Source organism: Streptomyces sp. NPDC025793 (genome assembly GCF_055558375.1).
The window spans coordinates 25,705-82,165 of the sequence record NZ_JBVHMR010000005.1; the positions used below are offsets into that span (position 1 = coordinate 25,705).

Here is a 56,461-nt window from a genome sequence, read left to right on the forward strand (position 1 = left end):
CTTCCCTGGCGATGTCGCCGGGCCGAGCTCCGGCGGAGGTGACAGTGCGGGCCCGGGACGCGGGGTTCTCGTCCCGGACCGGAATGGTGGCGCCGGCCCGGGCCGCGCCCGGGCGGGAGGCGGCCGCATCCGCATCCTCCGGCCACGACTCACCGCCACCCCGCCCCACCGGTGCCCCGGCTCGCAGCGCTTCCCTGGCGATGTCGCCGGGCCGAGCTCCGGCGGAGGTGACAGTGCGGGCCCGGGACGCGGGGTTCTCGTCCCGGACCGGAATGGTGGCGCCGACCGGGGCCGCGCCCGGGCGGGAGGCGTCCGCATCCGCATCCTCCGGCCACGACTCACCGCCGCCCCGCCCCACCGGTGCCCCCGTGACGCCGGCGGAGTCCTCCCCCGCCTTCGCGGACTGTGGCGCGCGCCCTGCCTTCGACCGTTGCCGTGCCTCTTTGAGCACGCGGTGGGCCAGGCCGGCAGGAGTCTCCTCGTTCCCCTCCCGCACCTGCTCGCATCCGGCCCCGGCCCCCTGCCGAGCCGGCCCCGGCCCACGAACGGCCGCACCGGCGGGGGTCGGCTCCTCCCCGTCCCGTGCCTGCCCGCGCTCGGCGTCGGCCCGTTGCCGGGCTGCCCGCAGGGCCTGGCGGGCCGCGTCGGCGGGGCGGGGGGCGGGGGAGGTCGTGGGGTCCTCCGGGGGGAGGCTCATGGGGTCCTCCGGAGGGAGACGAGGTCGGACAGTTCGCGGTCGGTCAGCTCGGTCAGGGCCGCCTCGCCGGAGCCCAGGACGGCGTCGGCGAGGGCACGCTTGGCGCTGAGCATCTCGGCGATGCGGTCCTCGACCGTGCCCTCGGTGACCAGGCGGTGGACCTGGACGGGCTGGGTCTGGCCGATCCGGTAGGCGCGGTCGGTGGCCTGCTCCTCCACCGCCGGGTTCCACCAGCGGTCGAAGTGGATGACGTGGCCCGCGCGGGTGAGGTTCAGGCCGGTGCCCGCCGCCTTCAGGGACAGCACCAGGACCGGGGTCTCGCCGGCTTGGAAGCGGTCGACCATGCGCTCGCGTTCCGGGACCGGGGTGCCGCCGTGCAGCAGGTCCACCGGGATCGCGCGGGCGGACAGGTGCGCGGTGATGAGGCGGGCCATGCCGACGTACTGGGTGAACACCAGCGCCGAGCCGTCCTCGGCGAGCAGGGTGTCCAACAGCTCGTCCAGCAGGGCGAGTTTGCCGGAGCGGTGCGCCAGGCGACCCCCGCCTGCCTCCTCTTTCAGGTAGAGCGCGGGGTGGTCGCAGATCTGCTTCAGGGCGCCCAGCAGCTTCAGGACCAGCCCCCTGCGGGCGATGCCCTCGGCGGTCTCGATGGCGAGCAGCGACTCGCGCACCACCGCCTCGTAGAGCGCGGCCTGCTCGCGGGTGAGGGGCACCGGGTGGTCCGTCTCGGTCTTGGGCGGCAGTTCGGGGACGATGCCCGGGTCGGACTTCTTGCGGCGCAGGAGGAAGGGGCTGACCAGACGGGCGAGGCGGTCCACGGCCTCCTGGTCCTCGCCGTTCTCCACCGCGCGGGCGTGGCGGGCGCGGAAGGACTTCAGGGGGCCGAGGAGGCCGGGGGTGGTCCAGTCGAGCAGGGCCCACAGTTCGGAGAGGTTGTTCTCCACCGGGGTGCCGGTGAGGGCCACGCGCGCGGGGGCCGGGATCGTGCGCAGCGCCTTGGCCGTGGCCGAGTAGGGGTTCTTCACGTGCTGGGCCTCGTCGGCGACGACCATGCCCCAGGGGTGGTCGGCGAGCTGTTCGGCCGCCGAGCGCATCGTGCCGTACGTGGTGAGGACGAAGCCGCCCGTCAGGCCGTCCAGGGTGCGGTCCTGGCCGTGGAAGCGGCGGACGGGGACGCCGGGCGCGAACCGGGTGATCTCCCGCTGCCAGTTGCCGAGCAGGGAGGCCGGGCAGACGACGAGGGTCGGCTCGGTGCGGGCCCGCTTCAGGTGCAGCGCGATGAGGGTGACGGTCTTGCCGAGGCCCATGTCGTCGGCGAGGCAGCCGCCGAGGCCGAGGGAGGTCATGAGGTCGAGCCAGGCCAGGCCGCGCAGTTGGTAGTCGCGGAGGGTGGCGGCGAGCCCCGGAGGGGGGTCGGCCGGGTGCAGGCCCGCCGTGAGACGGTCGCGGAGAGCTGCCAGGGCGCCGGTCGGCACGGCTTCGACGGTCTCGCCGTCGACCTCGGCGGTGCCGGTGAGCGCCACGGACAGGGCGTCGACCGGGTCGAGCAGGCCCAGTTCACGCTTGCGGGCCTTGCGGACCAGTGCCGGGTCGACCAGAACCCAGCGGTCGCGCAGGCGTACGACGGGACGGTGGGCCTCGGCGAGGGCGTCCATCTCGGCCTCGCTGAGCGGGTCGCCGCCGAGCGCCAGCTGCCAGCGGAACCGGAGGAGGTCCTCGCTCTCGAAGAAGCCGGTGCCGTCGGTCGCCGAGCCGGGTGCCGGGCGGACCTCGGCGGCGGCCGTGAGGTCGCGGGCGAGGTCCCGGGGCCAGTGCACGGCGACCCCGGCGGCGGCCAGCCGGGAGGCGGCGACGCCCAGCAGCTCGCCCAGCTCCTCCTCGGACAGGGCGAGCACGTCGGGCACGTCCTGCTCGGCGAACCGGTCCAGGGGCGCCCACACGCGGGCCGCGCGCCGCAGCGCGAGGGCGGCGTCCACGCGCGCGCGGGGGCCGAAGGCCGCGTCGGCCTCCCCCGCCCACAGGGCCGCCGCGTCGGCCACCAGGGTGGGGTCGGCGAGGCTGTGGACCTGCACGATCGCCGCTCCGGCGGCCCGCGCGCCGTCACTGGCGCCGGCGTCGAAGACGTCGTACGCGGACAGGTCCAGGCGCAGCGAGATCCGTACCCCCGCGTCCATGCCGGCGGCGACCTCGGCCGCCCAGGCGTGAGCGCGGGGCAGGGCCACGGGTTCGCGGGCGGCGAAGGGCCGGCCGGCGGTGTGCGGGGCGGCCGGGGTGCGCGGCAGGGTGTCGGCGACCGCGTCCAGGAAGGAGCGGACCAGGGCCTCGGGCTCGGGCAGCCGCAGCGGGCCGGTGCCGGTGAGCGGCACGGCGTGGCCCTCCGGGGGCAGGGCCGCGGCCACCGCGCGCAGATGGGCGATGTCGTCGGGCTCCAGCGGGCCGGCCCGCCAGGCGTCGTGGCCGCCGGCGGTCAGGCCCGGCAGCAGCCGGCCGCGGGCGACCAGCCGCAGCGCGTGCAGCGCGGCGGCGCCCCAGCAGGCCGTCGCCGGGTGGGCGGCCGGGTCCCGGCGGGCCCGCACCAGCAGCGGCAGGGCGTCGGCGAGCGGGAGGGTCAGCGCGGGGACCTGCCGGCGGCGCACACCGGCACCGTGCCGTCGTACGACGGTGAGCTCCTCGGGGTCGCCCGGGCCGGGCAGGGGGTCGCCGTCGGGGTCCCAGAAGGCGATGCGGCCCTGGCGCGGCAGGGGCGCGGGCAGATAGACCGACGCCAGGCGCACCGGGACCAGGTCCTCGGCCCGCCCGGAACCGTCCGTGCGTCCCGCCGCCACGGCCGTGCCCGTGCCCGTGCTCATATGTCCTGCCACCTCCCGCCCGCGTACCGGATCAGACGTCGTCGGACGCCATCGGACGCCGTCGGACGCCTTCGACTGTACGGGCGGGGTCTGACAACGGGCCCCGGACACCGGTCGGCACCGGCCGTGGCCCGGCGCTACGGCACCGTGCGCGAGACGACGTACACCACCGGGTTCTTCGGGTCGGACATGTTCACGACCACGTCCTGGGTGGGGGCCGGGTTCTTCTGCGCGTGGGTGAGGCCCCACCAGGCGACGGTGCCGGTGAAGCGCCAGCCGCTGACCTTCTGGTCGCGGGCGCCGATGGCGATGTCGCCCTTCCTCAGCTCGGCCCGGCGCGTGCCCATGGACTCCAGGAAGGCGTCGAGGCCGGCGTCGTTGGTGCGGAACTGCACGTAGAGGCGGCTGGTCTTCCAGTTGTTCGTCTCGTAGGAGGCGGGGGAGTCGGCCGGGTGCGGAGCCGTCACCTGGTAGAGGCGGCTCTGCACCCTCGACGGCAGGCCGGGGGTGAGGCCGGTCGCCGCGTACTTCGCCTCCTTGTCCTTGCCGCTGTTGCGGCTCTGGTTGGCGGAGATCACCAGATAGCCGGCCGGGATGCCGATCAGCAGGCCGATGATGAGCAGGGTGAGCGCGCGCCGTCTGGCCTTGTGCCCGGGGTTCTCGGCGGGGCGGCGCGGCTCGTCCGGCGGGGCCGCCTGGCGGGGCAGTGCCGCGGTCATGCGGTGTCCCGGTCGCGACGGGCCTGGGTATAGCGCTCGTACCGTTCGTAGCGCTCCACGCGGCGGCGCTTGGCGCGGCGGAACCGGCGGGCGACCAGCCGGGCGAGGTCGGCCGCTCCGACCATGCCGGCCTCGGGGCCGAGCTGGGCGCGGGTGATGCGGGCCTCGGGGCGGTAGCCGCGGCCGGTGAGGTGGCGCTTGAAGGCGTCCCGGGCCGGGCCGATGAGCAGGTCGTCGGCGGCCGAGACACCGCCGCCGATCACGAAGCAGGAGGGGTCGAGGGCGGCGGCGAGGTTGGCGATGCCGACGCCGAGCCACTGGCCGATGTCCTGGAGCAGCTCGATGCACATCGCGTCGCCCTCGCGGGCCAGCTCGGTGATCAGCGGGCCGGTGATGTCGCCGATGTTGCCCTTGACGCGCTCGATGATCCCGTACGCCACCGGGGAGTCGGCGGCGGCCAGCTCCCGGGCCTCGCGGACGAGGGCGTTGCCGGAGCTGTACTGCTCCCAGCAGCCACGGTTGCCGCAGGGGCAGCGGTGGCCGCCGGGCACGACCTGCATATGGCCGAACTCGCCCGCGACGCCGAACTTGCCGCGCTTGACCTGGCCGTCCTCCAGGATGGCGCCGCCGATGCCGGTGCCGAGCGTGATCATGACGAGGTGGTCCTCGCCGCGCCCGGCGCCGAAGCGCCACTCCGCCCAGGCGGCGGTGTTGGCGTCGTTGTCGACCAGGACCGGCACGGAGAGACGGCCGCTCAGGCGGTCGCGCAGGGGCTCGTTGCGCCAGGACAGGTGCGGGGCGAACAGGACGCGGTTGCGGTCGGCGTCGACCCAGCCGGCGGCGCCGATGCCGACCGCGTGCACGTCGTGCCGGTCGGACAGGTCCAGGACCAGTTCGACGATGGTGTCCTCGACGACCTTGGGGCTCTTGGACTTGTCCGGGGTCTCCGTGCGGAGCTTCTCCAGGATGTTGCCGTCGGCGTCCACGACGCCCGCCATGACCTTGGTGCCGCCGATGTCGATGCCGACCGTGGGCACCCGGGGTGCGGTCAGGTGGGAGCGGCGTTCCCTGGTGCCCACGGTGCGCAGGACGGGGGCTCGGCGGGAGCCGATGGGAGCGGTGAGGTCGCGATAGGTGCTCATCGTTCGTCGATTCTGCCTCACCGCAGGTATGGGTGCCGTACGGGGAAGGGGGCGCGGGTGCGTGGGCGCGGGTGCGTCGTGGCTCGGTGCGCCCGGCCGCGGAGCCGTACATCGATGTGGCCCCGCGCCCCCGGGCCTCTCAGGTTCGCCGCAGTTCGTGGACCAGGGCGTCCAGGTCGGAGCCTCCCGCCATCTGCTGGGTCAGCTCGTCCAGCGATATCCCGTCCCGTGTGTGATTGCCCACCATCGTGCCCCGGCGCAGCAGGACGAACCTGTCCCCCACCAGGTACGCGTGATGCGGGTTGTGGGTGATCAGGACGACGCCCAGGCCCTCGTCACGTGCCGCGGCCACATATTTCAGGACCACACCGGACTGCTTCACGCCCAGTGCCGCCGTCGGCTCGTCCAGGACCAGGACCTTCGCGCCGAAGTGGACCGCTCGGGCGATCGCCACGCACTGGCGTTCGCCGCCGGACAGGGTGCCGATGGGCTGGTCGACGTCGCGCAGGTCGATGCCCATGCGGAGCAGGGCCTCGCGGGTGGTGCGGCGCATGAGGGCGGTGTCCAGGCGCTTGAAGGGACCCGCGCCCCTGCGGGGCTCGGAGCCCAGGAAGAAGTTGCGCCAGACCGGCATCAGCGGGACGACGGCGAGGTCCTGGTAGACCGTGGCGATGCCCCGGTCCAGGGCGTCGCGCGGGGAGGTCAGGCGGGTCTCCTCGCCCTCGATGCGCAGGGTTCCGGCGTCGTGGCCGTGCAGGCCGGCGATCATCTTGATCAGGGTGGACTTGCCGGCGCCGTTGTCGCCGAGGACGCAGGTGATCTCGCCCGCGTGGACCTCCAGCGAGACGCCCTCCAGGGCGCGTACGTTGCCGTAGTGCTTGGCCACGTCGGTCAGCTCGACCAGCGCCGTGCGCCCGGTGGCCCCGGCCGCGGCGCCGCTCATGTCGTCCGTCACGTCGTCGGTCATGCCGTCGCCTCCGCGCGCCCTCGGACCCAGTGGTTGAGCAGGGTCGCGAGGAGCAGCATCGCTCCGAGGAAGAACTTGAACCAGTCCGGGTTCCACTCGGCGAAGACGATGCCCTTGCTGGTCATGCCGAAGAGGAGGGCGCCCACGGCGGAGCCGATCGCGCTGCCGTAGCCGCCGGTGATCAGGCAGCCGCCGATGACGGCCGCGATGATGTAGATCAGCTCGTTGCCGACGCCCTCGCCGGACTGGACGGCGTCGAAGGAGAAGAGCAGGTGCTGGCCGGAGATCCAGGCGCCGAACGCGACGCCCATGTAGAGGCCGATCTTGGTCGCCGTGACCGGGACGCCGACCGCGCGGGCCGCGTCCTGGTTGCCGCCGACGGCGAAGATCCAGTTGCCGGCGCGGGTGCGCAGCAGGATCCAGGAGGCCAGGGCCACCAGGGCGAGCCACCACAGGATGGTGACCTTGACGCCGACCCCGCCGATGGTGAACGTCGAGGCGAAGACGGCGTGGGCGGCGGGGAAGCCCTCCATGTCCCCGATGGTCTTGGTGGACACGGTGCCGTCGATCAGCTTGGTGAAGCCGAGGTTCAGGCCGGTCAGCATCAGGAAGGTGCCCAGCGTGACGATGAAGCTGGGCAGCTTGGTGCGGGTGAGCATGAAGCCGTTGAAGGCGCCGACGGCCAGCGTCACGAGGAGGGACACGCCGACGCCGACCCAGGTGTTGGCCGTCATCTGGTAGCTGACCATCGAGGAGATCAGCGCCGAGGACGTCACCAGGACACCGGCCGACAGGTCGAACTCGCCGCCGATCATCAGCAGCGCCACCGGTACGGCCATGATCCCGATGGTCGAGGAGGCGTACAGGACCGTGCTGAGGCTGCCGGCGTCGAGGAAGCCGTCGGCGGTGACGGCGAAGAAGACGAGGACGGCGAGCGCTCCGACGACCGAGCCCAGTTCCGGCCGGGCGAGGAGCTTCTTCAGCGGAGACGTCCGCAGAATCCTTTCATCGACGGAGGCGCTCATCGGGTGCCCCGCTCGGTGTAGGCGGCCAGCGCGGACGCCTGGTCCTTGGTGACGATCTGCGGGCCGGTCAGCACGGGCCTGCCGCCGCCGAGGACGTCGCCGTTGTACTTGTAGGCCCACAGCAGGTCGACCGCCTCGTAGCCCTGGAGGTACGGCTGCTGGTCCACGGCGAAGCCGAGGGTGCCGTTCTTCAGTTCGGCGGCGACCTGTGCGTTGAGGTCGAAGGTGTCGATCTCGGCCTTGCTGCCCGCGTCGCCCTTCGCCTTCACGGCGGTGTCGGCGTACGGCGCGCCGAGGGTGACGACCGAGTCGATGGACGTGTCGGCCTGGAGCTTGGCCTCGATCGCGGACTGCACGTCGGGCATGTTCGTGCCGTTGACGTAGAGCTTCTGGAGCGTGCCGTGGAAGGTCTTAGCCACGCCGTCGCAGCGCTGCTCGTGGCCGACGTTGCCCTGCTCGTGCAGCACGCACAGGGCCTTCTTCTTCCCGCGCGCGTTCAGCTCGTCGCCGACGGCCTCGCCCGCGACGGACTCGTCCTGGCCGATGTGCGTGAGGGCGCCGAAGGCCTTGGACTCCTCGGAGCCGGAGTTCACCGTGATCACCGGGATGCCGGCCTTCTCGGCGCGGGCCACGGCCGCCTTCATCGCGTCCGGCTTGGCGAGGGTGACGATGATCCCGTCGACCTTCTTGTCCACGGCCGCGTCCACCAGCTGCGCCTGCTGCTGGGCCTGGTCGTCGTGGGAGTACAGGAAGTTGATGTTGTCCTTGACGGCGGCCTGCCGGGCGCCGTTCTGCACGATGTCCCAGAAGGTGTCGCCGTCTCCGGAGTGGGTGATCATCGCGAAGGTCCAGCGCGGGGTGTTCACCGCCGCCCTGCCCTGGGCGGCCGCGGCCTTGCGGGCGTCCTCGGCCCGTTTGCCGCCGGTGCTGCTGCACGCCCCCAGGGACAGCGAAAGTGCCCCCGTCAGTGCGATGACTGCCCAGGTCCGAAACCGTGCCACGAGGCCGTGCCCTTCTTGCGTTCTTGCCGTGTTCGTACGTACGGAAGGGGCCGGTGATCAGTCTTCAGCGGCCCCAAATGCTCCAGTATCGAACACCATGAACACGCGTGACAGGGCAGGGGGTGGCGTAACCGTCCTCTTGTCCGGACATTGTGAGGAGGTCGGGGGCTCGGGTCACGGCCGTACGAGCAGCTGGAACTCGAAGGAGTAGCGGCTCGGGCGGTAGGTGTGGTCGCCGAACTCGACCGCCCGGCCGGTGTCGTCGAAGGTGGTGCGCTGCATGGTGAGCAGCGGTGCGCCCTCGGCCTCGGCGAGCCGCTCGGCCTCGGCGGCCGTGGCGCCGCGGGCCCCGATGGACTGGCGGGCGCTGTGCAGGGTGATCCCGGCGGCGCGCATCAGCCGGTACAGGCCGGTGGCCTCCAGCTGCCCGGTGTCCAGGTCGAGCAGGCCGGTCGGCAGGTGGTTGACCAGGTACGCCATCGGTTCGCCGTGCGCGAGCCGCAGCCGCTCGATGCGGTGCACGTCGTCGCCCTCGGCGACACCGAGCGCGGCGGCGACCGCGGCGGAGGCCGGTACGACGGTGTTGACCAGCACCTTGGTCGCGGGGCGCTGACCGGCCGCCTCCAGGTCGTCGTAGAGGCTGCTCAGCTCCAGCGGGCGCTTGACCTGGCTGTGCACGACCTGGGTGCCGACGCCTCTGCGGCGCACGAGCAGGCCCTTGTCGACCAGGGACTGGATCGCCTGCCGGACGGTCGGCCGGGACAGGCCGAGCCGTGCGGCCAGCTCGATCTCGTTGCCCAGCAGACTGCCCGGGGTGAGGCTGCCGTGCTCGATCGCGGCCTCCAGCTGCTGGGAGAGCTGGAAGTACAGGGGCACCGGCGAACTACGGTCCACACGGAGGTCGAGCGCGACGGTCGGGTCCACATCTGGTTTCGGCACGGGGCTGAGCGTAGCCGCGTGATGGGTTGACGGGAAGTTGTGTAGTCCGATTGTCCGGACATACGCATTGACAGCACGCGGGGTCCGCCCTCACTTTGTTTCCATGCGCATCGGGGTCATCGGTACGGGCCGCATCGGCACCCTTCACGCGAGAACGCTCAGCCGCCACCGCGAGGTCGGCTCGCTGATCCTGACGGACGCGGATCCCGCGCGGGCCCAGGAACTGGCGCACCGGCTGGGCGAGACGGCGGCCCCGGGGGTGGACGAGATCTACACCTGGGGCGTGGACGCGGTGGTGATCACCACGGCGACGGCGGCGCACGCCGCACTGATCGGCCGGGCGGCGCGCTCGGGCCTGCCGGTCTTCTGCGAGAAGCCGATCGCGCTCGACCTGCCCGGCACCCTGCACGCGCTCACCGAGGTGGAGAGCGCCGGAACGATCCTTCAGATGGGGTTCCAGCGGCGCTTCGACGCGGGGTACGCCGGTGCCCGGGAGGCGGTGCGCTCGGGACGGCTCGGGCGGCTGCACACCGTACGGGCGCTGACCTGCGACCCGGCCCCTCCCCCGGCCGACTGGCTGCGGCTGTCCGGCGGGCTGTTCCGGGACACGCTGATCCACGACGCCGACGTGCTGCGCTGGGTGAGCGGCCATGAGGTGGTGGACGTGTACGCCGCCGGGTCGGACGCCGGGCCCGTGATGTTCCGCGAGGCCGGTGACGTGGCCACCGGCGCGGCCCTGCTCACCCTGGACGACGGCACGCTGGCCACGGTGAGCGCGACCCGGCTGAACGGCGCCGGCTACGACGTGCGCATGGAGCTGGCCGGGGAGCGGGACACGGCCGTGGTGGGCCTGGACGACCGTACGCCGCTCGCCTCGACCGAGCCGACCGGGCCGCCGCCCGCGGACAAGCCGTGGACGGGCTTCCTGGAGCGGTTCGGGCCCGCCTACGAGGCCGAGCTGAACGCCTTCGTCGAGGTGGTGCGGGGCGAGCGGCCGAACCCCTGCGACGGCCGTGAGGCCCTCCAGGCGCTGCGGATCGCCGAGGCCTGCGAGATCTCCCGGCGCGAGCGGCGCCCGGTGGCCCTCGCGGAGGTCCCGGACCGGGCGCAGCCGTCGTACGGCTGACCGCGGATCGGCGCGGGGCCGGGGGCCTGTCGTGCGCCTCGCTCGACTCGCTCCCCCAGCCTTCGGCCGTCAGCGGCCGGTCACCAGCGCACCGGGAGGCTGCGCATCCCCCTCATCAGCAGGCCCGGCAGCCACTCGCCCGGGGTGCCGTCGAGCGCGAGGCCCGGGGCGCGCCGCAGGAGGGTGCCGATGGCGATGCGGCCCTCCAGGCGGGCCAGGGGCGCCCCGAGGCAGTAGTGGATGCCGTGGCCGAAGGCGAGGTGGCCCCGGGTGTCGCGGCGGATGTCGAAGCGGTCGGGGTCGTCGTAGCGGGCGTCGTCGCGCTGGGCGGCGGTGAGGCCGACCACCACGTGCTCGCCCCGCCCGATCGGTGTGCCGCCGATCTCCAGGGGCTCGGCGGCGAAGCGGTACGTGGCGCTGTGCACCGGGCCCTCGTAGCGCAGCATCTCCTCCACGGCGCCGTCCAGGAGGCCCATGTCGGCCCGCAGGGCGGCGAGTTGGCCGGGGTGGGTGAGGAGGGCGTGGACGCCGTTGCCGATGAGGTTGACGGTGGTCTCGTGGCCGGCGATCAGCAACAGGAAGGCCATGCCGCGCAGTTCCTGTGCGGAGAGCCGGTCGCCGTCCTCGGCGGTGGTGCGGATCAGGTCGCTCAGCAGGTCGTCGGTGGGGGCGGAGCCGCGCTTGTCCTCGATCAGCTCGGTGAGGTACTCGCCGAGGCGGACGACCGCGGCCTGCTCGGCCTCCCCGTCGGCCGGCGCGACCACCGCGGTGGACGTCTTGCGGAACTCCGCGCGGTCCATGTCCGGGACGCCGAGCAGTTCGCAGATGACCGTGATGGGCAGCGGGTAGGCGAGGGAACCGATGAGGTCGGCGCGGCCCGCCGGGAGCATCTCGTCCAGCAGCTCGTCGGTGATCTGCTGGATCCGCGGGCGCAGTTGCTCCACCCGGCGCATCGTGAACGCGCGCGTGACGAGAGCGCGCAGCCGGGTGTGCTGGGGCGGATCGGTGGCCAGCAGGTGATCGCCGACCATCTCCCGCTCCATGACGGTCACGCCGATCTTGCTGGTGTCCTTGGCCAGCCGGGGGTCGGCGAGAGCCGCCCGCGCCTCCTCGTACCCCACGACCAGCCAGGCGTCCTCGCCCCAGCCGGGCAGCCGGACGCGGTGCACGGGGCCCTGCCCGCGCAGCCGGGCGTACACCGGGTGCGGGTCCTCGTGCAGCGCCGGCTCGAACGCCCCCAGATCGACCACCTGTTGCCTGTCCACAGCTCCCCTTCCGGACTCCCCCGAGGCCCACCGGACGTCCGCCGGTACCGGGACAACGCACGGCACGCGGCGTAAGTGCCCGTCCCCGGCCCCGTCTTCAGTGCCCGTCCTCGTCGAGCAGTCCCGCGTCGTAGGCGAGCAGGGCGATCTGGACCCGGTTGTTGAGGCCGAGCTTGGCGAGGATGCGCGAGACATGGGTCTTGACGGTGGCCACGCTCATGAAGAGCTCGGCGGCGATCTGGGCGTTGGCCAGGCCGCGGCCGACGAAGACGGCGACCTCCCGCTCACGGTCGTTGAGTGCGGCGAGCCGCTCACGCGCGCGTGTCTGGCGGGAGTCGGCGGCGGTGCCCGCCGCGTGCCGCATCAGCTGGCGGGTGACGGCGGGCGACAGCACCGGTTCCCCGGCGGCGACCCGGCGCACGGCGTCGACGATCTCGGCGGGCGCGGTGTCCTTCAGGACGAACCCGGCGGCGCCCGCACGCAGGGCGTGCAGCACCTGGTCGTCCGCGTGGAAGGTGGTGAGCACCACGACCTGCGGGGCGTCCGCACGCGCGCGCAGCAGCCGGGTCGCGGCGAGCCCGTCCACCGACGGCATACGGATGTCCATCAGGACGACGTCGGGCCGGGTGCGCCCGACGAGTTCCTCGACCTCGGCGCCGTCGGCGGCCTCCCCGACGATCTCGATGTCCTCGGCCCCGCCCATCATCAGCGCGAGTCCGGCGCGCACCAAGGGGTCGTCGTCCACGAGGAGGAGTCTGATCGGCGTCATGGGCCCAACGTAATCACGGTTCGCGCGGCCCGTGGCCCCGTCCGTTCACCCCCAGGGCAGCCAGGCCCGGATCTCGAAGCCGCCGTCGGGTGTGGTGCCGTGCTGCAGGCGGCCGCCGGCCAGGGTCGCGCGTTCGGTGAGGCCGATCAGGCCCTGGCCGGAGCCGGGGACGGGCGGGGCCTCGGACTCGGGCGGCGGGTTGGTGACGGTGATCGCGAGGCCGTCGCCGTGGGTGCCGCTGAGGCGGAGGGTGACCTCGGCGCCGGGGGCGTGCTTGCGGGCGTTGGTCAGGGCCTCCTGCGCGACGCGGTACGCGGTGCGGCCGACGGAGGCGGGTACGGCGCCGGGGTCGGCGACGCGATGGTCGAGCGTGATCTTCATACCGGCCTCGCGGCACTCGGCGACGAGTGGTTCGAGCGCGGCGAGCGTGGGCTGCGGGCGGCCGCCCGCCGCGTCGTCCGAGCCGCCGGTGCGCAGCACCCCGATGATCTCCCGCAGGTCCTGGAGGGCTTCGTGGGAGCTCTCCCGGATGACACCGGCGGCCCGCGCGATCTCCTCCCGCGGCGCGTCCGGCCGGAACTCCAGGGCTCCGGCGTGCACGCTCAGCAGGGTCAGCCGGTGGGCGAGCACGTCGTGCATCTCGCGGGCGATGTCCTCGCGGGCGAGGCGCTGCGCCTGCTCGGCACGCAGCCGCGCCTCGGTCTCCGCCCGGTGCGCCCGGTCCCGGAGGCTCAGCATCAGCAGCCGCTTGGAGCGCACGAACATGCCCCAGCCGACGACACAGACGGTGAGCAGCAGCGCGAAGACCAGGGAGGCGAGGTACGGCAGCCCGCTCTCGGGGCGCAGCCAGTAGTAGAGGGGGGCGAGGGCGAGGGTGGCGCCGGCGGTCCAGGCGACGCACCGGAACGGCCGGTGCACGGCGACGGTGAACAGGGAGGCCAGTTCGGCCCAGCCCGCGGTCGAGGAGACGAAGCCGACGGCGATCATCACGACGGCGAGACCGACCGGCCAGCGGCGGCGCACCCAGACCGCGAGGCAGGCCAGGCCGCCCAGCACCGCGTCGGCGGCGACGAGTCCCCTGGGCACGTCGGGGTGCTGCACCAGGGACAGCGCGGTCACCAGGTACAGCAGGGTGACCATCAGGAAGCAGCAGGTGTCGACGGCCCAGTCCCGGGCCGTGCGCCGTGGCCGACGGCCCTCGGGGACCGCGTCCGGGTCCAGTTCCCGCACCACGGCCGACGGGAGCATCCAGCGGCGCAGCCCGTTCCCGGGGACGGGGGCCGGCTGGGGTCTGTCTTCAGTCACGGTCGACAAATCTACGCAGAGCGCGCCCCTGCCGGCCGCCCCGCGCGCGGGATCGGCTACCAAAGTCGCGGGATCGCCGACTTTCGTACGGCTCCGCGCCGCGGGCATCGGCCCGGACGCCGCTCGCCCCTCGGCCCGGAGTGGGGGGAGGGCCGCGGGGCGAGACGAACGGGTACGTGAGTACGGCGGACGCGATACGTCTACCGCGTCACCGTTGTCGCGCTGTTCTTCCGGATGTTCTTCCGGGTTCCGACGTCCGGCTCAGCAGCCGAAGTCGACCAGGTTGAACGTGGCGTAGTGGTCGGAGGTGTAGTAGTCCTCCTGGGACTGCTCGCCGGTGACGATGCGCCGGGCGCCGCGCGTGGGCGAACCGGGCGTGATCACGGTGTACTCGTGGTAGTACCCGGACGGCTGGCTGGGCAGGACGCCTTCGCGGTTGGAGAAGACGACGCCGTCCTGCGAGTACGGGTACGGGCCGCCCTGGGCGATCAGGTCCAGGGTGTCGTGGGCCTGCGACGGCAGGGCGCTGTAGCAGATGCTGCCGACCGAGTCGGCCGCGGCGTTCGCCGAGGTGGCGGAGACGGTGCCGCCGACGACGAGGGCGGACAGGAGCGCGGCGGCGGCGCCGATGCGAGTTGCACGTGGGGGGAATCTCATGCCCCCATGATGACGCGCGTAGACGTTGGCATGTCAACGACAAGGTTGAAGATTTTCCCTTCAAGTCCGCTGAGTTTTCAGAAAGTTAACCTGCCGCTCTGCGCCCCCACGCGGTCCCCGCGAGCACCAGCGCGCCCCCTGTCAGACCGAGCGCGCCGAGCCGTTCGCCGCCGAGGGCGATGCCGGTCGCAGCCGCCCACAGCGGTTCGGTGCCGAGCAGCAGCCCGACCCGCGAGGGGGACGTACGGCGCACCGCCCACATCTGCACGAAGAACGCGAACACCGTGCACAGCACGGCCAGGAACAGCAGCCCGGCCCAGTCCCGGGCGTCGAGGTCCGCCGCGACCGTCCAGGGCGCCGGGGTGCCGGAGAGGGCCGACAGCAGGGCGAAGACGGCCACGGACGCGCCGAGTTGGACCGTGGTGAGCGGCAGCGCGTCCGCTCCCTGTACGGCCCTGATGCGGGACATCGCGAGGACGTGCACGGTGCGGGCGAGCGCGGCGAGCAGCATCAGCAGGTCGCCGGACGAGGGCCGGGTGAAGCCGCCGCCCTGGGTGAGCAGGACGACACCGAGGACCGACAGCAGCGCCGCGCCGAGGAAGGCCGGGGTGGGCCGGGTGCGGGTGACGGCGGCCTCGGCGAGCGGGGTGAAGATCATGGTGAGGCTGATGATCAGGCCGGCGTTGGTCGCCGAGGTGTGGACGACGCCGTAGGTCTCCAGCAGGAAGATCCCGCTGAGGATCAGCCCGAGCAGGGCCGCGCCGCGCCACTGGGCGCCGGTGAGCGCGCGCAGCGCACGGCGGCCGGCGACGGCCAGGACGGGCACGGCGAGCGCGAAGCGCAGGACGAGGACGGCGAGCACCGTACGGGCGGTGACGATGTCCTTCGCGGCGAGATAGCTGGCGCCCCAGCAGACCGCGACGAGCAGGACGGGCAGGTCGGTGTGCCAGGCACGGCGGGGCGCGGCGGCGGCGCCCGGTACGGCGATCGAGGACATGCGGGCGGCTCTCCGGGTCTCCGGTGGGGGTGCGGAGACGTCTGCGGCTCGCACGGGGCGGGCTCACCGTACCGGCGGCGACGATCTTCGGCCACGGATTTGCCGGCCGGGGGTCGGGGCCGGCCTCAGGCGTCCTCGGGGAGGTCGTACGAGCCGTACTCCGGGTCGCCCGCCAGGTCGTACGTCTGGAGGGAGACGCCCGATCCGGTGACGCGGCCGCCGGTGTGCCGGAAGCGGGTGGGGGCCGTGCCGTCCGGGAACAGCCGGCGACCGGAGCCGAGGAGGACCGGGAAGGTCAGCAGGTGCAGGGTGTCGAGGAGGCGCAGGCCGATCAGGGAGCGGACCAGGGCGCCGCTGCCGTGCACCTGGAGTTCGCCGTCGGTGCGCTCCTTGAGGGCCTGGACCTCCTTGGCGAGGTCGCCGCCGAGCACCGTGGTGCCGGACCACTCGGGATCCTGGAGGGTGGCGGAGACGACGTACTTGGGCAGGGTGTTGAGGCGCGAGCCGAAGGGGTTGGCCGGGTCGGTCACCCGCGGCCAGTAGGCGGCGAAGATGTCGTACGTACGGCGGCCGAGCAGGAAGGCGCCGGCGCGCTCGAAGACCTCGGTGACGAAGCGGCCGGAGTCGTCGTCGGCGAGCGGGAAGCTCCAGCCGCCTTGTGTGAAGCCGTCCCGGGTGTCCTCGCGGGGGCCGCCCGGGCTCTGGTAGACGCCGTCGAGGGTGACGAAGAGGGTGGAGACGAGCTTGCCCATGGGAGGTGCCTTCTTCCGGGTGCGGGGTCTGCTGTCACCCCATCGGACCCCGCCGGCCCCCGGAACTCATCGGTTCAGCCCGCGTGCGTGGAGAACAGTCCGCCGGTCGGGCCCTGTTTGTCGCCGCCCTGGGCCTTCTTCAGGGCGTTGGCCAGGCTCTCGATGGTGAGGGACTGCAGGATCACCCGGCCGTTGCCCTCCAGGGTGGCCAGGGACAGGCCCTCGCCGCCGAAGACGGCGTTCATCAGTCCCTGGCGGTTGAGGCCGCCGATGCGCTGGACCCCGTACTGGATGCCCTCCTCGAAGGCGACCACGCAGCCGGTGTCGACCTCGATGCGGCCGCCGAAGTCGGCCGGGTTGAGGTCGATGAAGTTGCCCGCGCCGGCGATGATCACCGTGCCGTACCCGGTGAACTTCTCCAGGACGAAGCCCTCGCCGCCGCTCATGCCGGTGCGGCCGCCGGCGAAGGCGATGCCGAAGTCGACGGTGGACTCGGCGGCCACGAAGGCGTCCTTCTCGGCGAACCACGCGCGCGTGCCGTCGAGTTCCAGCGCGCGCATCTCTCCCGGGAGGACGCCCGCGAAGCCGACCGTGCCCTCGCCGCCCTGGGAGGTGAAGTACTGGAACGCCAGCGACTCGCCCGCGAGCACGCGCTGGCCCACCTGCATGGCGGTGCCCATGGCCTGGCGCAGCAGGCCGCCCATCCCGCCGCCCGCGCCGCCCTGCCCCTGCTGGCCGCCGCTGCCGTTTCCGGACGGGCCGGACAGCCGCGTCTCCATGGTCACGTTCGTCGTCTTGAAGAGGAACTTCCCGGCCTCGCAGTACACGGTCTGGCCGGGTTGCAGGTTGACGACCGCCATCTGCATGGCGTTGCCGACGATCTCTTGCTGAAGGGTCACGTGGGGAAGAACGCCGGACACGGGCCCGTAAGTTCCGGGCGGCCGCGATCGGGTCCGTACGGGTGACACGCGGGGCGCCCGGTGCTGTCCAGGCCGGGGCGCCCCACGCGCGCGGGGTGGGTCAGCCGCCCAGTTCCTGATGGCGGGCGGCGAGCCGGGCCGCGCCGTCCTCGGTCAGGGAGCCGAACAGCCGCAGGCGGGAGATGCCGCCGTCGGGGAAGATGTCCACGCGCGCGTGCGTGCCGACGGCCGGGGCGGGCAGCACGAAGCGGTGGTTGGTGTCGGGCTGGAGGCGGGTGCGGGGAACGATCTCCGTCCAGTCGCCGTCCTCGCCGTCCCGTACGGAGACCGACGCCCAGCCGGCGCTGTTGCCCTTCAGATAGGCGGTGTCGATCTCGATCGCGCGGATCCGGGACTGGGCGACCAGCTGGTAGCGGATCCAGTCGTTGCCCTGGTCACGGCGGCGGCGGGTCTCCCAGCCGTCGTCCATCTTGCGGGAGCGGCCCGGCTGGATGGTGTTGGTGGCCGGGGAGTAGAAGAGGTTGGAGGCGTCCTCGACCCGGCCGCCGTTCTCCAGCGCGACCACGTCGAAGGTGCCCAGCACCGACAGCCACGCGGGGTCGGGGACGACCTCGCCGTGCACGCGCAGCCGCGCGATGCCGCCGTCGGGGTGCTGGTTGACGCGCAGGTGCGTGAAGCGCTGTTCGACGGACACGGCGAAGCCGTTCGCCGCGTGGCCGCCGACCGCGGTGCGCGGGACGATCGTCGTCCACTTCACGTCGTCGCCGAGCAGTTCCCCGGGAGAGGGCGAGCCGGGGACGGACGCGGCCTCGACGGAGACGGCCTGCGGGTAGTTGCCGCGGAAGTGGGCGGTGTCGACGACGATGCCGCGGATCACGCCGGGCGCGCCGAGGCGGACCAGCGCCCAGTCGTGGTCCTCGGCGGTCGGCCACGGGTGCTCGGCGGAGACACCGCGTCGGCGGCGGGTCTCCCAGCCGTCCATGACCTTGCCCTTGTGGCCGAAGTGCTCGGGGTCGAACTCGGCCCGCTCGGGCACCAGCAGGTTCTCGCGCTGGGCGAAGAACTCGTCGTTGGCGGCGACCACGCCCGCGCCGAGCTGCCGGTCGGCGAGGTTGGCGTACTGGGTGAAGGGGAAGTCGGCGGTGCGGTAGTCCGCGTACGGGTCACCGCCCGCGTAGGGGTTCGCGTCGCCGGTGAAGCTGGAGGTCGCCGTCACGGTGATCAGGGGTTCCTTTCCGGGAGTGGGCGGGGGGCGGGGTGCATTACTGGGGGCGGGCGAGCAGCGTGCCCTTCGGTTCGGTGAACTCGCCCTCGTGGGCGATGCGTTCGCCGCGCAGCCAGGTGGACTTCACGACGCCGTACAGGGTCTTGCCGGCGTACGCGGTGACGCGGTTGCGGTGCTGGAGGGCGGCCGGGTCCACGGTGAAGGTCTCGTCCGGGGCGAGGACGGCGAAGTCGGCGTCGCGGCCCGCCTCGATGGCGCCCTTCTGGCCGAGGCCCGCCAGTGCGGCGGTCCGCGTGGACATCCAGCGCACGACGTCCTCCAGGCCGTGTCCACGCGCGCGTGCCGCCGTCCACACGGCGGACAGGCTGAGCTGGAGGCCGGAGATGCCGCCCCAGGCGGTGGCGAAGTCGGCGGTCTTCAGGTCGGCGGTGGAGGGCGAGTGGTCGGTGACGACGCAGTCGATGGTACCGTCGGCCAGCGCCTCCCACAGCAGGTCCTGGTTGGCGGCCTCGCGGATGGGCGGGCAGCACTTGAACTCGCTGGCGCCGTCCGGGACTTCCTCGGCCGTGAGGGTGAGGTAGTGCGGACAGGTCTCCACGGTGATGCGGACGCCCTCGGCGCGGGCGGCGCGGATCAGCGGCAGCGCGTCGCTGGAGGACAGGTGCAGGACGTGCACGCGCGCGTGGAGCCGTTTCGCCTGCGCGACAAGGGTCGCGATGGCGGTGTCCTCGGCGTCGCGCGGGCGGGAGGCGAGGAAGTCGGTGTACTTCGGGCCGCCGTGCTGCGGGGCGGCGGCGAGGTGGTGGGGGTCCTCGGCGTGCACGATCAGCAGCCCGTCGAAGCCGGCGATCTCCGCCAGGGACCGGGCCAGCCGGTCCTGGTCGAGGTGCGGGAACTCGTCCACGCCGGACGGGGACAGGAACGCCTTGAAGCCGAAGACGCCGGCGTCGTGCAGCGGGCGCAGGTCCTTGACGTTGTCGGGCAGGGCGCCGCCCCAGAAGCCGACGTCGATGTGGGCCTTGTCGCGGGCCACGTCCTGCTTCACCCGCAGGTGGTCCACGGTCGTGGTGGGCGGGAGGGAGTTGAGCGGCATGTCGATCAGCGTGGTGATGCCGCCGGCCGCCGCCGCGCGCGTGGCGGTCCAGAAGCCCTCCCACTCGGTGCGGCCCGGGTCGTTGACGTGTACGTGGGTGTCGACCAGGCCGGGCAGCAGGACATGGTCGCCGACGTCCTCCAGCCGGGCGCCGGCCGGAACCTCGGCGTCGTACGGCAGGACGGCCGTGATCCTCCCGGCGGACACGGTGACCGTGGCGGCCCGCGTCCCCTCCGGAGTGATGACGCGCGTCGAGCGCAGGACCAGTTCAGCGTCGGACACCCGAACCCCTCTCTGTACCGCCGTTTTACGCCCAGGAAACGGGATGTACACCCACGTAACGGATTTCAACGTTCTGTTGAAGGAGTCTTCACTCCCGCTTCCGCGCCGTCAAGGGGCACACTTCTGGGCAGCACGCCACTCGCACCCACTCTGGACGTTTCCACAAAGCGGAATTAGAATTCCAACAAGCAGAACGTAGCTACGTACAAGCGGGGAGTCAACCGACTGCCGGGTAGGCTTCTTCCCTCCCGCCAGTCCCGAAAGGAACGCGCCGTGCCGACGTCCAGCGCCAGCACCACCGACTCCGCCAAGTCCTCCGCCGGCGGCGGTGTCCAGTCCCTCGAGCGCGCCTTCGACCTGCTGGAGCGGATGGCGGACGCGGGCGGCGAGGTGGGCCTCAGCGAGCTGTCAGCGACCAGCGGGCTGCCGCTGCCGACCATCCACCGGCTGATGCGCACCCTGGTCGCCTGCGGCTACGTCCGCCAGCAGCCGAACCGGCGCTACGCCCTCGGCCCCCGCCTGATCCGGCTCGGCGAGTCGGCGTCCCGGCTGCTCGGCACCTGGGCGCGGCCGTACCTGGCGCGGCTGGTCGAGGAGACCGGCGAGACGGCGAACATGGCGCTGCTGGACGGCGACGAGATCGTGTACGTGGCGCAGGTGCCGTCGAAGCACTCGATGCGGATGTTCACCGAGGTGGGCCGGCGGGTGCTCCCCCACTCCACCGGCGTCGGCAAGGCGCTGCTCGCAGGGGTGCCGGACGACGAGGTGCGGGCGCTGCTCGCCCGGACCGGGATGCCGGCCGCGACCGAGAAGACGATCACCACGCCCGACGGGTTCCTGGCGGCGCTGGACGAGGTACGGCAGCTGGGGTACGCGGTCGACGACAACGAGCAGGAGATCGGCGTGCGCTGCCTCGCGGTGTCCGTGCCGGAGTCCCCGACGGCCGCGGCGATCTCCATCTCGGGGCCGGCCGGCCGGGTGACCGAGGCCGCGACCGAGAAGATCGTGCCGGTGCTGCAGGGAATCGCGCTGGAGCTGTCCCAGGCGCTGGCGAGTTCGGGCGCGTAGCGGATACGGCCCCTCCCCCGGGTGAACCGCGACCAGGGGGTGTCCTTTGGATCAGGCCGGCCGTGAGGGACAGTGCGGTCCGGCCGACCCGAGCGGGGTCGTGGGGGCCCCTCCCGCGCGAGCGAAGCCGAGCGTGGGGGAGTCGGCGAGTGACGACAACGCCGCTGGGGGTGCCCCCTCCGGGGGAGCGCGTGCCGGGCGCCGCACGGCAGGCGGGGATGTGACGACAGGCCCTAGCCCCGCTGCGTCGGCTCCCCGAAGAGATCGACCGCCTCCCGTACGCCCCTGAGGCCCCTCGCCAGGGCGCTCACCGAGCCGATCGCGCCCGCGATCAGTAACAGGGAACTGCGCAGGCGCGGGATCTCCGGTGCGCCGCCGGAGGCCATCGCCGCGAGGGCCGCCAGTTCGTCCTCCGCTATGCCCCGGTCGGGGAACTCGGAGGGCAGTATGGCGAGTTCGCGCCGCAACCGGGACACCGCGGTCCGCAGTTCCGTCACTCTCGGGTCCTCGTCACTGCCGATCACTGGCCTCTGCCCCAAGCTCCGCAACACAGCCCTCCCCCTCGCACGCCGTCGTGCGCGGGTCAGTAAACGCCACCCCGTCCGGGAGCGCCACCGCGCCGACCGAAATTCAGCCCAAGGAAACGCGCCGTCGCCGCCCGCGTCAGGTATGCAGGACACATGACGGACACGCATCACGAGGAGCACGCGGAGGTCGCCGGGCTGGTGCTCGCCGCAGGCGGCGGGCGACGGCTCGGCGGGCGGCCGAAGGCGCTGCTGGAGCACCGGGGGCGGCCGCTGGTCGAACACGCGGTGGGGGTGCTGCGCGCCGCCGGATGCCGTCGGATCCACGTGGTCCTGGGCGCCCGGGCCGACGAGGTCCGGGCGCGGGCCGAGCTGAGCGGCTGCGTCCTCGTGGACAACCCCGGCTGGGCCGAGGGCATGGGCTCCTCGCTGCGGGCCGGGCTGGACTCGCTCGCCGGCACGGGGGCGCGCGCGGCCCTGGTGAGCCTCGTCGACCAGCCGGGCATCGGGGTGGCCGCGGCGGCCCGGGTGCTCGACGCCCACCAGGACGAGAAATCGCTGGTCTCGGCCGCCTACGCGGGGGTGCGCGGGCATCCCGTGCTGTTCGGGTCGGCCCACTGGGCGGGCATCGCGCGGACCGCCACCGGCGACCGCGGGGCCCGCGCCTATCTGAAGGGACACGAGAGCGAGCTCCGGCTGGTGGAGTGCGCGGACGTGGCCGAGCCGTACGACATCGACACCGAGGCCGACCTGCGCCACCTTGAGTGAGCACGGTGGCACCGAGCGCCACCTTTCCTCGACCCGGAGAATCTCGACGTCAACAAACCATTGAAGTTCCACGATGAGGAAACTAGTATCCACTGCTCAGAAGCGCCTGACCGCACAGCGGGCGCTGTTCGCCCTATTCGTGCCACTAGGCACCCGGTGCCACCGCTGAAGGAAGTGACAGCTCATGTCCGCACCAGCGCCGTCCCCGCTGGCCATCGTCGACGCCGAGCCCCTGCCCCGGCAGGAAGAGGTCCTCACGGACGCGGCGCTCGCCTTCGTGGCGGAGCTGCACCGGCGGTTCACCCCGCGCCGTGACGAACTCCTCGCCCGCCGGGCCGAGCGCCGCGCCGAGATCGCCCGCACCTGCACGCTCGACTTCCTCCCGGAGACGGCCGCGATCCGCGCGGACGACTCCTGGAGGGTCGCCCCGGCCCCGGCCGCGCTGAACGACCGGCGCGTCGAGATCACCGGCCCGACCGACCGCAAAATGACCATCAACGCCCTCAACTCGGGCGCACGGGTCTGGCTCGCCGACTTCGAGGACGCCTCCGCGCCCACCTGGGAGAACGTCGTCCTCGGTCAGCTCAACCTGGCCGACGCCTACACGCGGAACATCGACTTCACCGACCCGGCGTCGGGCAAGTCGTACGCGCTGCGCCCGGCCGAGGAGCTGGCGACCGTCGTCATGCGTCCGCGCGGCTGGCACCTGAACGAGCGTCATCTGACCGACGCCGACGGCACGCCGGTCCCGGGCGCCCTCGTCGACTTCGGCCTGTACTTCTTCCACAACGCCCAGCGCCTGCTGGACCTCGGCAAGGGCCCGTACTTCTACCTGCCGAAGACCGAGTCGCACCTGGAGGCCCGCCTCTGGAACGACGTCTTCGTCTTCGCCCAGGACCACGTCGGCATCCCGCAGGGCACCGTCCGCGCGACCGTCCTGATCGAGACCATCACGGCCGCGTACGAGATGGAGGAGATCCTCTACGAACTGCGCGACCACGCCTCGGGGCTGAACGCCGGCCGCTGGGACTACCTGTTCTCCATCGTCAAGAACTTCCGTGACGGCGGCGCGAAGTTCGTCCTGCCGGACCGCAACGCCGTGACGATGACGGCCCCGTTCATGCGGGCGTACACCGAACTCCTGGTGCGCACCTGCCACAAGCGCGGCGCGCACGCGATCGGCGGCATGGCCGCGTTCATCCCGTCCCGGCGCGACGCCGAGGTCAACAAGGTGGCCTTCGAGAAGGTCCGCGCCGACAAGGACCGCGAGGCGAACGACGGTTTCGACGGTTCCTGGGTCGCCCACCCCGACCTCGTGCCGATCGCCATGGAGTCCTTCGACAAGGTGCTCGGTGACAGGCCGAACCAGAAGGACCGGCTGCGCGAGGACGTCCACGTCGAGGCGGCCGACCTGATCGCGATCGACTCGCTGGACGCGAAGCCGACGTACGCCGGTCTGGTCAACGCCGTCCAGGTGGGCATCCGTTACATCGAGGCCTGGCTGCGCGGCCTCGGCGCGGTCGCCATCTTCAACCTGATGGAGGACGCGGCCACCGCCGAGATCTCCCGCTCGCAGATCTGGCAGTGGATCAACGCGGGCGTCGAGTTCGAGAACGGCGACACGGCCACGCCGGAGCTGGCCCGCAAGGTCGCCGCCGAGGAACTGTCCGCCATCCGCCAGGAGATCGGCGAGGAGGCCTTCGCCGCCGGGCACTGGCAGGAGGCCCACGACCTGCTGCTGAAGGTCTCCCTGGACGAGGACTACGCCGACTTCCTCACCCTGCCGGCGTACGAGCAGCTGCGCGGCTGAGCATCGCGGACGGCCGAGCGGTCCCGGGAGCCTTCCCGGGACCGCTCGCGCGTGTTCACCCCAGGTGGACCGACCAGTCCTGTGCCGCGGCCGGCTTGCCGTGCAGGTCGGGGACCTGCTTGAGCCAGGCCGGACGGCCCGCCTGGCTCTTCGCCGCGCGCAGCGCCTCCTCGGCGGCGAGCTGCTCGCGGCTCGGGAAGTCGGTGGGCAGCCACGTGCCCGACAGCCGCACCCGGGCCAGGAGGTGGTCGACGTAGGCGGCGCGGACGTCGTCGGGGGTCGCGAAGCCCGCGTCCTCGGCCAGCCAGGCGTCCGGGACCTCGGCCACGATGCCGCGCAGCAGTTCCCGGGTAACCCTGGGGGCCAGTTCGGCGTCGGCGGCGCGGACGTCGGGACCGTAGTGGCCGAGCGCGTGATGGCGGAAGTCGTACGTCCTGCCCGGGTCCGTGGTGTCCCAGCGGTGGTGGAAGACGAGGGCGGCGCCGTGGTCGATGAGCCACAGGTGCGGCGCCGCAGTGCCGCGCGTGGGCCAGACCATCAGGTTGGAGCTGTGCACCGTACGGTCCACGTTGACCGTGAGCGCGTCCAGCCAGACGATCCGGCCCGCCTCCAGCGGGTCCACCGGGAAGGCCTGCGCGATCTCGGGGGTGAAGTCGACGGCGCCCGGCAGATGGTCCATGCCGAGGTTCACCCCCGCGCTCGCGCCGTGCAGCTCCCGGACCTCCTGGTGGGGCTCGTCCGCGGCGATCGCCGGATCGAAGTGGACGAGCACCAGCTCCGGGAAGCGCAGGCCCAGCGCGCGGGCGAGTTCACCGACGATCACCTCGGCGACCAGCGCCTTGTGCCCCTGCGCGGAGCCGGTGAACTTGACGACGTACGTGCCGAGGTCGTCGGCCTCGACGACGGCGGGCACGGAGCCGCCGGACCGGAGGGGGGTCACGTATCGAACAGCAGTCACGTCGCGCAGCACACCGCCCAGCGTAAGCGCTCCGCCGCTGCGGCCTTCGGGCGTACGCGGCCGGGGGGGACGGCGCGGTCAGTAATGGCTGTTCATCGCGGCGCGCACCTCGGCGAGCGTGGCGTCGGCCACCGCGCGGGCGCGTTCGTTGCCCTCGCGCAGTGTCCGCCGCAGGAAGGCGCGGTCCTGCGCGTACTCGCTGCGGCGGGCCCGGATCGGTGCCAGGTACTCGTTGACCGCCTCGGTCACGGTCCTCTTCAGCGCGGCGGCCCCCGCCGCGCCGACCTCCTCGGCCACCTCCTCGGGCGTCCGGTGCCGGCACAGGGCCGCCAGCAGCAGCAGGGAGGACACCTCGGGGCGGTTCACCGGGTCGTAGGCGATGTGCCGCTCGGAGTCCGTCCTCGCCCCCTTGAGCAGGCGCGCGGTCTCGTCGGCGCCGGCTGCCAGCGTGATGGCGTTACGGCGGCTCTTGCTCATCTTGCTGCCGTCGGTGCCGAGCAGCAGCGGGGCGCCGGAGAGCAGGGCGTCGGGCTGCGGGAAGACCGGAGTGCCGTTGCCGTAGCGGTCGTTGAAGCGGCGGGCGATGGTGCGGGTGACCTCCAGGTGCGGGAGCTGGTCCTGGCCGACCGGCACCAGGTTGCCCTTGCAGAAGAGGATGTCGGCGGCCTGGTGGACGGGGTAGGTGAACATCAGGCCGCTGACGGCGGACTGGCGCGAGTGGGCGATCTCGTCCTTGACCGTGGGGTTGCGGTTCAGCTCGGCGACGGACACGAGGCTGAGGAAGGGCAGCATCAGCTGGTTGAGGGCGGGGATCGCGCTGTGCGTGAAGATCGTGCTGCGCTGCGGGTCCACGCCGATGGCGAGGTAGTCCAGGACGAGGTCCTCGACGTGCTCGGTCAGGCTGTCGGCGACGTCGCGGTCGGTCAGGACCTGGTAGTCCGCGATGATCACGTACGTCTCCACGCCGAGGTCCTGGAGGCGGACACGGTTGTGCAGCGTGCCGAAGTAGTGCCCCAGGTGCAGCCGGCCGGTGGGGCGGTCGCCGGTCAGCATGCGGAACCGCCCTGGGTCTTCGGCGATCAGTCTCTCCAGCTCGGCGCTGCGGGCCTGCGCGGCGGACATGCCGAGGGAGTCGGCGGGGGCTACGGCGGTCTGGGGCGTGGCGTTCACAGCGTCTCCTGGGGGTCGGGGGCCCCGTCGAAAGGAAACCGGCCCGGGTCCAGGGGACAGGAAAAAGGGCCGTTCTTCCGAACGGCCCGGTCATGCGTACGAGGTGGCCGCTCCTACGAGGAGCGCCACCAGCTCAGGCATGACGACAGATGCATGCGCACAGCATAGCCCTCCCGTGCCGGGATCAGCGGGCCAGCGGGTTCGGCAGGGGACGGTAGCGGGCGTCTGCGCCGTCGGCGCCGGTCCAGCGCAGCAGCAGGTTGGTCTTGCCGGGCAGGGTGGGCGAGGCGAGCAGGGCGGGGATCTCCGGCAGGCCGTGCCGGGCGAGCTCGCGGCGGACGGCGGGCCAGGGATCGAGGCCCCGGTGGTGCTCGGCGAGGGCCGCGGCGATCTCGGTGAGGTGGTTCACGACCAGGCAGTACACGAGCCGTTCCCAGCCCGCGGCCCGGGTCACGTCGGGCAGCAGCTTGACGCCCTCGGCGTCCCGGAACAGCGCGGCCACGGGGAGCCCGGCCGCGTCCACGGCGACGAGGGTGTTCTGGAGGTGGGCCTCGACGACGACGCCGTGCGCGCCGAAGGCGGTGAGGACGGGCGGCACGACCTGGCGCAGATACGCCTCCCACCAGGCGGCCGGGTCGGCCGCGGCGGCCAGCGGACTGCCGTCGAAGCCCTCCGCGAGCCCGGCCGCGAGCAGCGGGGTGGCCCCGGGCGGAAGGTGGCCGCGCGGCCCGTCGCGGACGAGGACCGCCAGTTCCTCGAAGGCGAAGGCGGCGGTGCGGTAGCCGCGGTCGCTCAGCCAGGCCGCGGGCCGGCCCACGGCCGTGAACGCGCGCCGGGCGGCCGTGTCCGTGCGGCACGTCCTGCGCAGGTCGTGGCGCCACAGCCGGCGGATGTCGTTGGTGATGCGGACGTCCAGGGAGAACTTCAGGAACAGATCGCGGCGGGGCTCGTAGAGCGTGCGGACCGCCGCCGTCGGCCAGGCGTCGAAGGCGGTGGTGCCGAGCCGGAGCAGGCGGCCGTCGGCGAAGGCCGGGGCGAGGTCGCGGGCGACGAGGTCGAGCTGCCAGGGGTGGGCGGGCAGCAGCCGGTAGCCGGGCGGGGCGGCGGCGAGGGCGTCCAGGGCGCGGGTGTCGCCCTCCTCGGCCACCTGGTCCTCGCGGACGCCGAGCAGCACCAGCGGGAAGCGGGCGTGCGCCTCGGGGGCGTACGGCAGCCAGGACGCGACCGGGCCGCCGCCGCGCGCCTTGGGGGCCGGGTGGTAGGGGTGGCCGGTGATCAGGGACTGCTCGGAGCGCAGATAGGGGTCGGCGGGCGGGGTCGCGAGGGCGCGGGCGGCGAGGATCGCGGCGACCGCGTCCCGGCTGTCGACCATCTCGGCGGGCAGGTCACCGCCGGTCAGCCCGGTGTGCCGGCGCAGCTCCTCGGCGACCAGCTTGACCAGCTCGGTGTGCCCGACGGGACGCCAGGCGCCGTCGGTCCGCACCTCGGGCCCGGCGGGGCGCCGCCCGGCGCGCACGCGCAACAGCCGGCCGCTCGGCAGCCGGTACACCCGCCGCGCACCGGGATCCGGGGGCGGGAGCGGCTCGGCGACCTCGCGCAGCAGGCAGTTGAGCAGGGGCGCGGCCGCGTACGCGTCGGCGAGGGGGCCGACGGCACCGGAGGGGGGTGTGAGGTCCACGCGATCCATTCGTTCCATGTCCGAGGGGGCGGTCGATTCCCGGTCCGGGGGGCCGGAAGGCCGGGGCCGGACTCCGCGACCGTCCGTCCATTGTCCGGCGGGCGGCGGGACCGGTACGCCATGTCCCTCCGGTCGTCCCGCACAATCGTGCCCCGAGCCCGAGCCCGCGACGCGCGTCCCGCGTTCCCGCCTCCCCGAGGAGCCGACCGTGCACCGAACCCCCGCCGCCGAGGCCGAGATCGCCGAGGAGCTGGCCGCCGTGCGGCCCGCCCTGCTGCCCCGGTACCGGGCGGAACTGCCGGGTGCCCGCGCCGCCGTGCTGACCCGGCTGTGGCGGGCGCTGGTCCATGAGCCGCTGCCGTGGATCACGGGCCGGACGCGCGGGGCGCACAGCCTGGCCCTGCGGCTCGCCGACGGCCGGACGCTGCATGGGCCGCACGCGGATCCGTACGCCACGAGCGCCTACGTCGGCGAGGTCCGCCTCGGCCGGGACCGGCACGTCGCTCCGGCGGGCCTGATGACCGCGCTCGGGGTGCCGCACGCCGACGCCTTCGCGGCCGAACTGGCGCACAGCACCGCCTCGTTGGCGCTGTCCCGGGCCGACGCGGATCACCCGAAGGAGTGGCCGGAACACGACTGGGAGTGGGAGCAGCGGGTGACCGACGGGCATCCGTACCACCCCAACTGCCGTTCCAGGCCGGGGTTCTCGGTCGCGGAGCAGCTGGCGTACGGACCGGAGCACCGTCCGGTGGTGGAGCTGGGCACGGTGGCGGTGCCGGCGGACGCGTGCGAGCAGAGCGGCGCGTGGCCGCAGGAGCTCCGGGAGGGCGAGCGGCTGCTGCTGCCCGTACACCCGTGGCAGTCGGAGCACGTCCTCGGCCGTGCGCACGCGCCCTGGCGGCAGGCCCGTCCCCTGCTCTCCCTGCGCACCCTCGCCCTGCCCGGCGGCGGCCCGCACGTGAAGACCGCGCTCAGCGCGCGGCTCACCTCCTCGGTGCGGGACATCTCCGCGTACTCGGTCCGCTCCGCCGCGCCGCTGGGCGACCTCGCCGACCAGCTGACGCAGCACACCGGGGGCCTGCTGCACATCACCCGCACGCTGGGCGCGGTCACGGCCGGCTCCCCCGACCTCGCGGCACTGCTGCGGGAGTCGCCCGAGGCGTACGCGGGCCCCGGTGAGCGGGTCGTCCCGGTGGCCGCCCTGCCCGCGACCGGACTGCCGGACTCCCCCGGCTGGCTGGCCGCGTTCGCCCGCCTGGCGCTCACGGTGGGCCTGCGCGTGCTCGGCCTCGGGGTGGCCCTGGAGGCGCACGGCCAGAACCTGCTGGTGGTCCTCGGGCCCGACGCCACCCCCCGGCGGCTGGTCTACCGCGACCTGGCCGACATCCGGATCAGCCCCGCCCGTCTCACCGCCCACGGCCTCACCCCGCCCCCGCTCACCGGACGCCTCGTCACGGACGACGAAACCGCCCTGCGCCGCAAGCTGTTCGGCTCCCTGGTGGCGGGCGCGCTGGCCGCCACGGCGGGCTCGGCCGCGCCTCTGGCGGCGGCCCTGACCGCCGCGCTGCCCGCCCTCCCCGCCGGTTGCGACCTGTCCGCGCTGCGCGAAGGCCCCCTGCCCGCCAAGGCGTTGACGCTGATGCGGCTGTCCCCGCGGACCCCGGGCGACCAGTGGACGGCGCTGCCCAACCCGCTCGTTTTGGAGCCCGGCACGTCCGCTCCATAGGATCCTGCGATGATCAGAAGACAACGGCTGGCGGCGGGAGTCTGTGCTCTCCTCGCCGCCCTGGCGGCCGGGATCGCGTTTCCCGGCGGGGCTGTCGCCGACGGGACACAGGCGAGTGCGCCGAAGGTCGAACTCGTGCTGGACGTCAGCGGTTCGATGCGGACGCGGGACATCGACGGCGGCTCCCGGATGGCCGCCGCCAAGCAGGCGTTCGACGAGGTGCTGGACGCGACCCCGCAGGAGGTCCAGCTCGGCATCCGCACCCTGGGCGCCAACTACCGCGGCAACGACCGCCAGGAGGGGTGCAAGGACACCGCGCAGCTCTACCCGGTCGGGACGCTGAACCGGACCGACGCGAAGACCGCGGTGGCCACGCTCCAGCCGACCGGCTGGACGCCGATCGGGCCCGCGCTGCTGAAGGCGGCGGACGACCTGAACGGCGGCAGCGGAACGCGCCGCATCGTCCTGATCACCGACGGCGAGGACACCTGCCAGCCGCTCGACCCGTGCGAGGTGGCCCGCGAGATAGCGGCCAAGGGCGTCGGCATGACCATCGACACCCTCGGCCTGGTGCCGGACGCCAAGACCCGCGACCAGCTCAGCTGCATCGCGGACGCGACCGGCGGCACCTACACCGACGTACGGCACAAGGAGGAACTGAGCAGCCGGGTCGGGCAGTTGGTGCACCGGGCGGCCGATCCGGTGGTGACGCCGGTGGCCACCGAAGGCGCCGCACAGTGCACGGACGCGCCGCAGCTGAAGTCCGGGCTGTACACGGATCGCGCCGCGTTCGGGCAGCAGCGCTGGTACAAGGTCTCCGTCGAGCCCGGCCGGGAGCTGCGCGCCTCGGTCAGCGTGGCCGACGACCGCGCCGTGAACCCCGGTTACGGGGTGCTGCTGCGGGCGGTGACGCAGAGCGGCCGGGAGATCGTGCGCGGCGAGGCCGCAGGGACCGGCCGTACGGACGCCGTCTCCACCGGGCTGCGCTATCCGAGGCCGGCGAGCGACGACGACAACGCGCCCGCGGAGACCGTGTGTCTCCAGGTCAGCCACTCCTTCTCGGCCGCCGCGGGCGTCAAGACGACGCCCGGTCTGCCGCTGGAGCTGACCGTCGACGTCGTGGACGGGCCGTCCGGCCATCACGACGTGGCCTCCTTCGGCCTCGGGCGCGGCTGGTGGCTGCTCGGCACGCTCGTGGTGATCGGCTTCGTGGCCGGTCTGCTGTGGGGCTGGCTGTCGCGCTGGCGGGTCGCGGTCTGGAGGACGAACTGATGCGTGCCACACGTGTGTTGAGCGCCGCGCTGCTGGCGCTGGGGCTGGCCGCCGGACCGGCCGCCGCCGACTCCTCGCCGAGTCCCGCAGGGAGTGCGTCGTCCGACGGCTCGGCCCCCACGCAGGCGGGCACCTCGTTCCGTACGGCGACGGAGATGAAGCAGGGCCGGCCGGCCACCGCGTCCGGTTCGACCGGTGACTACCTGTACTGGTCGTTCCCGGCGGACGTCGGCCAGCGGCCCACCGTGAAGGCGACCGTGAAGCTGCCGCAGACGCACGGCGCGCAGACCTGGCAGCTCGACGTGTACGACGGGCTGCGGCGCCGGCAGGCGTGCCAGTACGGCGCCGACCCCCGCACCGTCGCGCAGGACGCCTCCCAGGCCGAACTGGCCTGCGTGCTGCGCACGGTGCGCGGCTGGGCCGAGCCGTCGGCGGGCGACCCGCTGCCGGGCACGTACTACGTCCGGCTGACCGTGGTGGACCTGGGCGCCTCCGACCTCGGCCAGCCGGTGAGCGCCGAGGTGCGCGTCGACTCCAAGGACATCGGCGGCGCCGGGGCCGTGGACGGCTCGCTGGGCAAGCCGCTGGTGCCGGGGATCGCCGTCACGTCCGGGGAGAAGACGGCCGGTGCGAAGACCGCGGTGCTCTCCAGCTTCGGGAGGAACGACGGCTGGTCCTCCGGCTGGTGGTCCGACCGCTGGGTGTGGACCGGGATCGGGGCCGTGCTCGCGGCTCTGGCCGGCATCGGCGGCTACGCCCTGACCCGGGGTTCGGGCCGGCCCTCCCGGGTGCCGCCGGGCGTCTGAGCCGTATCGTCCGAATCCTCCTGGGAGGCCTGCCGGACCGGCAGGCCTCCCCCGCGTCTCACCCCTCCCCCGCGTCTCACCCCTCCCGCAGCGCCTTCGCGAGCGTGCCCTCGCCGGTCACCGTCACCCGCCCCGCCCGCACCGCGTCCGGCAGGGTCGACTCCCCGCGCGCCACGGCCTCGCAGGTCGCCGCGTCCATCACCAGGCGCGCGTCCGCCCCGGCGGGGGCGGGACCGTCGCCGTACACCGGCCCCTCCTGCGCACCCACCCGCAGATGGAACTCGCCCTCCTCCAGGCCGACTTCGACGATCCCCTCGCCGGTGCTCCCCTCCCGGAGGGCTCGCAGCAGCGGCAGGGCGAACCAGTGCGCGCGCACCGCGTCCGTCGGGCGCCGCTCCCCCAGCTCGGCCGCGCCCCAGGTACTCAGCGCCTGGAGCACCGGCAGCAACTCCCGCCCCCGCATGGTGAGTTCGTAGACCGAGGCCGCGCCGGGCGGGGGCAGCCGGCGGCGGGTGGCGAGGCCGCCCTGCTCCATGTCCTTCAGCCGGGAGGCGAGGACGTCCGTGCTCACGCCGGGCAGGTCCGCGTGCAGGTCCGTGTAGCGGCGGGGGCCGGCCAGCAGCTCCCGGACGATCAGCAGGGTCCAGCGGTCGCCGACGAGGTCGAGCGCACGGGCTGCGGAACAGTACTGGTCGTAGCTTCGGCGAGGTGACATGCGACGCAGTCTAGACAAGACGTTGGACTTTCCAAGCTCCTACTTGGTAAAACCAAGCATCACGAGTTTCCGGAGGGGCGCATGGAGTTCCGGCAGTCGAACAAGCTCAGCGAGGTCTGTTACGAGATCCGCGGCCCGGTGATCGAGCACGCCAACGCGCTGGAGGAGGCGGGCCACAGTGTGCTGCGCCTGAACACCGGCAACCCCGCGGCCTTCGGCTTCGAGGCGCCCGAGGAGATCGTCCAGGACATGATCCGGATGCTGCCGCAGGCGCACGGCTACACCGACTCGCGCGGCATCCTCTCCGCCCGCCGCGCGGTCGCCCAGCGCTACCAGAACCTGGGCCTGGACGTGGGCGTCGACGACGTCTTCCTCGGCAACGGCGTCTCGGAGCTGGTCTCCATGGCCGTGACCGCGCTGGTCGAGGACGGCGACGAGATCCTCGTCCCCGCCCCGGACTTCCCGCTGTGGACGGCCGTCACGACCCTGGCCGGCGGCAAGGCGGTCCACTACCTGTGCGACGAACAGGCCGACTGGAACCCGGACCTGGCCGACATGGCCGCCAAGATCACGGACCGCACCAAGGCCGTCGTGATCATCAACCCGAACAACCCGACCGGCGCGGTCTACCCCAAGGAGGTCGTCGAGGGCATCCTCGACCTCGCCCGCCGGCACGGCCTGATGGTGTTCGCCGACGAGATCTACGACCAGATCCTGTACGACGACGCCGTCCACCACTCGGCCGCGGCCCTCGCCCCCGACCTGGTCGTCCTCACCTTCTGCGGCCTGTCCAAGACCTACCGGGTGGCGGGCTTCCGCTCGGGCTGGCTGGTCGTCACCGGCCCCCGGCAGCACGCGAAGAACTACCTGGAGGGCCTGACGATGCTGGCCTCCATGCGGCTGTGCGCCAACGCGCCCGCGCAGTACGCCATCCAGGCCGCGCTCGGCGGCCGCCAGTCCGTCCACGAACTGACCCGGCCCGGCGGGCGGCTGTACGAGCAGCGGAACGTGGCCTGGGAGAAGCTCAACGAGATCCCCGGCGTGTCCTGCGTGAAGCCGAAGGGCGCGCTGTACGCCTTCGCCCGCCTCGACCCCGCGGTGCACAAGATCCACGACGACGAGAAGTTCGTCCTCGACCTGCTGCTGCGCGAGAAGATCCAGGTGGTCCAGGGCACCGGCTTCAACTGGCCCTCCCCCGACCACTTCCGCATCCTCACCCTGCCCCACGCGGAGGACCTGGAGGCGGCGATCGGCCGCATCGGGCGGTTCCTCGGCGGGTACCGGCAGTAGCCGCGACGCGTACCGGCACCGGCGCGGCGGGCGCCGCGACGCGGCCGTGCCGTACGTCCGTGCGAGGCCAGGGGGGTTCATGGGAAGATCATCCGGCATGACCCGGGGGTTCCCGCGCGCCCGACCAGCGCCGCACCGCGCTCCCCCCGGTCCGGACCGAACAGGCCGTAGGGCCGAGGGGAAGCACCGTTGTTCTCTTACCGCGCACGCCGGGCGGCCGTCGCCGTCGTATGCCTCGCGGCCGTCGGGGGCCCGGCCCCCGCGGCGCAGGCCGACAGCGCCACGCCTCCGCCGCCCGCGCCCGCACCCTCCGCCGGGCGCGAGGCCCGGGACGCCGCCCGGTTCTGGACCGCGCGGCGCATGGCCGACGCCCCGCCGCTGGACGACGTGCGCACGGCCCCGACCGGGCCGGGGGCGGCGGCCGCCGCGGCGGGCCGGCCGCAGGGCACCCTGTTCCCGGGATCGCCCCTGGTCGGGACGTTCTTCGGGTCCGACGGACCCAGCGGCACCACCTGGCACTGCACCGGCAGCGTGATGGACACCGGGGCGCGCAACATCGTCCTCACCGCGGCCCACTGCGGACTGAGCATGCGCGGCGACTACCTCTTCGTCCCGAAGTTCGTGAAGGGCGCGGGCCCCGACCAGCAGCCGTACGGCATCTTCCACATCCAGCACCTGTTCACCGACCCGCGGTACGTGCCCGACCAGGGGTCGACGACCACCAGGAAACCCGTCTCCGACCTGGACACCGCGTTCGCCCGGGTCTCGGCCAACCAGCGCGGCCAGAGCCTCCAGGACGCGGTCGGCGGCGGACTGACCTTCACCCCGGCGCCCGGGTACACCAACCGGAACGTGACCGTGGTCGGCTACCCCTCCTACGGACACAACACCGCCGGACAGGCCGTCAAGTGCACCGTGCCGACCACCCAGTTGCCCGGCTACCGGCAGATGTCGATGACCTGCGGCGGCTACTACGGCGGGGTGTCCGGCAGCCCGTGGATCACCGACTACGACGACAACGCGCGCACCGGGCACGTCATCGGCGACCTCGGCGGCTACAACGGCGGCGGCAACGACGCGAACGTCGACTACATCAGCTACGCCCCGGCGTTCGGCGACGACGCCGCACGCCTGCTCGGCGCCGCGGTCGCGAACCAGGACCTGCGCACCGAGCTGCCGCCGTACCAGGGGCTCCAGGACCCGCTGCCGGGCGGCGGCGCGCGCTGGCGCAGGGCCACGCTGCTGGCCTCCGCCGACTACACCGGCGACCGCCGGGGTGATCTGCTCACCGTCTGGTCCGACGGCGGGATCACCCTGCATCCCGGGGACGGCAAGGGCGGGTTCGGGTCCGAGCAGCGGCTGCTGAAGGCCAACTCCACCTGGACGCACGCCCGCACCGTCACCGGCGGGGACTTCACCGGCGACGGCCGCGCCGACCTCCTGGTGTGCTGGTCCGACGGCGAGGCCACGCTCTATCCGGCCGTGGGCGGGGCCGGCCTGGGCCGGGAGGTGCGGATGGCGGCGCCCCGCTCCGCCTGGCAGAACGCCGTGCAGATCACGTCCGGGCAGTTCGACGGCGGCAAGGGCGCCAGCGACCTGCTGGTGCGCTGGTCCGACGGCCGGCTGACCCTCTACACCGGGGTCGCCGCCGGCACCTTCGGCCCGGCCCGGCAACTGCTGAAGGCGAACGGCACCTGGACCAGGGCCGCCCTGCTGAGCGGCGGGAGCTTCGGCAACAGCGGCGGCTTCCTGGTGCGCTGGACGGACGGCTCGCTGGACGCCTACACGGGCACCTCGGCCGCCGGGCCCGGCACCCGGTCCCGGGTGCTCGGTGCGAACGGCACCTGGACCCACGCACAGGTCATGACCACCGGGGACGTCACGGCCGACCACAGGGCCGACGACCTGCTCGTGCGCTGGTCCGACGGCGAGACCACGCTGTACGCCGACAGCACCGCCAAGGCCCTCGGCAAGGAGAACACCCTGGTCCGCTCCGGCGGCTGAGGCGGGGACCGGCCGTCTGGCGCAGTCCGTCCTGCGCGCGGCGGGCCTCCTGTGCCACCGTGCTGGCAGGAGAGCGGGAAGGGCGCGCGCGTGGGTGACCTCTTTCTCGTCCGGCACGGCGAGACCGAGTGGTCGCGCTCCGGACGGCACACCGGCTGGACCGACGTGCCCCTCACCGAGCACGGCCGGGAGGAGGCACGCCGGCTGGTTCCGCTGGTCCGCTCGCACCGGATCGGCGCGGCCTTCGTCAGCCCCCTCCAACGGGCCCGGGAGACCGCCGAACTCATCGGCGTCCCCGACGCCCGGGTGGACACCGACCTGCGCGAGTGGGACTACGGCGGCTACGAGGGCGTGACCACCGTGGAGATCCAGCGGACCCGGCCCGGCTGGTTCCTGTTCACGGACGGGGTCGCGCCGGGACCGCCGGAGCACCCGGGCGAGACCCCGGAACAGGTGGGCGAGCGCGCCGACCGGATGCTGGCCAAGGCCGACGCCGCGCTCTGCAACACCGAGGGCGTCGTCGTCCTCATCGCCCACGGCCACTTCCTGCGCGTCCTCACCGCCCGCCGCCTGGGCCTGCCGCCCCGGCAGGGCGCCCTCTTCCAGCTGGCGACGGGCGCGCTGTGCCGGCTGGGCACGGAGCACGGCCGGCCGGTGGTGGCGGGGTGGAACATCCGGCCGCGGGAGTAGCGGGCGGCCGGGCGGGGCCCGTTGTCAGAGCCGCGCCGTACGCTGCACAGGCAGGGAAGGAGTACGGCTGTGACCCGAGCGCCGAGTGCCGCGCAGCGGCGGGTGATCGACGGGGCCGACCCGGTCACCGGGCGGGTGCGGGGGACGGAGGCGCAGCTCGCGGCGCTGCTGAGACGCGGGCTGGTGTTCCGCCATCCGCGGCCGCCGCACGCGTACTTCCTGACCCCGGCGGGGCATCGGATACGCGAGGCGGCGGACGCCGCGCCGGCAGGCGCCGCACCGGCGGACGGGCCGGTGGCGGATCCGGCGGCCGGGGCGGGGGTGTTCGCGGCGCGGGCCGGCGGCGCGGACGAGGCCGCCGGGGCGGGGCCGGCGCGGGCGCGGGAGGTGCACGGCGCGTGGCTGGGGCTGCTGGAGCTGCGCCGGATGACCAACGCCGACGGCGCGGTGGACCGGCCGTGCGGCTGGGAGCGGGCACATCTCGTGCGGGCCGCGGCGCTCGCGCTGGAGGCGGCCGGGCACCGTCCGGCGGACGGGCGGGCGGACGGCTACCGGGTGCGGGCGACCCCGCAGCCGGAGGCCGTCGCCGTGTACGCGCCGGACGCCCAGGCCCTGGCGGACTGCGCGGCCACACTGGAGCGCGCGGGCTGGCAGCCGGGCGAGTACACCGAGCCGCGGACCGGGACCCGGTATCTGCTGGCCTCGCCGCGCCGGGTGTGAGCCGCGTGCCAGGATCGACCGACCGCAACTGTGAACGCGAGGAAGGGCAGGCAGTGGCCGAACCGTTTTCCGTCCGTGTGACCGTCCGTGGCTACGAGACCGACACACAGGGGCATCTCAACCAGTCCGTGTACCTCAACTACGCGGAGCACGCCCGCTGGTCGCTGCTCCAGGCGGCCGGAATAAGCCAGGCCCGGCTCGTGGGCCGGGGGGTGGGCCCGGTGGCGCTGGAGACCACCATCCGCTTCCGGCGCGAGCTGCTCGCCGGCGACGAGGTCGACGTGACCTGCGCGTTCGAGTGGAGCGGCGGCAAGACCTTCCGGATCGTGCAGGAGGTCCGCAAGACCGACGGCACCCTGGCGGCCGAGGTCAGCGCGGTGGGCGGGCTGCTGGATCTCCAGGAGCGCAAGCTGGTCGCCGACCCGCGCACGGTGTTCAAGGAGCTGACGACGGACCTCGCCCTGTTCGGCCTGTAGCCGCCGGGCCGTACCCGCTCAGGCCGTGCCGAAGGCTGCCTTGTGGTCCTCGGCCCACTCGCGGAAGGTGCGGGCCGGGCGGCCCAGCACCTCGGGCACGTCGTCGGTGACGAGCGCGTTGCGGCCGTCGCGCATATAGGCGACGCCGGTTAGCACGTCCGGTATCCGCGTGTCGTCGATCCCCCACGTGGTGCGCAGGAATTCGGCCGTCTCGTCGGGCGTCAGGTCGCGGGTGGCGACCGGGCGGCCGAGGACCGCGGTGAGGGCGGCGGCCTGGTCCGGGACGCTGATCGCCGCCGGTCCGGTCAGGGTGTACGTCCGCCCGTCGTGCGCGTCCTCCAGCAGGGCCCGCACCGCCACCTCGGCGATGTCGCGCGGGTCGATCACGCCGGACGCCCCGTCGGCGGTCATGTTCGGCACCGGCTCGCCCCGCCAGACGGCCGGCGCCCAGGCCAGCGTGTTCGAGGCGAACGACGACGGCCGCAGGACCGTCCATTCGGCACCGCTGTCCCGGACCGCCCGCTCCCCCTCGCCGTGCCAGGCGGCGGAAGGGCCGGCCGCGGAGTCGTCGGTGCCGATGGCGGAGAGCTTCACCAGCCGCCGCACCCCCGCCGCCCGGGCCGCCGCCACCAACGCCGTGTCGTGGCGGGCACCGGGACCGGGCGGGCACACCAGGTACGCGGCCCGCACCCCGGCCATCGCCGCCGCGAGGGAGCCGGGGTCGGCGTAGTCCCCGCGGACCGTCTCCACCCCGGCGGGCAGTTGGGCCCGTGCCGGGTCGCGGGTCAGGGCGCGGACCTTCTCGCCGCGCGCGGTGAGCTGTCGTACGACGTCGCTGCCGGTGGTGCCCGTGGCACCCGTCACCAGAATCATGCGGTCCACGATGGGCCGCGCGGGGCGCCGTTCTCTTGGAAATTCCGGCACGGTTCGCCCGCCCGGAAGCGGGTGCGGCGCGCGTACGGTGGAGTGATGCCGAACACCGTCGCCGCGCGGGTCCTGACCGTGCCCGAGGTGCTGCGCCCCTGGATCGCCGGGGTGCGCACGCTGTCCCTGTCCGACGCCGAGCGCACCGAGGAGCCCTTCGTGCGGCTGCCCACCGCGGTCACCAAGGTGGTGCTGCGGGTGGCCGCGGACGGGCGGCGCGACGTGCTCGCGGTCGGGCCGCGGGTGCGGGCCTCGTACCACGAGGGCAAGGCTCGTCTCCGGTGTGTCGAGCTGCGTCTCACGCCGGGCATGACCCGCCCGCTGCTCGGGGTCGCCGCCGCCGAACTGGCCGGCCGGGCCGTGCCGTTGGAGGCGCTGCCCGGAGCGATGCCCGAGCTGCTCGCGGCCGCGCTGCGCCGGCTGGATCCGGGCGATCCGCTGCCGCGGCTCGCCGGGACGCTGCCCGGCCCGCTGTCGGACGCCGCGGACCCCGCCCGTACGACGCTGCTGCGGGCGGGGGTCGACGCGCTGTCGGTCCGGCCGGACCGGACGCCGGCCCAGGTGCGTGAGGCGGCCCGGGAACTCGCGGTCAGCGAACGGCAGTTGCGCAAGCTGTTCGCCGAGGGGGTCGGGGTCTCCCCCAAGCACTACACCCGCATCGACCGCGTCCGCACACTCGTCACCCGGGCCGGTGACGCCCCGTGGTCCCAACTCGCCGCCGTCGCCGGGTACTTCGACCAGGCGCACATGACGTCCGACTTCCGTGCCCTGATGGGCGTTCCGCCGCGCTCGTACCTCACCGGCCGGCTGCCGTCCCTGACGCCCTGCCAGGCGCGGGGGTGAGGAAGAGCGCGGCGGCGGTCAGTGCGCGGGGGTGAGTTCCGCTCCCGCCTCCATCGGGTGGGTGACGTCCTCGGCCTCCCTGCCCTTGCCGAGGTGGTTGAAGAGGAGGTTGAGGATCACCGCCGTCACGCACCCGGTGGAGATGCCCGAATCCAGGACGATCTTCGCGGTCCCGGGGAAGGCGTGGTAGAAGCCGGGCGCGGTGATCGGGATGATCCCGACGGCCAGGGAGACGGCGACGATCAGGACGTTGTTGTCCTTCTCCAGACCGGCCCGGACCAGGGTCTGGATGCCGCTCGCGGCGACGGAGCCGAACAGGACGACGCCGGCGCCGCCGAGGACGGGGCGGGGTACGACGGCGATCAGCGAGGCGGCCGTCGGGCACAGGCCCATCAGGACCAGGAAGCCGCCGCCCACGGCGACCACGAAGCGGCTGCGGATCCGCGTCATGGCGACGAGGCCGATGTTCTGCGCGAACGCGCTGCACATGAAGCCGTTGAAGAACGGGCTGAGCGCGGAGCCGAGGGTGTCGGCGCGCAGGCCGGCCGCGATGACCTTCTCGTCCGAGGGGCGCTCGACGATCTCGCCGAGGGCGAGCATGTCGGCGGTGGACTCGGTCATGGAGACGACCATCACCACGCACATCGAGAGGATGGCCGCGAGGTGGAAGGTGGGGGCTCCGAAGTGGAACGGCGTCGGGAAGCCGACGACGGCCGCCTTGGTGACGGGGGTGAAGTCGGTGACGCCGAACGGTATCGCGATGAGCGTGCCGAGGACCAGGCCGAGCAGGACGGCGATCTGTTTGACGAAGCCCCGGGTGAAGCGGCGCAGCAGCAGGACGAGCAGCAGGGTGATGCCGGCGAGGGTGAGGTAGGTCGTCGAGCCGTAGTCGTGCGCGGCGGGGTTCGGGCCCTGGGCCCAGCCGAAGGCGACGGGCAGCAGGGAGACGCCGATCAGGGTGATGACCGAGCCGGTGACGACGGGCGGGAAGAAGCGGACGGCCTTGCTGAAGAAGGGGGCGGCGAGGAAGCCGAGGAGGCCGGCGACGATGACCGCGCCGAAGATCATCGGCAAGGCGTCGGACTTGTCCTTGGCGGAGGCGACGATGGCGGTCATCGGGGCGACACCGGCGAAGGTGACGCCGTTGACGAAGGGCAGCCGGGCGCCGATCCTCCAGAAGCCGAGGGTCTGGAGGAAGGTGGCGAGCCCCGCCGTGAACAGGCAGGCCCCGGTGAGGAAGGTGAGGTCGGTGCCGGACAGGCCTGCGGCCGCGCCGACGATCAGGGGAGGTGCGACGACCCCCGCGTACATGGCGGCCACATGCTGCAGGCCGCTGGTCGCCATTTTCAGGGCGGGGAGTTTCTCGTCGACGGGATGGGTGACGGGTCGGGCGACAGGTTGGACGGTCACGGCGGCTCCTCCGGACGGTTAACACGTCGTCGTCGACGTGGGTTTCAGGGAGGTGGTGCGTGTGGTCGTGCGGGACCGTGACGGGGGGGGAACAGTGAGGGGTGGGTGACCGTTCCGGGACGGGTGCGTGCGCACCCGCCCCGGAACGGCTTCCGTGAACCCCGCTCGGGTTCACGGGCCCGGCCGGGAGCCGTCCCTCTCGGCCGGAGTCCGAAGGGGATCAGCCCTGGGCGGCGATCCGGGCGAGGCGCTGGGCCTCCTCGCGGGTGGAGCGGGCGATGGTGTCCTCGTCGACGGTGAGCAGGCGGCCGTTCTCCACGATCTGCTCGCCGTTGACGAAGGACGCGGTGACCGGTGCCGCCGCGCCGAAGACCAGCGCGGTGACCGGGTCGGCGATGGAGGCGTGGGCGAGGGTGTCCATCTTCCACAGCACCACGTCGGCCAGCTTGCCCGGCTCCAGCGAGCCGATCTGGTCGCCGCGGCCGAGCACCCGGGCGCCGCCGTGGGTGCCGAGCCGCAGCGCCTGGCGGGCGTTCAGCGCGGCCTCGCGGTGGCTGCCGAGACGGTTGATCAGCAGGGCGTTGCGCAGTTCGGTGTGCAGCTCGCCCGACTCGTTGGACGCGGTGCCGTCGACACCGAGGCCGACCGGGACGCCGGCCGCGAGCATGTCCGGGACCCGTGCGATCCCGGCCGCGAGGCGGGCGTTGGAGGACGGGCAGTGGGCGACGCCGGTCTTCGTGCGGGCGAAGGCGGCGATGTCGGAGTCGTTCATGTGGACGCAGTGCGCCATCCACACGTCCTCGCCGAGCCAGCCGGTGGACTCGAAGTAGTCGGTCGGGCCCATGCCGAACAGCTCGTGGCAGAACTTCTCCTCCTCCACCGTCTCCGAGCCGTGGGTGTGCAGCCGTACGCCGAGGCGGCGGGCCAGCTCGGCGCCCTGCTTGAGGAGTTCGGTGGAGACGGAGAACGGCGAGCAGGGGGCCACGGCCACCTGGATCATGGCGTCGAAGGAGGCGTCGTGGTGCTTCCTGACGGTCTCCTCGGTCGCCGCGAGCGCGCCCTCCAGGGTCTCGACGGCGAAGTCCGGCGGCAGGCCGCCGTCCTTCTCACTGCGGTCCATCGAGCCGCGGGCCAGCGTGAAGCGGACGCCCGTCTCGGCGGCGGCCCGGATGATCGACCCGGACAGGTCGCCGGAGCCGTGCGGGAAGACGTAGTGGTGGTCCATGGCGGTGGTGACACCGCCGCGGGCCATCATGGCGAGGGAGCCCTGCGCGGCCGCGTACGTCATCCGCTCGTCGATGCGCGCCCAGGTGGGGTACAGCGCGACGAGCCAGTTGAACAGGTTGTGGTCGGTGGCGAGGCCCCGGGTGATCCACTGGTAGAAGTGGTGGTGGGTGTTGACCAGACCGGGCGTGGCCAGGTGGCCGCGTCCGTCGATCCGGCGCACCACGTTCTCCAGGTGCGCGGGGGCCTGGCCCGCGCCGAGCGACTCGATGCGGTTGCCGGCGAGGACGAGGTACCCGGAGGCGTACTCGGTGTCGCCCGCGTCCACGGTCGCGATGGCGCAGTTCTCGATGACGATGCGCTGGGCTGCCGATGGTGCCATGGTGCTTCCTTGTCTGTCAGTGGCGGATCCGCGAACAGGGCGGGGAGGGAGTGTCCGCGGGGAGGGCACGGCAGGACCCTAGGAGGATTTGAGTGCCGGGGCGGGGCCGCCGCTCCGGGTGCCGAGATGGTGGAAGAACAGATTGAGCAGGACGGCGACGACGGCGCCCGCGCTGATGCCGGAGCCGAGCACGGTCTGCGCCCAGGCCGGGAAGTCCGCGTAGAAGGTCGGCGCGGCCAGCGGGATGATGCCCGCGCCGAGCGCGACGGCGACCAGGATGATGTTGGAGCTGTCGTCGAGGCCCGCCTCCGACAGGGTACGGATGCCGCTGACCGCGATCGAGCCGAACAGGACGATGCCCGCGCCGCCGAGGACCGGCATCGGCACCAGGGAGACGACCGCGCCGAGCACCGGGAAGGCGCCGAGGACCAGCAGGGCGCCGCCGGCGACGGCGACGACGTAGCGGCTGCGCACCCGGGTCAGCGAGACCACGCCGACGTTCTGTGCGAAGGCGGAGGTGGGGAAGCCGCCGAAGACGGGGCCGAGCAGGGTGGCGATGCCGTCGGTGCGCAGGCCGCGGGTGATGGTCCGGGCGTCGGTGCGGCGGTCGCAGATCTCGCCGAGGGCCAGCATGCCGGCGCTGGACTCGGTCATCAGGACCAGCATCACGATGCACAGCGACAGGATCGCCGCGGGCTGGAACTCGGGGGCGCCGAAGGCGAACGGTGCCGGCAGCGCGGCGAGGGGCGCGGACTTCAGGGCGCTGAAGTCCGCCATCCCGAACGGGATCGCCGCCAGCGTGCCGATGAGCAGTCCGAGGAGCAGGGCGACCTGCTGGACGAAGCCGCGGCCGAAGCGCTGGATCAGCAGGATGACCGCGAGGGTGAACCCGGCGAGCGCGAGGTGGCTCATGGCGCCGAAGTCGGGGGCGGTCCTGTCGCCGCCCTGTGCCCAGCTCACCGGGACGGGCATCAGGGTGACGCCGATCAGGGTGATGACGACGCCGGTGACGAGGGGCGGGAAGAAGCGCAGTAGCCGTCCGAAGAACGGGCCGACGGCGAGGCAGAAGACGCCGGCGACCATCACCGCGCCGTAGACGGCGGGGAGTTGATGCCCCTTGGCGTTGGTCTCGGCGATCGCGAGGATCGGGGCGATGCCGGCCGAGGAGGCGGCGTTGACGAAGGGCAGCCGGTTGCCGACGAAGCCCTTGACACCGAGGGTCTGCAGGAGGGTCGCGACGCCCGCGACGAGCAGGCTCGCGGCGATCAGCCGGGTGCGGGCCGCGAGGTCGAGTCCGCAGGCCTGGCCGATGATGAGCGGAGGAGTGACCACGCCCGCGTACATGGCGGCGATGTGCTGGAGCGCGGCGGGGGCGAGCCGCGTGGGGTGGAGCTTCTCGTCCACCGGGTGCACGGACGTGACGGCGTCCTCGGTGTGCGCCGGCGGGGTGGAACACGGGGCTGTGTCGGGCCCCTTCGCAGGCTGAGCCATTTCGTTCCCTCCGGTGTGGCGGGCCCCCGGCCGTGCGGGCGGCGGGGCCGGGGGCCCGCGTCCCGCGTCAGAGGTTGGTCATGTCGACCGGGATACGGGCCTCACAGCCGTCCCGCAGGATGGTGGCCTCGATGAGGCCGTAGGGACGGTCGGCGGCGAAGTAGACCTCGTTGTCGTTCTTGAGCCCGAACGGCTCCAGATCGACGAGGAAGTGGTGCTTGTTCGGCAGCGAGAAGCGAACCTCGTCGATCTCGCTGCGGTTGTTGATGATGCGCGAGCCCATCTGGTACAGCGTCTGCTGCAGGGAGAGCGAGTACGTCTCGGCGAAGGCCTGGAGCATGTGCTTCTTGACCTGCTCGTAGGACTTCTCCCAATGGGGCATCTTCTGCTCGTCGTCGGTCCAGTTGAACCGCCAGCGGCCGGAGACCTGGGTGGCGAGGATCCGGTCGTACGCCTCCTGGAGGGTGGTGTACTTGTCCTTGACGTAGCCCCAGAACTCGGAGTTGGTCGAGTTCATCACGACCAGGTCCTTCAGGCCGGAGACGACCTCCCAGCGCGCACCGTCGTAGGTGATCTGGGTGACGCGGGTCTCCTGGCCCTTGCGGACGAAGGAGTGCTTGACGTCGTCCGCGCCGATGAACTTCGAGTTGGCGTCGGAGGTCTCGATCCGCTCCCAGGCGTACTCCTCGATCCGGATCCGCGCGGTCCTGATCGGCTCCTGCGAGGTGACGAAGTGGCGGGCGAGGTGGATGCCGAACTGCTCGGCGGACTCGATCCCGTACTCCTTGGCGAACGCGAACACCGTGTTCTTGGTGGTGTCGGTCGGCAGGACGTTGGCGTTGGAGCCGGAGTAGTGCACCTCGTCCATGTCGCCGCTCAGCGCGACGGAGACGTTGAGGTCCTTGATGTGATGGGTGGCGCCGTCCCGCGTGATCTTGACGACTCGGTTCTCGGCCTTGCCGTACTGGTTCTGTCCCAGAATGGTGGGCATTCGCTAGCTCCCTCGGTAAACGGAGTAGCCGAACGGGTTGAGCAGCAGCGGCACGTGGTAGTGCTCGCCCGGCACGACGGCGAACGTGATCGCCACCTCCGGGAAGAACACGCCGCGTCCGCTGTCCCGATTCGCGGGGGCGTCCTGCTGCGCATCGGCTTGCTGGTTCGCAGTCTTCTCTTCGAAGTACGGTTCGACGGCGAAGTCGAGCCGTACGTGGGTGGTTCCCTCCGGCAGGGCCGGCAGGTCCTTGCACCGCCCGTCCGCGTCGGTCGCGGAGCCGCCGAGCGCCTGCCAGTCCGCGCTCCTGCCGCTGCGGGCGAAGAGCTGGACGGCGACGCCCGCGGCGGGGCGGCCGGCCGAGGTGTCCAGGATGTGCGTGGACACGGAGGCGGTGGTGCTGGTGCTCATGGTGTCAGGCGTCCTCTTCGACGAGTCGGGCCAGGCGGATACGGTTGATCTTGCCCAGCTCGGCGCGGACGATCTCCCGTTCCTGCTCGGGCGCGTTCCCGATGCGCTCCTTGACCGCGTCGCGCATCTGCTCGCCGGTCCGGCCGGTGGCGCAGATCAGGAAGACGTGGCCGAACTTCTCCTGGTAGGCCAGGTTGAGGTCGAGCATCTCGGCCTTGAGGTCCTCGGAGGCGCCGGCCATGCCGCGCTGCTCGCGGGCGGAGGTCGGATCGCCCGGCTTGGGGCGCCCGATCGGCGGGTGTCCCGCCATCGCCTCCGCGAGGTCGTCGCCGCTCAGCTCGGCCATGGCGGCGTCGCTGGCGGCGTACAGGTCGTCGGTGGTGGCGTACGGGCGGGCGGCGCTGACGCGCCGGCCCCACTCGGCGGAGGCGCACGCCTCGTGGAGGGCGGCGAGGGCCTCGCGTTCCTCCAGGTCGTTGAACCGGGCCAGACCCGGGGGCGTGGGAGTCGTCGTCACGGGAGCCTCCGTGGCCGGAAACGGCCTTCGTGCTGAACGGGCTGCCGATAGTGAACGCCCCCGGGAACGTCACGTCAACACTTTGTTGAAAATTCCGCGTAACAGGCGCGCCTCTTCAGGGCACTACGCACCTTTGTCCCGGTTGAGGTAGTTGTACACCGTGAACCTGCTGACGCCGAGCGCGCCGGCGACCGTTTCCACCCCGTGCCGGACGGCGAACGCGCCGCGCGCCTCCAGGGTCCGTACGACCTCCTGCTTGGCCTTGCGGTCCAGCTCGGCCAGCGGCCGCCCTCGTCGGCGCTCCATGGCCGCCAGGATGTGGTCGAGGGAGTCGGCGAGCTGCGGCAGGCGTACGGCGACGACGTCGACGCCCTCCCAGGCGAGGACGACGTCCTCCTCCCTCGCCTCGTCCGGCGGCAGGATCTCCCCGCCCATCGCGTCCACCAGCGGCTTCACCGCGGCGATGAAGGGCTCGTCGCCACTCATCTATCACCCTCCCCGAACCCGTCGTCGATCACGTTGACCTGGAGCGAGACCCGGGTGGCACCGGCCTTCAGGCTCCTGCGCAGCAGCGCGTCCACGGCCGTCAGGACGCGGTCCGCTCCGCCCTCCGCCGTGTTGCCGAACGGGCCGACGTCGACGGCGTCCAGCTCGGCCGTCTCGATGACCTCCCGCGCCGCCAGGGCGTGCGCGGGCGCCTCGTCCAGGTCGAAGGGTTCGGTCGTGAACTCCACTCTCAATCGCACAGTACCCCTAAACACCCTTCTGACCTGCGCTTTTACCGAATCACCCACCGAGTGGGCACATCGGGCGCGCCGAGGGCACAGCGACCGACTGCGCCACGGTCGCGATCCACCGCAGGCCGATCCGTTTCACGCGACGGCGCCGGTCCGTCCGCCACGAGGCGACCCTAGCCGACCGGGGCTGCGGTGCGCGGGGTGCGCGGACGCGATCCCCGCGGAGCCACGGACCCGCGGAGCCACGGGAGACGGCCGGGGCCGTCGCGTGGACGACCCGGCTCATCCCTGCGTGGCCGTGCGCACCGCGGCTTCGGTGAGCGTGGTCGCCGTCCGCACCGCGCTCGCGACGGCGTCGTCCGGGGCGAGGCCGCACAGGTCGGTGAGGGTGAAGAGGGCTTCGGCGCCGACGACCACGGCGAGGTCCCGCTTCAGCTGGGCGAGGGCTTCCGGGTCCGTCGTGGCCAGCGTCTCTTCGAGGGGGGCGAGCGCGTGGTCGATCAGCCCGAACCGGACCCCGGGCCGCTCGGCCGCCGCCGCGGGCCGGGCGACGGTGGCCGCGATCATGGCGCGCACCGCCCCCTGGCGGCGGAGTATGCCGCGGAGCAGGAACTCACAGGCGAAGGCGACCCGTTCGACGGGGTCGATGGAGTCCGCGACCGGGGCGAGCGCCTCGGCGGGGGGCGGCCAGGCGCCGGCCAGGGCCTCGCCGATCAGCGACGGGAGGTCGGGGAAGTACCGGTAGGCGGTGGGCTCGGAGACCATGGCCGCGCGCGCGACCGCCGGCATGCTCACCTCGCCGCCCGCGGCGATGAGGCTGCTCGCGGCCTCGACGATCGCAGCACGCGTGCGCCTCTTCTGATTGCTGCGGCCGGTGTCGATCGGCGTCGCCATCGGTGCCGCCTCCCTCCCTGCTCGTCCGGCGTTCCCGCCCGTCCCGTTCACGGCCATTTTATCACTGCGAACCCTCTTCATGAGAGTCCACTTGCACGAGGAGAGCCGACCCTCTACTCTTCTTCATGAGAGTTGGCTCTCACGAAGGAGACCGCAATGACACAGGCTTCCGTGGTCGGTCCGGACGACGGCGAGACGATCCGCCTGGGACCGGCACAGATCCGCATCCTGGAAGACGGCAGCACCACCGGTCACCGGATCGGGATCGGCGAGATCACCCTCGCCCCGCACGCCGAAGGGCCGCCGCAACACCGCCACGCCCAGCACGACGAGGGCTTCTACGTCGTCTCCGGCACCGTCCACTTCACCGTCGGCGAGACGACGCACGTCGCACCCGCCGGCACGCTCGCGATGATCCCGCCCGGCGCGCCGCACACCTTCGCCAACCACGGCGACGAGCCGGCGGTGATGCTCAACACCTTCACGCCCGACCTGTACGTGCAGTACTTCCGCGACCTGCGGGACATGGTCGCCGGCGGCCGGGAACTCACCCCGCAGGCCACGGTCGAGGTGATGAGCCGGTACGCCACCGTTCCGGCCACCGACTACGCGTGACGGCCCGCGTCAGTAACCCCCGGCAGGAAAAACCGACTTGGAGACTCCCATGACCAGCACCGCCCGCACGATCACCCTCACCCTCGACTCCGGCGACCTGCACGTCACCGTCGACGAGCGGGGCAAGGGTCACCCCTTCCTGCTCCTGCACGGCGGCGGCGGGCCGCAGACCGTCGCCGCCTTCGCCGGGCTCCTCGCCGAGCAGCGGCCGGCCCGGGTCATCACCCCGGTCCACCCCGGCTTCGGCGGCACCGCCAGGCCCGGATGGCTGACCGACGTGCCCACCCTCGCCCAGGTCTACGTACGGCTGCTGGACGAGCTCGGCCTGGAGGACGTCACCGTCGTCGGCAACTCCATAGGCGGCTGGATCGCCGCCGAGATGGCCCTGCTCGGCAGCGACCGGATCAGCAGCGTCGTCCTCGTCAACGCCGCCGGCATCCACGTCCCCGGCCACCCGGTCGCCGACCCCTTCACCCTGACGCCCGCCGAGCTGTCCGCTCTCTCCTTCCACGACGTCGAGAAGTTCCGCATCGACCCCAGCACGTTCTCCGACGAGCAGCGCGCGGCGGCCGTCGCCAACCGCGCAGCGCTGCAGGTCTATTCGGGCCCGCACGCCATGGCCGACCCCACCCTGCGCGAGCGCCTGGCCAAGGTCACGCACCCGGTCCTCGTCGCATGGGGCGAGAGCGACCAGGTCGTCGACACCGACTACGGACGGGCGTACGCCGACGCCGTCCCCGGCGCCCGGTTCCAACTCCTGCTCCGCACCGGCCACATGCCCCAGATCGAAACGCCTGAGCAACTCCTCGCGACGGTATGGGACTTCGCCGACGCCCACGCCACCGACCGGCCCGGCAACTGAGCACGAGGGGAGCCACATGCCCGTCCCCCGACACGGGCGGCGCGCGCCGGTCCTGGCCGTCTGCTGCCTGAGCGTGCTGCTGGTCAGTCTCGACGTCACCGTCCTCAACGTCGCGCTGCCGTCGATACAGCGCGACCTGGACTCCTCGGTCTCCGGCCTGCAGTGGACACTCGACGCCTACACCCTCGTCCTGGCCTCGCTGCTGACCCTGGCCGGTGCCACCGCCGACCGGGTAGGACGCCGACGGGTCTTCCAGCTCGGCCTCGTGCTGTTCACCGCCGGGTCGGCCCTGTGCGGCCTGGCACCCACGACCGGCTGGCTGGTGGCCTTCCGCACGGTGCAGGCGGCGGGCGGCAGCATGCTCACCCCCGTCGCCATGGCCATCCTCACCAACACGTTCACCGAGCCCCGCGAGCGCGCACGGGCCATCGGCGTCTGGGGCGGGATCGTCGGCCTCAGCATGGCGGCCGGACCGGTCCTCGGCGGCGTACTGGTGGAATCGTTCGGGTGGCGATCGGTGTTCTGGCTGAACGTGCCGATCGGGCCGGCCGCGTGCGCGCTGGCCGCGCTGTTCGTGCCGGAGTCCCGCGCACCGCGCACCCGGCGGGCCGACCCGGTGGGACAGCTCCTGCTGATCGTCCTGCTCGGCACACTCACGTACGCCGTCATCGAGGCACCCGGCGAGGGCTGGACCGCGCCGCCGATCGTGGCCTGCCTGATCGCCGCGGGGTGCGCGCTCGCCGTCTTCGTACCGTACGAGAACCGGCGCGCCGAACCGCTGATCGAGCCGCGGCTCTTCCGCAGCGCGTCCTTCGGCGGGGCCACCGCGACGGCGGTCCTCGCCTTCGCCGCGCTCGGCGGTTTCCTGTTCACCAACACCCTCTATCTGCAACGGGAGTTGGGGCTGAGCGCCCTGGGCGCCGGGCTGCACCTGCTGCCGATGGCCGCGCTGTCCCTGGTGTGCCCGCCGCTGTCCGGGCGGATCGTGGGCAGCCGCGGCCCGCGCACTCCGCTGCTCGTCGCGGGGGCCGGCATCACCGCGAGCGGTGTGCTGGCCGTCGCCGCCACCCGCTCCGCCCACCCCTCGGACATCCTGCTGTATCTCACGTACACGCTGTTCGGTCTCGGGTTCGGCTTCGTCAACGCGCCGATCACCTACACGGCGGTGTCCGGCATGCCGCGCGACCGGGCCGGGGTCGCCGCCGCGATCGCGGCGACCAGCCGTCAGATCGGCTCCTCCCTCGGCATCGCGGTGATCGGCGCCGCGGTCGCCGCCGGCTCGGGTCCGACCGCCTGGTGGATCATCGCCGGCTGCGGTGCGGCCATCCTCGCCCTCGGCACACGCGCATCCGGGCGCTCGGCAGCCACCGCCGTGCCATGACACCGCGATCGCGGGAACCCCCCGGACCACGAGCCCGGCAGGACGCGCCCTGCCGGGCTTTTCGCTTGCCCGGTGACCGACCCCCCTTGACAAGCGCCGACACCCGACGGCAATCTTCCATTACGCAGAAACGAACTTCCATAATACGGAATTCAGAAGTCGGCGACATCGATCACGGAAGGGAGCGCGGCCCCCGATGCCAGGTTTTGGATGGAGCACAGCCGCAGACCAGCGCTTCAACGTCAACCTGTCGATCCTCTTCACGGAACTCCCGCTCCTGGAGCGCCCCGCGGCGGCCGCCGCGGCGGGCTTCACGGCGGTCGAGCTGTGGTGGCCCTGGGTCGACTCCCCCACCCCCGAGCAGGCCGAGCTCGACGCCCTGAAGAAGGCGATCGAGGACGCGGGCGTCCGGCTCACGGGCCTGAACTTCTACGCCGGACAGCTGCCGGGCCCGGACCGCGGCGCCCTGTCGATCCCGGGTGCGGAGTCGGACAGGTTCCGCGCCAACATCGACGTGGCCGTCACCTTCGGCCACTCCCTGGGCTGCACGACGTTCAACGCCCTGTACGGCAACCGCGTCGACGGCGTGGACCCGGCCGAGCAGGACGCGCTGGCCCTGGAGAACCTGGTCCTCGCGGCCCGGGCCGTCGGCCGGGTCGGCGGGACGATCCTGATCGAGGCCCTCAACCGGCCCGAGTCGCCGAAGTGCCCGATCGTGAGCGCACCCCGGGCGATCGAGATCGTGGACAAGGTCAACGAGGCGACGGGCCTCGGGAACGCGACGTTCCTGATGGACCTGTACCACCTGTCCATGAACGGCGAGGACCTGCCCTCGGTGATCGAGCGCTACGCGGCGAAGACCGGTCACGTCCAGATCGCGGACAACCCCGGCCGCGGCGCCCCCGGCACCGGCTCGCTCCCGCTGGAGGAACTGCTCGACCAGCTGCGGAAGGCCGGTTACGACGGCTGGGTGGGCCTGGAGTACAAGCCGGGCGACAGGCCCAGCGCCGAGGCCTTCGAGTGGCTGCCGCGCGAGGCCCGCGCCGCCCGCTGAATCCCCCTGACTTTCCAAGGTAGTCGAGAGAGGCACCCCATCATGAGCAACCTCCCCAAGATCGCGTGGATCGGCCTCGGCATCATGGGCTCCCCCATGTCCGAGAACCTGATCAAGGCGGGTTACGACGTCACCGGCTTCACCCTGGAGCAGGACAAGCTGGACCGCCTTGCCGCCGCCGGCGGCACCGTGGCCGCCTCGATCGCCGAGGCCGTGCGCGACGCAGACGTGGTCATCACGATGGTGCCCGCGTCCCCGCAGGTCGAGGCCATCTCCTACGGCCCCGACGGCATCCTGGAGAACGCGCGGCGGGGCGCCCTGCTGATCGACATGTCCTCGATCACCCCGCAGACCTCCGTCGACCTGGCCGCCGCGGCCGAGGACAAGGGCATCCGGGTGCTCGACGCCCCGGTGTCCGGCGGTGAGGCCGGCGCCATCGAGGCCGTACTGTCGATCATGGTCGGCGGCGCGCAGGCCGACTTCGACCAGGCCAAGCCGATCTTCGACGCGCTCGGCAGGACCATCGTGCTGTGCGGCCCGCACGGCTCCGGCCAGACCGTGAAGGCGGCCAACCAGCTGATCGTCGCCGTCAACATCCAGGCGTGCGCCGAGGCCGTGGTCTTCCTGGAGAAGTCGGGCGTGGACCTCGCGGCCGCCCTGGACGTCCTCAACGGGGGCCTGGCCGGCTCGACCGTGCTGACGCGCAAGAAGGACAACTTCCTGAACCGCGACTTCAAGCCGGGCTTCCGCATCGACCTGCACCACAAGGACATGGGCATCGTCACGGACGCCGCCCGCACCGTCGGCGCGGCCCTGCCGGTCGGCGCCGTGGTCGCCCAGCTGGTCGCCTCGCTGCGCGCCCAGGGCGACGGCGGGCTGGACCACTCGGCCCTGCTGCGGGCCGTGGAGCGCCTCTCCGGCGCCCAGGTCTGACGCTCCCGAGACTTCCGGGCCGCGGCGGCGCCGACACCTGTCCTGTCGCGCCCAGGCGCCGCCGCGGCCCGGAACACATTCCACAGCCCCAAGCTTCAACAAACTGTTGACGCCCGAAGGGCCCGAACTTAGGCTCCACAAAGCGGAAACAGTTTTCCGCTGCCACTCGTACGGAAGGTCCCCGATGTCGAAGCGCGTGCTCACGGCGCGAACTCTCACCACGGAGTCCGGCGCCCCGGTCGCAGACAACCAGAACTCCACCTCCGCCGGCGTCGGCGGCCCGCTCCTGATCCAGGACCAGCACCTCCTGGAGAAGCTCGCGCGCTTCAACCGCGAGCGCATCCCGGAGCGCGTCGTGCACGCCCGCGGCTCCGGCGCGTACGGCCACTTCGAGGTGACCGACGACGTCACCGGCTTCACCCACGCCGACTTCCTGAGCGAGATCGGCAAGCGCACCGAGGTGTTCGCGCGCTTCTCGACGGTCGCCGACTCCCTCGGCGGCGCCGACGCCGTCCGTGACCCGCGCGGCTTCGCCCTGAAGTTCTACACCGAAGAGGGCAACTACGACCTCGTCGGCAACAACACCCCGGTGTTCTTCATCAAGGACCCGATCAAGTTCCCCGACTTCATCCACTCGCAGAAGCGCGACCCGTTCACGGGCCGGCAGGAGCCGGACAACGTCTGGGACTTCTGGGCGCACGCCCCGGAGGCCACGCACCAGGTGACCTGGCTGATGGGCGACCGCGGCATCCCGGCGTCGTACCGCCACATGAACGGCTACGGCTCGCACACCTACCAGTGGACGAACGCCCGGGGCGAGGCCTTCTTCGTCAAGTACCACTTCAAGACCAACCAGGGCATCCGCTCGCTCAGCAGCGAGCAGGCCGCGGAGCTCGCGGGCAAGGACGCCACCTCGCACCAGACGGACCTGCTCCAGGCCATCGAGCGCGGGGTGCACCCGTCCTGGACCCTGTACGTCCAGCTCATGCCGGCGGCCGAGGCGGCGGACTACCGCTTCAACCCGTTCGACCTGACCAAGGTCTGGCCGCACAAGGACTACCCGCTGCAGCGCGTGGGCCGCCTGGTCCTCGACCGCAACCCGGACAACGTCTTCGCCGAGGTCGAGCAGGCCGCGTTCTCCCCGAACAACTTCGTTCCGGGCATCGGCCCCTCCCCCGACAAGATGCTGCAGGGCCGCCTGTTCGCCTACGCGGACGCGCACCGCTACCGCCTGGGCGTCAACCACACCCAGCTCGCCGTGAACGCCCCGAAGGCGGTCGAGGGCGGCGCGCAGAACTACGGCCGCGACGGCCTCATGGCGGTCAACGGCCAGGGCCGCGGCGCCAGGAACTACGAGCCGAACTCCTACGACGGCCCCGTCGAGACCGGCCGCCCGCTGTCCGCCCCGCTGGCCGTCTCCGGCCACACGGGCACCCACGAGGCGCCCCTGCACACCAAGGACGACGACTTCTTCCAGGCGGGCGAGCTGTACCGCCTCATGTCGGCGGAGGAGAAGTCCCGCCTGGTCGCGAACATCGCCGGAAGCCTGTCGCAGGTCTCCCGTGACGACGTGATCGAGAAGAACCTGGCCCACTTCCACGCCGCCGACCCGGAGTACGGCAAGCGCGTGGAGGAGGCGGTCCGCGCCCTGCGCGAGGACTGAGAGCACGGCAACACCCGAGCGGCGTACGGAGTCTGACGGGAGGTCAGCAACTCCGCACGCGGCCCGCGCAGGACGCCCGGCGGCCCGGATGAGGGGTGGCCGGCGGGCGGCGGGCGCGGGCAGGGCGAGGACCGCGGCGGCGTGCGAGCCAGTGCGGTGGTGAAGGAGTCGTGTCCCCCTTCTCGACCAGAGGGAAAGGGGGACACGGTTCCGTCGCACCCGCCGCGGTCCCACCCGGACCCCGCTCACGGGGTCCCCACCGGCCCCGTCCGGCGGCGCGAACGACCTGTCGCGCCCAGCCTCGCGCCGTCGGACGGCCATCAGCACACCGAAGCAGCGCCCCCGGACCGGCCGGTCCGGGGGCGCTGCCGTGTCGGCACATGGAGCGAGTGCGCGAGCTCGTCCTCGGACACGTACATACGACTGTCTTTCCGCACCCGCACACGCTGTCGGGGCACGTCGCGGCCCCGGCGTGCGCGCCGGGCGCATCCGCAGCACGCTGAGGGCATGGGCAATCCGACGCAGCACCCGCACATCGTGGTCCACTCCCCCGCCCTGGACGGCTCCCGGCGGGTCACCGAGGGCGAGGTGACGCTGGGGATCGCCTCCCATCTGGACGATGTCGTGGAGATCCTGCGGCTGGCGGACCTGGACCGCATCGAGGTGGAGGAGAGCGACCTGATCGAGTGGCAGGGCGGCGGCCCGGACGACTGGCCGGGGCTGTCGGAACACGAGGTGTGACAGACGCACCAGACGTACGGGAACGCCGAAGGGCGGCCCGTCCTCCCGGACGGGCCGCCCTCGGCGTCTCGGCGTTACGGCGTTACGGCCGTCAGACCTTCAGCGGCTTGATCGAGGTCGGCGCGTGGCCCGGCTCGGTGGCCAGGTCCTCGAACTCGGAGATGTCGCTGATGTCCATGGTGCGGCTCATCGAGATGTTGGTGATCCGCTCCAGGATCGCCTCGACGACGACCGGCACCCGGTACTCGGCGGCCAGCTTCTTCGCCTGCTCGAAGGCCGCGCCCAGCTGGTCCGGCTCGGTGACCCGGATCGCCTTGCAGCCGAGGCCCTCGGCGACCTTGACGTGGTCCACGCCGTACACGCCGAGCTCGGGCGCGTTGATGTTCTCGAACTCCAGGTTGACCTGGAAGTTGATGTCCAGGCCGATCTGGGCCTGGCGGATCAGGCCGAGGTAGGCGTTGTTCACCAGGACGTGGACGTACGGGATCCGGTGCTGGGCGGCGACGGCCAGCTCCTCGATCAGGAACTGGAAGTCGTAGTCACCGGACAGGGCGACGACCGGGGACTCGGGGTCGGCCTTGGCGACGCCGATCGCGGCCGGGATGGTCCAGCCGAGCGGGCCGGCCTGGCCGCAGTTGATCCAGTGCCGCGGCTTGTAGACGTGCAGCATCTGCGCGCCGGCGATCTGGGAGAGGCCGATCGTGGTGACGTAGCGGGTGTCCGGGCCGAAGGCCTTGTTCATCTCCTCGTACACGCGCTGCGGCTTCATCGGCACGTTGTCGAAGTGCGTACGGCGCAGGAGGGCCGCCTTGCGCTCCTGGGTGGAGGCCACCCACGCGGAGCGGTCGGGGAGCCTGCCCTCGGCCTTCAGTTCCTTCGCGACCTCGATGAACAGCTCCAGCGCGGCCTTGGCGTCGGAGACGACCCCGTAGTCCGGCGGGAAGATCTTGCCGATCTGGGTGGGCTCGATGTCGACGTGGACGAACGTGCGGTCGCCGCGGTAGACGTCGAGCTTGTAGCCGGTGTGGCGGTTGGCCCAGCGGTTGCCGATGCCGAGGACGGCGTCGGACTCCAGGAAGTTGGCGTTGCCGTAGCGGTGCGAGGTCTGGACGCCGACCATGCCGGCGTTCAGCTCGTGGTCGTCGGGCAGCGCGCCCCAGCCCATCAGGGTCGGGACGACCGGTGTCTGGGTCAGCTCGGCGAACTCGACCAGCAGGTCGGCGGCGTCGGCACCGAGGACACCGCCGCCGGCGACGATGACCGGGCGCTCGGCGGCGAGCAGGAAGGAGAGGGCCTTCTCGATCTGGGCGCGGGTCGCGGCGGGCTTGTAGACCGGCAGCGGCTCGTACGTGTCCGGGTCGAACTCGATCTCGGTCTGCTGGACGTCGATCGGCAGGTCGATCAGGACCGGGCCGGGGCGGCCGGAACGCATCAGGTGGAAAGCCTGCTGGAAGACGCCGGGGACCTGCGCGGCCTCCAGGACGGTGACCGCCATTTTCGTGACCGGCTTGGCGATCGAGGCGATGTCGACGGCCTGGAAGTCCTCTTTGTGGATCACGTGCGTGGGCGCCTGGCCCGTGATGCACAGGATCGGGATCGAGTCACCGATGGCGGAGTACAGGCCCGTGATCATGTCGGTGCCGGCCGGGCCGGAGGTACCGATGCAGACGCCGATGTTGCCCGGCCTGGTGCGGGTGTAGCCCTCGGCCATGTGCGAGGCGCCCTCGACGTGGCGGGCGAGGGTGTGGTGGATGCCGCCGCCCTCCTTGAGCGCCTTGTAGAAGGGGTTGATCGCCGCTCCCGGCACGCCGAAGGCGTCGGTGACGCCCTCGCGCTTGAGGATCTCAACTGCCGCGCGGGCAGCGGTCATACGAGCCATCGAGTACTCCTGCTTCGGCTGTCGGATGCGTACTCCCGTCGCGCCCCGCGGTGAGCACAGCTACGTCCGTGATGTTCGTTGGTTTCCGTATCGCGGAATTTAAT

The 56,461-nt window shown here is 72.7% G+C and carries 52 protein-coding genes and 1 pseudogene; 20 read left to right on the forward strand and 33 right to left on the reverse strand.

Going from position 1 to position 56,461, the window contains the following annotated elements; translation table 11 throughout:
• The 8 genes and pseudogenes from ACZ4MF_RS12515 to ACZ4MF_RS12550 all read right to left on the reverse strand — a co-directional run.
• Positions 1-697, reverse strand: a pseudogene (locus tag ACZ4MF_RS12515) (hypothetical protein); the annotation flags it as partial.
• On the reverse strand, positions 694-3,546 hold the full coding sequence (locus ACZ4MF_RS12520) for a DEAD/DEAH box helicase (protein ID WP_467492000.1): 2,853 nt from the start codon (positions 3,544-3,546) through the stop codon (positions 694-696). The pseudogene ACZ4MF_RS12515 and the gene ACZ4MF_RS12520, both read right to left, overlap by 4 nt.
• A 137-nt stretch (positions 3,547-3,683) precedes the next feature.
• Complete coding sequence (locus tag ACZ4MF_RS12525; protein WP_467492001.1) at positions 3,684-4,265, reverse strand: sugar kinase; 582 nt, start codon at positions 4,263-4,265, stop codon at positions 3,684-3,686.
• Positions 4,262-5,407 carry an ROK family glucokinase gene (locus ACZ4MF_RS12530; RefSeq protein ID WP_356025258.1) on the reverse strand — a complete coding sequence of 382 codons (1,146 nt, stop codon included), beginning with the start codon at positions 5,405-5,407 and terminating at the stop codon, positions 4,262-4,264. Before ACZ4MF_RS12530 ends, ACZ4MF_RS12525 begins: the two co-directional genes overlap by 4 nt.
• Positions 5,408-5,546: 139 nt before the next feature.
• Positions 5,547-6,350 carry an ATP-binding cassette domain-containing protein gene (locus tag ACZ4MF_RS12535; RefSeq protein WP_467492294.1) on the reverse strand — a complete coding sequence of 268 codons (804 nt, stop codon included), beginning with the start codon at positions 6,348-6,350 and terminating at the stop codon, positions 5,547-5,549.
• 20 nt (positions 6,351-6,370) lie between these two features.
• Positions 6,371-7,399, reverse strand: coding sequence for an ABC transporter permease (locus ACZ4MF_RS12540; RefSeq protein ID WP_467492002.1), 1,029 nt, complete (start codon positions 7,397-7,399; stop codon positions 6,371-6,373).
• Positions 7,396-8,400 (reverse strand): sugar ABC transporter substrate-binding protein, encoded by a 1,005-nt coding sequence (locus tag ACZ4MF_RS12545; RefSeq protein ID WP_467492003.1) that lies wholly within the window; start codon positions 8,398-8,400, stop codon positions 7,396-7,398. The genes ACZ4MF_RS12540 and ACZ4MF_RS12545 overlap by 4 nt, the downstream gene beginning before the upstream one ends.
• Before the next feature lie 174 nt (positions 8,401-8,574).
• Positions 8,575-9,324 (reverse strand): GntR family transcriptional regulator, encoded by a 750-nt coding sequence (locus tag ACZ4MF_RS12550; RefSeq protein ID WP_356025445.1) that lies wholly within the window; start codon positions 9,322-9,324, stop codon positions 8,575-8,577.
• Positions 9,325-9,442: 118 nt separating this feature from the next.
• On the opposite strand from ACZ4MF_RS12550, the gene ACZ4MF_RS12555 reads away from it, so the two are divergent.
• Complete coding sequence (locus ACZ4MF_RS12555) at positions 9,443-10,465, forward strand: Gfo/Idh/MocA family protein (protein ID WP_467492004.1); 1,023 nt, start codon at positions 9,443-9,445, stop codon at positions 10,463-10,465.
• Between the two features lie 80 nt (positions 10,466-10,545).
• Here the strand turns inward: ACZ4MF_RS12555 and ACZ4MF_RS12560 are convergent, their stop codons facing one another.
• From ACZ4MF_RS12560 to allB, 9 genes are all read right to left on the reverse strand, one after another.
• On the reverse strand, positions 10,546-11,730 hold the full coding sequence (locus ACZ4MF_RS12560) for a cytochrome P450 family protein (RefSeq protein ID WP_467492005.1): 1,185 nt from the start codon (positions 11,728-11,730) through the stop codon (positions 10,546-10,548).
• A 97-nt stretch (positions 11,731-11,827) separates the two neighbouring features.
• Positions 11,828-12,499, reverse strand: a complete 672-nt coding sequence (locus tag ACZ4MF_RS12565; RefSeq protein WP_467492006.1) for a response regulator — start codon at positions 12,497-12,499, stop codon at positions 11,828-11,830.
• A gap of 45 nt (positions 12,500-12,544) precedes the next feature.
• Entirely contained in the window at positions 12,545-13,813 is a 1,269-nt protein-coding gene (locus ACZ4MF_RS12570; RefSeq protein WP_467492007.1) for a sensor histidine kinase, read from the reverse strand.
• 252 nt (positions 13,814-14,065) lie between these two features.
• Complete coding sequence (locus ACZ4MF_RS12575; protein ID WP_467492008.1) at positions 14,066-14,461, reverse strand: guanyl-specific ribonuclease; 396 nt, start codon at positions 14,459-14,461, stop codon at positions 14,066-14,068.
• A gap of 85 nt (positions 14,462-14,546) precedes the next feature.
• On the reverse strand, positions 14,547-15,458 hold the full coding sequence (locus ACZ4MF_RS12580) for a DMT family transporter (protein ID WP_467492295.1): 912 nt from the start codon (positions 15,456-15,458) through the stop codon (positions 14,547-14,549).
• 125 nt (positions 15,459-15,583) lie between these two features.
• Positions 15,584-16,210: a dihydrofolate reductase family protein gene (locus tag ACZ4MF_RS12585; protein WP_467492009.1), complete on the reverse strand. Its 627-nt coding sequence runs from the start codon at positions 16,208-16,210 to the stop codon at positions 15,584-15,586.
• A gap of 74 nt (positions 16,211-16,284) precedes the next feature.
• On the reverse strand, positions 16,285-17,109 hold the full coding sequence (locus tag ACZ4MF_RS12590) for an AIM24 family protein (RefSeq protein ID WP_362820729.1): 825 nt from the start codon (positions 17,107-17,109) through the stop codon (positions 16,285-16,287).
• Positions 17,110-17,230: 121 nt separating this feature from the next.
• Positions 17,231-18,346, reverse strand: coding sequence for an allantoicase (gene alc, locus ACZ4MF_RS12595; protein ID WP_467492010.1), 1,116 nt, complete (start codon positions 18,344-18,346; stop codon positions 17,231-17,233).
• A 46-nt stretch (positions 18,347-18,392) separates the two neighbouring features.
• Complete coding sequence (gene allB, locus ACZ4MF_RS12600) at positions 18,393-19,730, reverse strand: allantoinase AllB (RefSeq protein WP_467492011.1); 1,338 nt, start codon at positions 19,728-19,730, stop codon at positions 18,393-18,395.
• A 273-nt stretch (positions 19,731-20,003) separates the two neighbouring features.
• Here allB and ACZ4MF_RS12605 point away from each other — a divergent pair, with 273 nt between their 5' ends.
• Positions 20,004-20,798 (forward strand): IclR family transcriptional regulator, encoded by a 795-nt coding sequence (locus ACZ4MF_RS12605; RefSeq protein WP_362820726.1) that lies wholly within the window; start codon positions 20,004-20,006, stop codon positions 20,796-20,798.
• 233 nt (positions 20,799-21,031) lie between these two features.
• On the opposite strand, the gene ACZ4MF_RS12610 is transcribed toward ACZ4MF_RS12605, so the two are convergent.
• A complete protein-coding gene (locus ACZ4MF_RS12610; RefSeq protein WP_467492012.1) occupies positions 21,032-21,349 on the reverse strand; it encodes a DUF5955 family protein in 318 nt (105 codons plus the stop codon).
• 129 nt (positions 21,350-21,478) lie between these two features.
• On the opposite strand from ACZ4MF_RS12610, the gene ACZ4MF_RS12615 reads away from it, so the two are divergent.
• The gene (locus ACZ4MF_RS12615; protein WP_467492013.1) at positions 21,479-22,090 is read left to right on the forward strand and encodes a nucleotidyltransferase family protein; all 612 of its coding nucleotides are present in this window, start codon (positions 21,479-21,481) and stop codon (positions 22,088-22,090) included.
• Positions 22,091-22,274: 184 nt separating this feature from the next.
• Positions 22,275-23,900, forward strand: a complete 1,626-nt coding sequence (gene aceB / locus ACZ4MF_RS12620) for a malate synthase A (protein ID WP_467492014.1) — start codon at positions 22,275-22,277, stop codon at positions 23,898-23,900.
• Between the two features lie 55 nt (positions 23,901-23,955).
• Here aceB and ACZ4MF_RS12625 read toward each other — a convergent pair whose 3' ends face one another.
• From ACZ4MF_RS12625 to ACZ4MF_RS12635, 3 genes are all read right to left on the reverse strand, one after another.
• A complete protein-coding gene (locus ACZ4MF_RS12625; protein WP_467492015.1) occupies positions 23,956-24,870 on the reverse strand; it encodes a HipA family kinase in 915 nt (304 codons plus the stop codon).
• A gap of 66 nt (positions 24,871-24,936) precedes the next feature.
• Positions 24,937-25,980 carry a tryptophan--tRNA ligase gene (gene trpS, locus ACZ4MF_RS12630; RefSeq protein ID WP_467492296.1) on the reverse strand — a complete coding sequence of 348 codons (1,044 nt, stop codon included), beginning with the start codon at positions 25,978-25,980 and terminating at the stop codon, positions 24,937-24,939.
• Between the two features lie 232 nt (positions 25,981-26,212).
• Positions 26,213-27,715 (reverse strand): IucA/IucC family protein, encoded by a 1,503-nt coding sequence (locus ACZ4MF_RS12635; protein WP_467492016.1) that lies wholly within the window; start codon positions 27,713-27,715, stop codon positions 26,213-26,215.
• 199 nt (positions 27,716-27,914) lie between these two features.
• Here ACZ4MF_RS12635 and ACZ4MF_RS12640 point away from each other — a divergent pair, with 199 nt between their 5' ends.
• From ACZ4MF_RS12640 to ACZ4MF_RS12650, 3 genes are read left to right on the forward strand one after another with little or no spacing between them, the layout of a single operon-like run.
• A complete protein-coding gene (locus ACZ4MF_RS12640; RefSeq protein ID WP_467492017.1) occupies positions 27,915-29,432 on the forward strand; it encodes an IucA/IucC family protein in 1,518 nt (505 codons plus the stop codon).
• 9 nt (positions 29,433-29,441) lie between these two features.
• On the forward strand, positions 29,442-30,704 hold the full coding sequence (locus ACZ4MF_RS12645; protein WP_467492018.1) for a VWA domain-containing protein: 1,263 nt from the start codon (positions 29,442-29,444) through the stop codon (positions 30,702-30,704).
• On the forward strand, positions 30,704-31,510 hold the full coding sequence (locus ACZ4MF_RS12650; RefSeq protein WP_467492019.1) for a hypothetical protein: 807 nt from the start codon (positions 30,704-30,706) through the stop codon (positions 31,508-31,510). Before ACZ4MF_RS12645 ends, ACZ4MF_RS12650 begins: the two co-directional genes overlap by 1 nt.
• A gap of 76 nt (positions 31,511-31,586) precedes the next feature.
• On the opposite strand, the gene ACZ4MF_RS12655 is transcribed toward ACZ4MF_RS12650, so the two are convergent.
• Positions 31,587-32,225, reverse strand: coding sequence for a winged helix-turn-helix transcriptional regulator (locus tag ACZ4MF_RS12655; protein WP_467492020.1), 639 nt, complete (start codon positions 32,223-32,225; stop codon positions 31,587-31,589).
• 81 nt (positions 32,226-32,306) lie between these two features.
• Between ACZ4MF_RS12655 and ACZ4MF_RS12660 the strand changes: the two genes are divergently transcribed.
• The 5 genes from ACZ4MF_RS12660 (at position 32,307) to ACZ4MF_RS12680 (ending at position 37,405) form a co-directional block, all read left to right on the forward strand.
• Positions 32,307-33,515, forward strand: a complete 1,209-nt coding sequence (locus tag ACZ4MF_RS12660) for a pyridoxal phosphate-dependent aminotransferase (protein WP_467492021.1) — start codon at positions 32,307-32,309, stop codon at positions 33,513-33,515.
• Positions 33,516-33,704: 189 nt separating this feature from the next.
• Positions 33,705-35,519, forward strand: a complete 1,815-nt coding sequence (locus tag ACZ4MF_RS12665) for an FG-GAP-like repeat-containing protein (RefSeq protein WP_467492022.1) — start codon at positions 33,705-33,707, stop codon at positions 35,517-35,519.
• A gap of 90 nt (positions 35,520-35,609) precedes the next feature.
• Positions 35,610-36,209 (forward strand): histidine phosphatase family protein, encoded by a 600-nt coding sequence (locus ACZ4MF_RS12670; protein ID WP_467492023.1) that lies wholly within the window; start codon positions 35,610-35,612, stop codon positions 36,207-36,209.
• Positions 36,210-36,278: 69 nt separating this feature from the next.
• Positions 36,279-36,929, forward strand: a complete 651-nt coding sequence (locus tag ACZ4MF_RS12675) for a hypothetical protein (protein WP_467492024.1) — start codon at positions 36,279-36,281, stop codon at positions 36,927-36,929.
• A gap of 53 nt (positions 36,930-36,982) precedes the next feature.
• Positions 36,983-37,405 carry an acyl-CoA thioesterase gene (locus ACZ4MF_RS12680; protein WP_356025169.1) on the forward strand — a complete coding sequence of 141 codons (423 nt, stop codon included), beginning with the start codon at positions 36,983-36,985 and terminating at the stop codon, positions 37,403-37,405.
• Positions 37,406-37,423: 18 nt separating this feature from the next.
• On the opposite strand, the gene ACZ4MF_RS12685 is transcribed toward ACZ4MF_RS12680, so the two are convergent.
• Positions 37,424-38,278, reverse strand: a complete 855-nt coding sequence (locus ACZ4MF_RS12685; protein ID WP_467492025.1) for an NAD(P)H-binding protein — start codon at positions 38,276-38,278, stop codon at positions 37,424-37,426.
• A gap of 96 nt (positions 38,279-38,374) precedes the next feature.
• Between ACZ4MF_RS12685 and ACZ4MF_RS12690 the strand changes: the two genes are divergently transcribed.
• On the forward strand, positions 38,375-39,172 hold the full coding sequence (locus ACZ4MF_RS12690) for an AraC family transcriptional regulator (RefSeq protein ID WP_467492026.1): 798 nt from the start codon (positions 38,375-38,377) through the stop codon (positions 39,170-39,172).
• An 18-nt stretch (positions 39,173-39,190) separates the two neighbouring features.
• On the opposite strand, the gene ACZ4MF_RS12695 is transcribed toward ACZ4MF_RS12690, so the two are convergent.
• The 9 genes from ACZ4MF_RS12695 to ACZ4MF_RS12735 all read right to left on the reverse strand — a co-directional run bounded on the left by ACZ4MF_RS12695 (position 39,191) and on the right by ACZ4MF_RS12735 (position 47,229).
• Positions 39,191-40,582 carry a nucleobase:cation symporter-2 family protein gene (locus tag ACZ4MF_RS12695; protein WP_467492027.1) on the reverse strand — a complete coding sequence of 464 codons (1,392 nt, stop codon included), beginning with the start codon at positions 40,580-40,582 and terminating at the stop codon, positions 39,191-39,193.
• Between the two features lie 220 nt (positions 40,583-40,802).
• A complete protein-coding gene (locus ACZ4MF_RS12700; RefSeq protein WP_467492028.1) occupies positions 40,803-42,188 on the reverse strand; it encodes an 8-oxoguanine deaminase in 1,386 nt (461 codons plus the stop codon).
• Positions 42,189-42,266: 78 nt separating this feature from the next.
• On the reverse strand, positions 42,267-43,679 hold the full coding sequence (locus ACZ4MF_RS12705) for a nucleobase:cation symporter-2 family protein (RefSeq protein WP_356025159.1): 1,413 nt from the start codon (positions 43,677-43,679) through the stop codon (positions 42,267-42,269).
• A 67-nt stretch (positions 43,680-43,746) separates the two neighbouring features.
• Entirely contained in the window at positions 43,747-44,670 is a 924-nt protein-coding gene (gene pucL / locus ACZ4MF_RS12710; protein WP_467492029.1) for a factor-independent urate hydroxylase, read from the reverse strand.
• 3 nt (positions 44,671-44,673) lie between these two features.
• Entirely contained in the window at positions 44,674-45,081 is a 408-nt protein-coding gene (gene uraH, locus ACZ4MF_RS12715; RefSeq protein WP_467492030.1) for a hydroxyisourate hydrolase, read from the reverse strand.
• Positions 45,082-45,085: 4 nt separating this feature from the next.
• Complete coding sequence (gene uraD / locus ACZ4MF_RS12720) at positions 45,086-45,598, reverse strand: 2-oxo-4-hydroxy-4-carboxy-5-ureidoimidazoline decarboxylase (protein ID WP_467492031.1); 513 nt, start codon at positions 45,596-45,598, stop codon at positions 45,086-45,088.
• A 123-nt stretch (positions 45,599-45,721) separates the two neighbouring features.
• Positions 45,722-46,084 carry a helix-turn-helix domain-containing protein gene (locus ACZ4MF_RS12725; protein ID WP_356025151.1) on the reverse strand — a complete coding sequence of 121 codons (363 nt, stop codon included), beginning with the start codon at positions 46,082-46,084 and terminating at the stop codon, positions 45,722-45,724.
• Positions 46,081-46,344, reverse strand: coding sequence for a YkoF family thiamine-binding protein (locus tag ACZ4MF_RS12730; RefSeq protein WP_356025149.1), 264 nt, complete (start codon positions 46,342-46,344; stop codon positions 46,081-46,083). Before ACZ4MF_RS12730 ends, ACZ4MF_RS12725 begins: the two co-directional genes overlap by 4 nt.
• A 273-nt stretch (positions 46,345-46,617) precedes the next feature.
• Positions 46,618-47,229: a TetR/AcrR family transcriptional regulator gene (locus ACZ4MF_RS12735; RefSeq protein ID WP_467492032.1), complete on the reverse strand. Its 612-nt coding sequence runs from the start codon at positions 47,227-47,229 to the stop codon at positions 46,618-46,620.
• 156 nt (positions 47,230-47,385) lie between these two features.
• On the opposite strand from ACZ4MF_RS12735, the gene ACZ4MF_RS12740 reads away from it, so the two are divergent.
• The 7 genes from ACZ4MF_RS12740 to ACZ4MF_RS12770 all read left to right on the forward strand — a co-directional run bounded on the left by ACZ4MF_RS12740 (position 47,386) and on the right by ACZ4MF_RS12770 (position 54,478).
• Positions 47,386-47,844 (forward strand): cupin domain-containing protein, encoded by a 459-nt coding sequence (locus ACZ4MF_RS12740; protein WP_467492033.1) that lies wholly within the window; start codon positions 47,386-47,388, stop codon positions 47,842-47,844.
• Positions 47,845-47,893: 49 nt separating this feature from the next.
• Positions 47,894-48,706: an alpha/beta fold hydrolase gene (locus ACZ4MF_RS12745; protein WP_467492034.1), complete on the forward strand. Its 813-nt coding sequence runs from the start codon at positions 47,894-47,896 to the stop codon at positions 48,704-48,706.
• A 16-nt stretch (positions 48,707-48,722) separates the two neighbouring features.
• Positions 48,723-50,087: a DHA2 family efflux MFS transporter permease subunit gene (locus ACZ4MF_RS12750; protein WP_467492035.1), complete on the forward strand. Its 1,365-nt coding sequence runs from the start codon at positions 48,723-48,725 to the stop codon at positions 50,085-50,087.
• Between the two features lie 196 nt (positions 50,088-50,283).
• Positions 50,284-51,141: a TIM barrel protein gene (locus tag ACZ4MF_RS12755; RefSeq protein WP_467492036.1), complete on the forward strand. Its 858-nt coding sequence runs from the start codon at positions 50,284-50,286 to the stop codon at positions 51,139-51,141.
• A 42-nt stretch (positions 51,142-51,183) separates the two neighbouring features.
• On the forward strand, positions 51,184-52,074 hold the full coding sequence (locus tag ACZ4MF_RS12760) for a 2-hydroxy-3-oxopropionate reductase (protein WP_467492037.1): 891 nt from the start codon (positions 51,184-51,186) through the stop codon (positions 52,072-52,074).
• Positions 52,075-52,258: 184 nt separating this feature from the next.
• Positions 52,259-53,737: a catalase gene (locus ACZ4MF_RS12765; RefSeq protein WP_467492038.1), complete on the forward strand. Its 1,479-nt coding sequence runs from the start codon at positions 52,259-52,261 to the stop codon at positions 53,735-53,737.
• A gap of 507 nt (positions 53,738-54,244) precedes the next feature.
• Positions 54,245-54,478 carry a hypothetical protein gene (locus tag ACZ4MF_RS12770; RefSeq protein ID WP_356035254.1) on the forward strand — a complete coding sequence of 78 codons (234 nt, stop codon included), beginning with the start codon at positions 54,245-54,247 and terminating at the stop codon, positions 54,476-54,478.
• Between the two features lie 91 nt (positions 54,479-54,569).
• Here the strand turns inward: ACZ4MF_RS12770 and gcl are convergent, their stop codons facing one another.
• On the reverse strand, positions 54,570-56,357 hold the full coding sequence (gene gcl, locus ACZ4MF_RS12775; protein ID WP_467492039.1) for a glyoxylate carboligase: 1,788 nt from the start codon (positions 56,355-56,357) through the stop codon (positions 54,570-54,572).
• Positions 56,358-56,461 lie beyond the last annotated feature (104 nt).

Excerpts from the sequence above, each read along its gene's own strand:
- ACZ4MF_RS12520 (WP_467492000.1), bottom strand. The coding sequence starts at position 3,546 with ATGAGCACGGGCACGGGCACGGCCGTGGCGGCGGGACGCACGGACGGT.
- ACZ4MF_RS12525 (WP_467492001.1), bottom strand. The coding sequence starts at position 4,265 with ATGACCGCGGCACTGCCCCGCCAGGCGGCCCCGCCGGACGAGCCGCGC.
- ACZ4MF_RS12530 (WP_356025258.1), bottom strand. The coding sequence starts at position 5,407 with ATGAGCACCTATCGCGACCTCACCGCTCCCATCGGCTCCCGCCGAGCC.
- ACZ4MF_RS12535 (WP_467492294.1), bottom strand. The coding sequence starts at position 6,350 with ATGAGCGGCGCCGCGGCCGGGGCCACCGGGCGCACGGCGCTGGTCGAG.
- ACZ4MF_RS12540 (WP_467492002.1), bottom strand. The coding sequence starts at position 7,399 with ATGAGCGCCTCCGTCGATGAAAGGATTCTGCGGACGTCTCCGCTGAAG.
- ACZ4MF_RS12555 (WP_467492004.1), top strand. The coding sequence starts at position 9,443 with ATGCGCATCGGGGTCATCGGTACGGGCCGCATCGGCACCCTTCACGCG.
- ACZ4MF_RS12565 (WP_467492006.1), bottom strand. The coding sequence starts at position 12,499 with ATGACGCCGATCAGACTCCTCCTCGTGGACGACGACCCCTTGGTGCGC.
- ACZ4MF_RS12575 (WP_467492008.1), bottom strand. The coding sequence starts at position 14,461 with ATGAGATTCCCCCCACGTGCAACTCGCATCGGCGCCGCCGCCGCGCTC.
- ACZ4MF_RS12580 (WP_467492295.1), bottom strand. The coding sequence starts at position 15,458 with ATGTCCTCGATCGCCGTACCGGGCGCCGCCGCCGCGCCCCGCCGTGCC.
- ACZ4MF_RS12585 (WP_467492009.1), bottom strand. The coding sequence starts at position 16,210 with ATGGGCAAGCTCGTCTCCACCCTCTTCGTCACCCTCGACGGCGTCTAC.
- ACZ4MF_RS12615 (WP_467492013.1), top strand. The coding sequence starts at position 21,479 with ATGACGGACACGCATCACGAGGAGCACGCGGAGGTCGCCGGGCTGGTG.
- aceB (WP_467492014.1), top strand. The coding sequence starts at position 22,275 with ATGTCCGCACCAGCGCCGTCCCCGCTGGCCATCGTCGACGCCGAGCCC.
- trpS (WP_467492296.1), bottom strand. The coding sequence starts at position 25,980 with ATGTCCGCCGCGCAGGCCCGCAGCGCCGAGCTGGAGAGACTGATCGCC.
- ACZ4MF_RS12635 (WP_467492016.1), bottom strand. The coding sequence starts at position 27,715 with ATGGATCGCGTGGACCTCACACCCCCCTCCGGTGCCGTCGGCCCCCTC.
- ACZ4MF_RS12645 (WP_467492018.1), top strand. The coding sequence starts at position 29,442 with ATGATCAGAAGACAACGGCTGGCGGCGGGAGTCTGTGCTCTCCTCGCC.
- ACZ4MF_RS12650 (WP_467492019.1), top strand. The coding sequence starts at position 30,704 with ATGCGTGCCACACGTGTGTTGAGCGCCGCGCTGCTGGCGCTGGGGCTG.
- ACZ4MF_RS12655 (WP_467492020.1), bottom strand. The coding sequence starts at position 32,225 with ATGTCACCTCGCCGAAGCTACGACCAGTACTGTTCCGCAGCCCGTGCG.
- ACZ4MF_RS12660 (WP_467492021.1), top strand. The coding sequence starts at position 32,307 with ATGGAGTTCCGGCAGTCGAACAAGCTCAGCGAGGTCTGTTACGAGATC.
- ACZ4MF_RS12685 (WP_467492025.1), bottom strand. The coding sequence starts at position 38,278 with ATGATTCTGGTGACGGGTGCCACGGGCACCACCGGCAGCGACGTCGTA.
- ACZ4MF_RS12690 (WP_467492026.1), top strand. The coding sequence starts at position 38,375 with ATGCCGAACACCGTCGCCGCGCGGGTCCTGACCGTGCCCGAGGTGCTG.
- ACZ4MF_RS12700 (WP_467492028.1), bottom strand. The coding sequence starts at position 42,188 with ATGGCACCATCGGCAGCCCAGCGCATCGTCATCGAGAACTGCGCCATC.
- ACZ4MF_RS12705 (WP_356025159.1), bottom strand. The coding sequence starts at position 43,679 with ATGGCTCAGCCTGCGAAGGGGCCCGACACAGCCCCGTGTTCCACCCCG.
- pucL (WP_467492029.1), bottom strand. The coding sequence starts at position 44,670 with ATGCCCACCATTCTGGGACAGAACCAGTACGGCAAGGCCGAGAACCGA.
- uraH (WP_467492030.1), bottom strand. The coding sequence starts at position 45,081 with ATGAGCACCAGCACCACCGCCTCCGTGTCCACGCACATCCTGGACACC.
- ACZ4MF_RS12725 (WP_356025151.1), bottom strand. The coding sequence starts at position 46,084 with ATGAGTGGCGACGAGCCCTTCATCGCCGCGGTGAAGCCGCTGGTGGAC.
- ACZ4MF_RS12735 (WP_467492032.1), bottom strand. The coding sequence starts at position 47,229 with ATGGCGACGCCGATCGACACCGGCCGCAGCAATCAGAAGAGGCGCACG.
- ACZ4MF_RS12740 (WP_467492033.1), top strand. The coding sequence starts at position 47,386 with ATGACACAGGCTTCCGTGGTCGGTCCGGACGACGGCGAGACGATCCGC.
- ACZ4MF_RS12745 (WP_467492034.1), top strand. The coding sequence starts at position 47,894 with ATGACCAGCACCGCCCGCACGATCACCCTCACCCTCGACTCCGGCGAC.
- ACZ4MF_RS12750 (WP_467492035.1), top strand. The coding sequence starts at position 48,723 with ATGCCCGTCCCCCGACACGGGCGGCGCGCGCCGGTCCTGGCCGTCTGC.
- ACZ4MF_RS12755 (WP_467492036.1), top strand. The coding sequence starts at position 50,284 with ATGCCAGGTTTTGGATGGAGCACAGCCGCAGACCAGCGCTTCAACGTC.
- ACZ4MF_RS12760 (WP_467492037.1), top strand. The coding sequence starts at position 51,184 with ATGAGCAACCTCCCCAAGATCGCGTGGATCGGCCTCGGCATCATGGGC.
- ACZ4MF_RS12765 (WP_467492038.1), top strand. The coding sequence starts at position 52,259 with ATGTCGAAGCGCGTGCTCACGGCGCGAACTCTCACCACGGAGTCCGGC.
- ACZ4MF_RS12770 (WP_356035254.1), top strand. The coding sequence starts at position 54,245 with ATGGGCAATCCGACGCAGCACCCGCACATCGTGGTCCACTCCCCCGCC.
- gcl (WP_467492039.1), bottom strand. The coding sequence starts at position 56,357 with ATGGCTCGTATGACCGCTGCCCGCGCGGCAGTTGAGATCCTCAAGCGC.